The following is a 55,959-nucleotide window of genomic DNA, read 5'->3' as shown; positions in this document are numbered from 1 at the left end:
TTGAACAGTTGCTCTAGGTGATCCCGCCGTGTGCGCAGTCCGTACAGCTCTGCGCTTGCCTCCTCTACGCTTTGCCCGTCTTGTGCCTTATGGATTTGCGCAGGCGTGACGCCCAGCTCAAGCGCCCAGCGCAATGCATTAAGCGCTTCCGTGTCTACCGGTTCGATTCGTCTAGAACAGTGCCGCTCTACCTTGCCCTTATTGGCTGTAGCGGAGGCACCTGCCGTCTCGATACAGACATAACTCCATGTGTGCCCAGTGGCCTTGCCCCTGCGCTTGGCGCGCATGACTGATCCGCAATGACAGAGCATGATGCCTGAGAGCAAGTGCTGTACGGCGTTGTCTCGTGACGTACGCCGCTCGGGACGTGTGAGCGTAGCTACCACGGATCGCCACACGTCCTCACTCACAATGGCTGGCATCTCTGAGTCGGCAAGCTTTTCGCCTGTCTCGGGATTAACAGTGATCCCGGCGTTGTGCGAGCGCAGGAACAGTTGCCGTGCGGTGTGGTGCCCCCACTGCTTCCCGTTGCGCGAGACGTGCCCAGCCGTGTTGAGCGCTTGGGCCACGGATGAGACAGACGTGCCGTTGAGAACGTCGTAGTGCGCTTGCCGGAGCATGTCTGCCACCGGCTCATTCAGCACCGGCTTACCGTCTTGCAGCGTCCAGCCGAAAGGCACCTTGGCTCCAAACACGTAGCGCCCTGAGCGCCTGTCCTGCTCAGCCTTGTGCTTGGCGCGGCTAGCTTTCAGCTCAGACTCACGACTGGCCATAGCGCCCAGCACGCGCGCCGTCATGCGCCCATCAGGGGTGGACAGGTCCAACTCTCCGCCTTGCACGGTGTAGGTCGGCACAGCCGGTCTCAGAGCTTCGCATGCCCTGATGTAGTCCTCTAGCTCTGATGGTTGCCGGTGCAGTCGGTCAGTGTGGAACACGACTACTGCGCTCACTTCCCCAGTACGGATGCCCTCTAGCATCCGCTCATACTGAGGCCGTCTCTTGGCGTAGGCGGACACGTCGTTATCGATGTAAGACTCCGCGCGGCCTAGGGCCTTGCGCTCTGCCAACTCTTGGCATGCTTGCTCTTGGCGAGCAACGCCCAGCCCTAGGCGTTCAGTGTCCTGACTGATCCGGCAGTAGATCGCAACATGTCCCATGCCCCGGATTCTATGCCGTGCCCGACTCATAGTTGGGCACCGCAACGTGCAGGGCCTCGCGGTGCAGCCGGGCACGGGCGACATGTGGTCCGCGGAGCACGGCCCCGGCCGCGACGACGAGATCAACGAACTGCGCCCCGGCGGCAACTACGGGTGGGACCCGGTGCCCGGCTACGACGAGTCCACCCCGATGACCGACCTCGAGAAGTTCCCGGACGCGGTCGAGGCCGCATGGTCCTCCGGCCGCCCGACCGTGGCCGTCAGCGGCGCCGCGTTCCTGGAGGGCCCGCAGTGGGGGGCGTGGGACGGGGCCCTCGCCGTGGCGGAGCTGAAGAACACCGGCGTGGGGGTCTACCGGGTGGAGGGCGCCGGGATCACGGGCACCACGCGGATGGAGGAGCTGGAGAACGACTACGGCCGCCTGCGCTCGCTGACCCTCGACGAGGAGGGCGCGCTGTGGGTGACCACCTCCAACGGCGGCGACGACGCCGTGCTGCGCGTCACCGCCCGCCCCGCGTCCTGAGCGGCCCCTGCCGGACGCCGCCGCGCGCTGCGACCCGTCCCTTCCTCCGGTGCCGCCCGGCGGCGTGGCGCCCCGCCCTGCCGCGCGACGGCTGCGACGGCGCGCCGGGGCGAGCCCGGGCCCCGGCCCGGCGCCGAACGGTGATAAGCAGGTCCTGACGGTGTCCCCCCGACCGCCCCACCCCTCGCGCGGCGGGCCCGCCGTTCCGACCGACAGGGCGCCCTCGTGCGGCCCTGGCCCGTTCCGTCGTGCCGTGATCGGAGCCCCCCATGCACCGCCGTACCCTGCTCGCGACGGGCGCCGCCCTGGCGGTCGGCCCCGCCGTCGCGGCCCCCATCCCCGCCCTGGGAGCCACCACCGTGCTGAGACCGACGACCTCCCAGCGCCGGACGGACGCCTCCGTCCGGGCCCTGTGGCACAGCTGGACCGCGCTGCTGCGCCACGACGCGGCCCGCGGCTGGTGGGCCGTGCGCGCCGACGCCCAGGGCGGGGCGAACGCCTACGTCGCCGAGGGGCAGGGCTACGGCCTGATGCTCTGCGCCCAGCTCGCCCCCGCCGACCCCCGGGCGCGCACCTACGCCGAAGGGATCACCCGGTACGTCCTGGACCACCCCTCCCGCATCGACCCCGGACTGCACGCCGCCGAGCAGGATCACCGGATGGTCACCCAGCACGGCGGGGACAGCGCCACCGACGGGGACCTGGACATCGCCATGGGCTGGCTGATGGCCCACCGGCGGTGGGGGTCCGCCGGCACCTACGACTACCTCCGGCTGGCCCGGGACCGGATCGCCGCCGTGAAGCGCTCCCTGGTCTCGCCCACCACCGGGCTGCTCGAGCTCGGCGACTGGTCCCACGGGGCCTGGCAGAACGTCTCCCGCCCCAGCGACTGGATGATCGGGCACTTCGGGGCGTTCCACCGCGCCACCGGCGACGCGAGCTGGGGCACCGTCTGGGCCCGGCACCTGGCGGCGATCCGACGGCTGCAGTCGGTGCACGCGCCCCGGACCGGCCTGCTGCCCGACTTCACGGTCGGCCCGCCGGCGAGCATCGCCCCGGCACCGGCCCACACCCTGGAGTCCGCCCACGACGGGCACTGCTACTACAACTCCTGCCGCGTCCCGCTGCGGCTCGGCTCGTCCCGGCATCCCGAGGCGCGCGCCGCCGCGGCCCGCATCTCCCGCTGGGCCAGGACGAAGTGCGGAGGCGACCCCGCCCGCCTGCCCACCGGCTACACCCTGGGCGGGGCCACCCTGCCCGGCGGGGCCTACCAGGACCTGGCCTTCATCGCGCCCCTGGCGGTCGGCGCCCGCTGGGGCGGGGACCAGGCGTGGCTCGACGCCCTGTGGCGTCACCTGGCCGCCCGCACCCAGCTCAACGGCTACTACGCGAGCTCCCTGCAGCTGCTGTCCATGGTGCAGGTCTCCGGCACCTACGCCCTGAGCCCCTGACCGGGCGGGCGGACCCGGACGCCGGGCTCAGGACTCCGCCTGCCCCTGCCGCCAGTAGCCCATGAAGGAGACGTTGTCCTTGGGGATGCCCGCGGCGTCCACGCACAGCCGGCGCAGCGCCTTGACCGTGCCGGACTCCCCGGCGAGGAAGACGTAGGGGACGTCGGGGTGCCCGGGAGCCGCCACCGACCACGCCCGGGGCTCCTCGGGCCGCTCGCCGACCCGCAGCGGCACCGGCGCGTGCTCCCCGCGCTGCGGGCGCCGGCCCGCCAGGACGTCGTCCACGGCCCCGCCGGGCAGCCCCAGCAGGCGCGCGAGCCGCGTGGCGGCCCGGTGCCCGTGCCCCGCGGGGGCCCCGCGGCCGGCGCGGGGCAGGACGTGCAGGCGCACGTCGGGCAGCTCGGCGGCCAGCCGGTGGGCCGCCACGTCGTCGTGGTGCGGCACCTCCAGCACCACGTCGAGACGGGGGCGGGAGCCGTCGGCGGCGGCCGCGCCCGGGAACTCCTCGGCGCACTTCTCGGCGAACTCCTCGGCCACGGACATCAGGGCCGGCGCCGCGGTCTCGTCCCCCACGGCCAGCACGCGCCGCGCGACGCCGTGGTCCCAGGCCGCCCACGGCCGCTCCTGGGGGCCGGGGCCCAGCAGGTAGACGCGCTCGCCGGGGGCCGCGGCCGCCGCCCACCGGCTGCCGGGCCCGTCCTGGCCGTGCCCGTCGTGCACCACGACGTCGATCACCAGCTCCGGCACCACGATCCCGCAGAAGGTGGTGCGCCGGACGCCGCGCACGGTGTAGGTGCGCATCCAGCCGCGCTCCTCGGCGGGGCGGGCGAACCAGCCCTCGCGCAGGCCCAGGGAGAGGTCCGCCCGCTCGGGTGCCCGGCCGGGCGGCGGGACGAGCAGCTTGATGTACGCGTCCCGGCACCGGGTCAGGTCCCCGGCCCCGAGCAGGGCGGGGGAGAGGCCGGCGAGCTCCGGGCCCGCCAGGGTGATGCGGCGGAAGGACGGGCACAGCTGCGTCACGGACGTCACGGCGGCCTCGACGCAGAGCACAGGGGCGGCGGGGGCGGTCCCCGGGATGCTGGTGACGGTCACGACAGGTTCCTCACGGTCTCGGCGGCGGGACGGGCGCCCGCTGCGGGGGTCGGGTCCAGGGCCACGGCGGGCGGAGCGGGGTGGGCGCCCTCCCGGGCCCGCCCGCGGGGCAGGACGACGGGGCGCCCGCCCACGGGGTCGGGCACCACGTCGGCGCGCAGCCCGAAGACCTCGGCCAGCAGCTCCGGGGTGAGCACCTCGGCCGGCGGCCCCACGGCCACGATCCGGCCCGCGGCCATCGCCACGAGCCGGTCGGCCACGCGGGCGGCCAGGTTGAGCTCGTGCAGGACGGCCACCACGGTGGCCCGGCCCCGGCGCGGCCCCTCCGGGTGCTCGAGCCCGCGCAGCATGTCCAGCAGGTCCACCTGGTGGGCCAGGTCGAGGTAGGAGGTGGGCTCGTCGAGCAGCATGGTGCGGGCCCGCTGGGCCAGGGTGAGGGCGATCCAGACCCGCTGGCGCTGCCCGCCGGAGAGCTCCTCCACGGGGCGCCCGGCGAGCTCGGTGAGCTCCGTGAGCTCCATGGCCCGCGCCACGGCCGCGTCGTCGTCGGGGGAGGGGGCGCCCCACCAGCGGCGGTGCGGGTGCCGCCCGCGCTCCACGAGCTCGGCGACGGTCAGCCCCTCCGGCACCACCGGGGACTGCGGCAGGAGGCTGACGGAGCGGGCGTACTGGCGGGAGTGCCACTCGCGCACCCCGCGGCCGTCGGCCTCGAGGGTCCCGGCCAGCGGTCTGAGCTGCCGGGACAGGCCCTTGAGCAGCGTCGTCTTGCCGCACCCGTTGGCGCCGATGAGCACGGTGGTGCCGCCGTGCGGGATGTCCAGGTCGACCTCCCGCACCACGGTGCGGTCGTCGTAGCCCAGGGACAGCCCGCGCATCCGGAACGCCGGGACCTCGCCCTCCGGGTCCGCCACGGCGTGCAGATCGGGTGTCATGCGGTACCTCCTCTCCGCTGCCGTACGAGCAGCCACAGCATCACGGGGGCGCCCACGGCCCCGGTGACCACACCGGCCGGCAGCTGCGTGCCCGCCAGCAGGTCGGAGCCGAGCGAGTCGGCGACCACCACGACCACCGCGCCCACCAGGGCGCAGGCCAGGATCGAGGTCCGGCCGCGGGTCAGGGCGGTGGCCACCGGGGTGGACATCAGGGCCACGAAGGCCAGCGGGCCGGTGGCGGCCGTCGCGGCGGCGGCCAGCAGCACGCCCAGGCCCAGGGCGAGGGCCCGGCTGCGGCCCGGGTGCGCGCCCAGTCCTGCGGCGAGCTCGGGGCCGAGCTCGGCGGGCTCGAGGGCCCGGTGCACGGCCACGGCCGCGGGCACCGCCAGCAGCAGGCAGGCGCCGAGCACGGTGATCCGCTCCCACGTGGCGGCGCTCAGGGACCCCGCGGTCCACACCGCGGCGTCCTGGGCGGAGTTCAGGGCCAGCCGCGTCAGCATGGCGGCGGTGACCGCCTGGGCCAGGGCGGCCACGCCGATCCCGGCGAGCAGGAACCGTTCGCCCACGATCCCGCCGCCGCGCAGGCGCACCGAGGCGGTGGCGATCAGGGCGGCGGCGAGCAGCGCCCCGGCCAGCGCCGTCCAGGACACGGCGGTGCCGCGCAGGCCCCACAGCGCCGTGCCCGCCACGGCGCCCGCGGCCGCCCCGTAGGTGATGCCCAGGATGTCGGGGCTGGCCAGCGGATTGCGCAGCACCCGGCGGAACAGCGCCCCGGAGCAGCCGAGGGCGGTCCCCGCCAGGGCGCCCAGCACCGCGCGCGGCAGCTTCTCCTGCAGGACGATGAAGCTCGCCCCGGGGATCTGCTCGCCTGCGAGGATCGCGAAGAAGTCGGGGATCGTCACCGTGTAGCGCCCCAGCAGCACCCGCACGGCCAGGGCCGCCAGCAGGGCGAGGGCGAGCAGGGCCACGGCGCGGCGGCTCCGCCGGGCGCGGGTGCGGCGGACCGCCCGCAGCGCCTCGGCGGCCCCGGTCCCCTCCGGGGCGGCGGGGGCCAGCACGGTGCCGGTCACAGGGTCACGCTCCGTCCCCGGCGCAGCAGCGCCAGCAGCACGGGCACGCCGAGCACCACCGTGGTGATGCCCACGTGGATCTCCTGCGGCGGGGTGAGCACGCGCCCCAGGACGTCGGCCAGCAGCAGCAGCGCCGGCCCGAGCACCGCGCTGAGCAGCACGATCCAGCGGTAGTCGCCGCCCAGGAGGCGGCGCACGGCGTGCGGGACGAGCAGGCCCACGAAGGCGATGGGCCCGGCCAGGGCGGTCGCGGAGCCCGAGAGCAGGACCACGCCCACGAAGACCAGCACGCGCTGCACGCCCAGGTCCACACCGAGGCCGCGCGCGAGCTCGTCGCCCAGGGCCATGGCGTTGAGCCCGGAGGAGCCGCCCAGCACGAGCAGCACGCCGAGGAGCACGAGGGGGGCCACGGCGGTGAGGTCGGTGCTCTCGGCGCGGGCGACCGAGCCGATGCTCCAGAACCGGAAGCGGTCCAGCACCGCCGGCTGGCTCAGCACCACGGAGGTGGTCAGCGCGGTGAAGCCGGCGCTGACCGCGGCGCCGGAGAGGACCAGACCCGCCGGGGTGGGGGCGCCGCCGCCCAGCCGGGAGGAGCCGAAGACGAGCACGGCGGCCACGGCGGAGCCCGTGAGGGCGAGCGCGGTCAGCTGCCACGTGGCCGCCACGCCGAGCCAGCCGAGGCCGAGCACCACGGCGCAGGAGGCGCCGGCGGTCAGGCCCAGCAGCCCCGGGTCGCCCAGGGGGTTGCGGCTGACTCCCTGCATCCCGGCGCCGGCCACGGCGAGCGCCGCCCCGACGAGCACGGCGGTGAGGGTCCGCGGGATCCGGCTCTGCACCACGGCGGCGTCGATGCCCAGCCCGGCGGTGAGCTGGGACCCGCCGTCCAGCAGGGCGGCGGGCAGCCCGGCGAGCACCTGGACCACCGTTGCGGGATCCACCGAGCGGGCGCCCCAGAACAGGGACGCCGCCGCGGAGACCGCCAGGAGCAGGAGGGCGGCGAGCAGGGCGAGGCCCCGGCGCCGCTGGGCGGCGCCGGGGATCCGGGGGGCGGCGGGGGAGGCCGTGCTGGTGCTGCTCACCGGGACCGGGGACTCACTGCCCGTCGGCGGAGGCCGCGGCCTCGGCGATGTCCGGCAGCACGTTCTCGAGCGCCCACGGGATGCTCAGCGGGGACGCCGCCGAGACCGAGAGCACCTCCTGCTGGTCGCTCTGGAGCACCAGGGCGCCGTCGGCCACCGCGGGGACGCGGCTGAGCAGGGGGTCGTTCTCGATGGCCTCGCGCACGCCCTCGTCCTCGGCCCAGCTCACGAAGACGTCCGAGGTCAGCTGGTCGGCCCGCTCCGGGGACCAGGTGATGTAGAACTCGTCCTCCTTGCCCGCGGCGGCCTCCTCGACCGCCTCGGACTGGACCATGCCGAGGGACTGGAGGAACTTGGGGCGGTTGTCCACCGCGGTGTAGGCGAAGATCTGGTCGGCCGCGGACGGGTCCAGCGTGCCGTACACGAAGGAGGTGCCCTCCAGCTCCGGGTACTCGGCGGCCGCGTCCGCGATCTGCTGCTCGACGTCCGCCACGACCTCGGCGGCCTGCTCCTCCCGGCCCAGGGCCTGGCCGATGAGCTCCGTGGAGTCCTGCCAGGACGTCCCGTAGGCCACGGCGTCCTCGGGGTAGGCCACGACGGGGGCGATCTCCGAGAGCTTGTCGTAGTCCTCCTGCGTCAGCCCGGAGTAGGCGCCCAGGATGACGTCCGGCTCCAGGGCGGCGATCGCCTCGAAGTTGATGCCGTCCGTCTCGGAGTAGGTCTCCGGGGCCTCGGCGCCGGACTCCTCGAGCGCGGCGTCGAACCAGTCCGTGGACCCGTTCTCGTTGGCGCCGAAGTCCAGGGCGGGCACCCCGACCGGGACCACGCCGAGAGCGGTCGCCACGTCGTGGTTGACCCAGGAGACCGTGGCCACGCGCTCGGGGGCCTCCTCGATCGTGGTCTCGCCGAACTCGTGCTGCACGGTGCGGGGGAACTCGCCGGTGGCGCCGGCCGCGGCGGTCGACCCGCTCCCGGACTCCCCGCCCGCCGTCCCGGTCGAGCACCCGGTGAGCAGCAGGGCCCCGGTGGTCAGCAGGGCGACCGGCGCGAGGGCGCGGCGGGCGGAGGACAGCGGGCGCGGAGCGCGGGGGAGGAGAGGGGCCACGGCCACCCTTTCGACGGACGACGGCGGGGCCGCCGGTGCGAATGCGGTTAGGGAAGGTTTGCCTAACCACCGGACACGGATCACCCTAGGTTGGAGAACTGCGAATACGCAACACGGGCATGATGTAATCGCTGCGCCGATGTGGTTAGGTAAGGCTTGCCTCACTCCGAGGCGAGCCCCCGGCCCCATCGATCCCCCTTGCGAGGAGCCCATGAACGACTTCCTGTTCACCCGTCGCACCCCGGCCCAGTACGCCGGTGCCCTGCACGGCGCCGTCGACGCGGTGGCCGTCCACCTGGCCGGCACGGAGCGCCCCCGCTCCGCCGCCACGCCCGCCGAGCTCGAGGACCTCGTCGCGCGCGTCGACCTCGACCGCCCCCTCGGGGACGTCGCCGCCGCGCTGGAGGAGACGCGCCGGCTCTACCTCGACCACGCGGTGCACTTCCACGACCCCGGCTACATGGCCCACCTCAACTGCCCGGTGGCCATCCCCGCCGTGGCCGCCGAGGCCCTCACCGCGGCCGTGAACACCGCGGTCGAGACGTGGGACCAGTCCACCACCGCGACGCTGGTGGAGCAGCGGCTCGTGGACTGGACCACCGCCCGGATCGGCTTCCCCGCGGCGGGGGAGCCGGACGGGGTGTTCACCACCGGGGGCACCCAGTCCAACCTCCAGGCCCTCTTCACCGCCCGCGAGCAGCGGCTGTCCCGCCCGCACCCGGCCCCGCGGCAGGAGCGCCTCGGGCGGTTGCGGATCGTGGCGGGCGAGCACGCGCACTTCAGCGTGGACCGGGCCGCCCACCTGCTCGGGCTGCCCGCGGACGCGGTCGTCCCCGTGCCCGCCGGCCGGGACGGGGCGCTGGACCCGGTCGCCCTCGAACGGGCCCTGCACGAGGTCGCCGCGTCCGGCGACGAGGTCGCCGCCGTGGTGGCCACCGCCGGGAGCACGGACCTCGGCGTGATCGACCCGCTGCCGGCGGTCGCGGACCTGTGCCGGGCGCACGAGGTGTGGCTGCACGTGGACGCCGCCTACGGCGGGGGCCTGCTCGTCTCGCCCACCCGGCGGCACCTGCTGGAGGGGGTCGAGCGGGCCGACTCCGTGACCGTGGACTTCCACAAGTCCTGGTTCCAGCCGGTGGCCGCCTCCGCGCTGCTGCTGGCCCGGGGACGGGACCTGCGCTTCTCGACCTGGAGCGCCGAGTACCTCAACCCCCGCCACGCGGTGCGGCCCAACCTGGTGGACAAGTCCCTGCAGACCACCCGGCGCTTCGACGCGCTCAAGCTGTGGATGACCCTGCGCACCGTCGGGGCCCCGGAGCTCGGCCGGGCCCTGGACCGGGTCCTGGACCTCGCGCAGGAGGCCGGCCGGATCGTGGCGGACGCCCCCGACATGGAGCTCGTGGCGCGGCCGGTGCTCTCCACCGTCCTGTTCCGGCACCGGCCCCCGGGCACCGACGACGACGACGCGGAGCGTCTCGTCGAGCCGGTCCGGGCCGCGCTGTTCGACTCGGGGCGCGCGGTCGTGGCCTCGACCGTCGTCGGCGGCCGCCGCTGCCTGAAGTTCACCTTCCTCAACCCGGTGACCACCGCCGCGGACGTCGAGCGGGTGCTGGACCTGGTCCGCGCCGCCGCGCGGGACGCCGCGCCGCTGCCCGCCGCGGCGGGGGCGCGCTGATGGCCGCCGCGACCGGGCGCGTGCACGACCTGCTCGGCATCGGGATCGGCCCCTTCAACCTGGGCCTGGCCTGCCTCGCCGCGCCCCTGGAGGACCTCGACGCGGTGTTCCTCGACGCCCGCGAGGGCTTCGACTGGCACCCCGGGCTGATGCTCGAGGACGCCACCATCCAGGTCCCGTTCCTCGCCGACCTGGTCACGCTGGCCGACCCGACCTCCCCCTGGTCGTTCCTCAACTACCTCAAGCGGACCGGGCGGCTCTACCCCTTCTACATCCGCGAGGACTTCAACCCGCTGCGCGCCGAGTACAGCGCCTACTGCCGGTGGGCGAGCGAGCGGCTGGAGAGCCTGCACTGGGGCCGCGAGGTCGTCGCCGTCGAGCGCGACGCCGCCGCGGACGCCTACACGGTCACCGCCCGCACCCGGACCGGGACGGAGCAGTGGCGGACCCGGCGCCTGGTCCTCGGCGTGGGCACCGTGCCGTGGGTGCCCGCCGGTGTCGAGCCCGGGGCCGGACCCGTCCTGCACACCAGCGACTACCTGCCCCGGCGCGAGGAGCTGCTGGGGCGGGAGAGCGTGACCGTGCTCGGCAGCGGCCAGTCCGCCGCGGAGGTCTACCGGGACCTGCTCGAGCGCGCCGGGGCGGACGGTCCCCGGGTCGACTGGATCACCCGCTCCCCACGGTTCTTCCCCATGGAGTACACCAAGCTCACCCTCGAGATGACCTCCCCCGAGTACGTCGACCACTTCCACGGCCTCGACCGGCACCGGCGGGACCGGCTCAACCGCGAGCACACGACGCTCTACAAGGGCATCAGCGCGGACCTCGTCAACGGAATCAACGAGCTGCTCTACCGCCGCTCGGTGCACGGGCACCCGGCGGGGCTGCTCACCACGAACACCTCCCTGACGGGCGCCCGGTGGGACGCCGCGGCCGGGACGGTGGAGCTGGCGCTGCGCGACGACGAGCTCGAGCGCTGCTGGCGGCACACCACCGGCGCCCTGGTGCTCGCCACCGGCTACCGCCCCGAGGTCCCGGCCTTCCTGGACCCGGTGCGCGAGGAGATCGCCTGGGACGCCGCCGGGCGCTACGACGTCTCCCGCGACTACGCGATCGACCGGGAGCGGAGCCGGATCTGGGTGCAGAACGCCGAGGTGCACACCCACGGCCTGACCGCCCCCGACCTCGGCATGGGCGCCTACCGCAACAGCGTGATCCTCCGGGCCGTGACGGGCCGGGAGGTCTATCCGGTCGAGCCCGCCATCGCCTTCCAGACCTTCGGCATTCCCCAGGAGACCGCATGAGCACCCCGCACCCCGCCCCCGTCGAGCGCTTCGCCACCCCCGGCGGCGTCCTCACCCTCGAGCCGCTGGTGCTGGACGGACCCACCGTGGAGCTCCTCCACGCGTGGCTGACCCACCCCCGGTCCCGCTTCTGGGGCCTGCTCGACGCCGACCCCGCCACCGTCCGGGGCGCCTTCGAGGCCGTCGCGGCCCACCCCCGCTGCGAGGCCCGGCTGGCCCGCCTCGACGGGGTCCCGCTGGGCGTCGTGGAGACCTACGACCCCGCCGAGGTGCTCCTCGCCGGCCGCTACGCCCACCGCGCCGGCGACGTGGGGATGCACCTGCTCCTCGCCCCGGCCCGGACCCCGGTGCCCGGCACGAGCGCCGCCCTGATGGCCGCCACGCTGCGCGGGCTGTTCGAGCGGCCCGGGACCCGGCGCGTCGTCGTCGAGCCCGACGTCCGCAACGAGGCCGTGCACCGGCTCAACGCCCGGGCGGGCTTCGAGGTCCACGGGCCCCTGCCGCTGCCGGAGAAGACGGCGCTGCTCAGCACCTGCACCCGGGAGCAGTTCGAGGCCTCGGAGCTGGCGGGGTCCGCCCGCCCGGTCCCGGCCGCCGCCGGCCCCGCCGGCCCCGCCGAGGCCGGCCACCTGGGCCTGCACCCGATGCGCGTCGCCCACCGCCACCTGTGCTGCAAGGCCCTGGCCGAGTTCGCCCACGAGCGGCTGGTGCACCCCGAGCCGGTCGGCGAGGACGCCTTCGAGGTCCGGGCCGGGGCCGCCCGCTACCGGTTCCGGGCGCGGCGCACCCCGCTGGAGCACTGGGTGCTCGACGAGGGCTCGCTGCGCCGCACGGTGGCCGGCGTCGCCGCCGAGCCCGACGCCCAGGCCCTGGTCACCGAGCTCGCCCCGCAGCTGGGCATCCCCGCGCACCTGCTGGCCACCTACCTCGAGGAGATCGCGAGCACCCTCGCCTCCGCGGCCTACAAGCTGGTGCACCGCACCCGCCCGGCATCGGCGCTGGCGGACGCCGGCTTCCAGGAGGTCGAGGCCGCCATGACCGAGGGGCACCCCGGCTTCGTGGCCAACAACGGGCGGATCGGCCTGGGCGTCACCGAGCACGACCGGTACGCCCCCGAGGCGGCCCGGCCCGTGCACCTCGTGTGGGTGGCCGCGCGCCGCCCGCTCAGCCGCCTCGACACCGGGCGCGGCCTCGACGAGGACGCCCTGTACGCCGCGGAGCTGGACCCCGGGACCCGCGCACGCTTCCAGGCCCGGCTGAACGGGCTGGGCCTGGACCCACGGGACTACCGCTTCCTGCCGGTGCACCCCCACCAGTGGGAGCACCGCGTCACCGTGACCTTCGCCCCCGACCTCGCCCGCCGGGACCTCGTGCTGCTGGGGGAGGGCGGGGACGCGCACCGCGCCCAGCAGTCCGTGCGCACCTTCTTCAACTCGACCCGCCCCGAGCGGCACTACGTGAAGACGGCCCTGGCCGTGCAGAACATGGGCTTCCTGCGCGGGCTCTCCCCCCGGTACATGCGCGACACCCCCGCGATCAACGACTGGGTGGCCGACCTCGTGGCCGCCGACCCGGTGCTGGCCCGCACCGGGTTCTCGGTCCTGCGCGAGGTCGCGGCGATCGGCTACACCGGGGACGCCTACCACCGCGCGGCCGCCTCGGGCCACGGGGAGGAGGGCCCGCACACCAAGATGCTCGCGGCGCTGTGGCGGGAGAGCCCCGTGGCGCGCACCGGACCGGGGGAGCGGCTGGCGACCCTCGCCTCCCTTCTGCACGTGGACGCCCTGGGCACCCCGCTCGTCTCCGTGCACGTGCGGGCCTCCGGGCTGAGCGCCGAGGAGTGGGTCCGGCGGCTGCTGGACGCCTACCTCGCCCCGGTCGCCCGGTGCCTGCTCGCCCACGACCTCGTGTTCATGCCCCACGGCGAGAACGTGGTCCTCGTGCTGCACGAGCACGTCCCGCGGCGGGCGATCATGAAGGACATCGGCGAGGAGGTCGCCGTCGTCACCGACCGTCCCCTGCCGGAGGGCCTCGACCGGATCCGGCACGTCGTGGACCCCGCGACCGCGTCCCTGTCCGTGCACACCGACGTGTTCGACGGCGTGCTGCGCCACCTGGCGGGCCTGCTCGAGGCCGACGGGCTGCTGGCGGCCGGCGCGTTCTGGGACCTGGCGGCGCGGTGCCTGCACGAGGTGGCCGAGGCCGATCCGGCCGGTGCGGCGCGGGTGCCGCTCTTCGCGCCCCGCTTCGAGCACTCCTGCCTCAACCGGCTGCAGCTGCTCAACACCCTGCAGATGGTCGACCTCACGGACCAGGCCGCGTCCCTGCAGTACGCCGGGACGCTGGAGAACCCGGTGGCGGCCCGGGTGCCCGTCCGCTGACCCGGCCGTTCCGTCCGCCCCGTCCCTGCGGGGCGGACGGAACGAGGGGCTCAGGCCGCGTCGCGGGCGTCGAGCTCGTGCACGACCTCCTGGAGCCGGTCGGTGGTGCAGGGGTGGGGGCCCTCCGGTCCGGTCAGGTACTCCCGGTCGAGCTGGCGGCAGATCCTGGAGTGCAGCACCTGCAGCTCGCCCATGCTCAGGGCGGCCAGGGCGGCCGGGAAGGTCTCGTCCGGCCCCAGGCAGGAGCAGGGCCGGCCCTGCGGGGACGGGGTGGGGCTGTGCTGGGTCACGGTGGGTGCGCTCATGGTGATGTCCTTCGCGGGAAGTGCGGTGCAGATGTGTGGAGCAGGGGCCGCACCCGAGGGGACGCGGTAATGGTCACGGTGGTGGTCACGGTGCGGGTCGCAGTGCGGGGAAAGCGGCGGTGCCCGGTCCGGCGGCCCGTTCATCGGGGAAGGACGGGCCGTGCGGAGGGGCACCGGGCGGGGCGCGCGGGACGAGGGCGCAGGGACGGCGGTCCGGGATCTCCTGGTGTGCAGCCGTCACGGGGAAAGGCCGTGTGCTCGACCTGCTCCCACCGTAGGCGAGACCTCCGGTATTGACCATCCCGGCGCCGGCCGCCCGTGGGTGCCCGACGGCGATTCGGGGCGGGTGCGGTCCGCGGGTCCCCATGCCCCGGCCGCAGGCGCCGCCGGTCCGTGCGCGTCCCGGCCGGAGCGTGTATGCTTCATCGGTTGTCGCATTTCGCGTTCTCGCCGGTCCGGCTGTCCGCCCCTCCGGGCGCAGCAGGTCTTCCGGACGACGTCCACGGCGCGCAGCGCAGCGCCCGAGTGCCCCGGACACGGGGGACGCGCCGTGGTCCCGGACGACGGGCCGCACCCGACGAGCGGCAGGGCGCAGCGGTCCGGCGCCGCCGAGGGCGTCGGCCGCAGCACCCCGTGGACCGCTCGACGGGCGGGGTCGGGCCCGTCCCGGCGACCGGCTCCCACGGTGCCGCTCACTCGAGCGGCACCGGCCCACGGAGCTCGACCCCCAGCACGGCACCCAGGCCGCGGACGTCGCCGTCCTCACCCGGGGCCGCACTGATCTCCTGAGCTCTCCGGCGCCCGGGCACGGCGCGGGGCCGGACCCGTCATCCGGCACACCGTGCGCTTCCGGGGCGCGGTCCCGCGTCCGGGACGCCCGCCCGTGGCACCGCCCCCGGTGGTGCGGTGCCCGCGCTCCAGCACTGCCACGGCACCCCCGGAGGTGCCCTGCCCCCGGCAACGCCCTGTGCTCCGCAGCGTCCGGCAACCCGCTGCGTCCTGCACCCGGCCGGCCGCACGGCCCGCCCGGTCGGCTCCTCGGACCGACCGGCGGCGCCGGCCCGTCCGTTCCTCACCGGCGACCAGCACGGTCGCCGCCCCCGATTCCCGAAAGTTCTCATCATGAAACACACCATGTCCGTCCTGGTCCAGGTGGACCTCGACGCCACCCACGTCCGCGTCCTCGTCACGGGATGCCTCACGGAGGCCAACCAGCACGTGCTCCACCCCGTGATCGGCCGCGCCCGCACGCTCGGCGCCGCCGTGCACGTCGACCTGGACTCCGTCCGGCACCTGCAGCCCGCCGCGGCGACGCAGCTGCGCGCGGCCGTCGACCACGAGGGGGCCTCGCCCGGCCTCGGGGCCGTGCGCATCAGCGTCCCCACCGGGCCCCGCACCCATCCGCTGGGGGAGCTGCCGGTCCGACCGCTCCCGGACTCCGCGCCCCTCCCCGCCCTGGCCGCCTGAACCGCACCCCGGTGCCGGAGCCGGCGGCGCCCTCGGTCGAAGGGGCACCGTCCTGCGCCGGGTGGGCCCGGGCACCGCGGGGCGTCGGCGAGTGGCAATTCCGCGGGTCCTGGCCCAGGATTGAGCGGTGCCCGACGACCGTTCCGCCACCGCCGCCGACCCCGCTGCCGCCCACGAACCCGTGCCGGAGCTGCTGGTCGGCCTCGTCCTCTCGCCCCAGATCGCCGGCGTCCTGCCCCGGGACCTCGCCGGCTCCCTGCTCACCCCGCTGCACGAGCGCTACCCCGGGGTGCGCTGGCGCCTGACCGCGGCCGAGGACCGGCTGGTGGTCCCACCGGCCGACGGGCTCGACCTGCTGGAGGCCGCCCGCGACCGGATGCTCGACGAGGACTGGGACCTCGTCGTCGTCCTCACGGACGTCCCGCTCAAGGACGGCCGCAGCCCGGTGCTCACGCAGCTGAGCCCCGTGCACGGCGTGGGCCTCGTCGCCGTCCCGGCCCTCGGACCGGTGCACGTGGGGCAGAAGGTCCGGCAGACCGTGGTCCGGGTGGTCGGCCACCTGCTGGGCCACGACGCCGAGGACGCGGACGACGCCGAGGCGCAGGAGGAGCTCGTCCGGCGCGCCCGGCAGCGCGCGGAGGACCTCGAGGACCGGCCGGAGGACAACGCCGTGCAGTTCACCGCCCGGGTGCTGGGCGGCAACGTGCGCCTGCTGCTGGGGATGATCCGGGCCAACCGGCCCTGGACCCTGGTGGTGCGGCTGTCCCGGCTGCTCGCCCTGGCCGCGGCCACCGGGGTGCTGACCCTGGTGGCCTCGGACCTGTGGCTGCTCGCCGCCGCCTACGGGCCGTGGCGCCTGGGGCTGCTGGGCCTGCTCTCGGTGGGTGCGGTGACCGGTGCGCTGATCGTGGGCGCCCGGCTCTGGGAGCGTCCGCGACGGCGCGCCGAGCGCGAGCAGGTGGCGCTGTTCAACCTGGCCACGGCCGCGACCGTGGCCATCGGCGTGGTCGTGTTCTACGCCGCGGTCTTCGCCCTGTCCTGGCTCGGCGCCCTGCTGCTCGTGGACGGCGACGTCTTCGCGGCGGTGATCGGTGCCCCGGCCGGGGCGGACGAGTACGGCAAGCTGGCGTGGCTGACGGCCACGCTCGCCACCGTGGGCGGGGCCCTCGGCGCCGGGCTCGAGGACGACGACGCCGTGCGCGCCGCCGCGTACACCCGCTCGGAGCCCTGAGCGCCGCGGCGCTCAGCCGCCGGACCGGCCGGCCGGCTCCTCGCGGTGGCGCCGTGCCGGGTGGGGCAGGCGGCGAGCACGCGCACGGCGGGTCCTTCCGCTCGGCGGGCGTGCTTCGGGGCTCCGTCGCGCCGCGGTCGTGCTCCAGGAGACGGCCCAGGGGGACGCAGTGCGCCGCAGCCGCGGTGATCAGTAGACTTGGTGTCCCCGGCGTGGTCCGGGAACTCTTCCCGAGAGGACACGATGACCGCCACGCAGCAGACCCCTCCCGCGCCCCGCACCCCGCGCCGGCCGCGGCTCCGGCGCAGCAACTGCCACCGCCCCGGCATCACGCGCCGCGGCCACGGCAGGGGCTACGTGTACCGGCACGCCGACGGGACCAAGGTCGAGGCGCCCGAGGAGCTCGACCGGATCCGGGGCCTGGCGATCCCCCCGGCCTGGAAGAACGTCTGGATCAGCCCGCAGCCCAACGGCCACATCCAGGCCACCGGGACGGACGACGCCGGGCGGCGCCAGTACATCTACCACCCCCGGTGGCGGGAGCTGAAGGACCGGGAGAAGTTCGACCGGGTCCTGGACTTCGGCGACACCCTGCCCCGGGCCCGGCCGGCGGTGACGCGGCTGCTGCGCGCGGAGGGACTCACGGAGGAGAAGGCGTGCGCCGCGGCCTTCCGGCTGATGGACGACGCGGCCCTGCGGATCGGCAACGAGGAGTACGCCCAGTCCAACGGCTCCTACGGAGTGACCACCCTGCTGGTGCGGCACGTGCGGGTGGACGGGGACGACGTGCACCTGGACTTCCCCGGCAAGAGCGGGCACCAGTGGTCGCTGACCCTCCGGGACGCGGACCTCGCCGCCGCGCTGGCCCCCATGCTCGAGCGGGATCCGGACGAGCCCGCCCTGGCCTACCGGGACGAGGACGGGCAGTGGGCCACCACCACCAGCGCCCGGCTCAACGACTTCGTCCGGGACCGGTGCGGACAGGACTTCACCGCCAAGGACTTCCGCACGTGGCAGGGCACGGTGAGCGCCGCCCTCGCGCTGGCCGCCCGCGCGGACACGCGCCCCAGCCAGAGCGCCCGCAAGAAAGCCGTCTCCGCGGCCATGCGGGAGGTCGCCGAGCACCTGGGGAACACCCCCACCGTGGCCCGCAGCTCCTACGTGGACCCGCGGGTGGTCGACCGCTTCCACCACGGGGAGACCATCGACGCCGACACCTACCGGGCGGCCGAGCGGAACCTGCGGTCCTTCCTGACCTGAGGCGGTTCCGCCCGCGCGTCAGCGCCGGATGCCGTACCGGAAGTACAGGACGGGCCCGACGAAGTTGATCGCGATGATCGCCGCCCACTTGCCCTTGCCGCCGTCGACCTCCTCAGCGGGGCGCAGGGCCAGGTCCGCCCAGGCGGTGGCGGCCAGCGAGACCTGCACGGAGGCCAGCGCCAGCAGCGCCGTCTGCTGCCCGGCCGTGAGGTCCTGCCACCTGGTCCTCCACCCACGGGCGCTCCTGCGGGTGGTGCTCCTGCTCGTCCCGGTGCGGGTCATGGTCGTCCTCCCGTTGGTCGGGGACGCGGTGTCCCCCTCGGCCGGCCGCTCCTGTCACGTCGGCGCCGCGGCCAGGCGCTCGACGAGCAGTGGGTGCCGACGGATCCCGTCCCCGTGGACAGCCTCTGACGCGGGGGCGGGGCGTGGCCGGCCATGCGTGCGGCCGCCGGCGCGTTGCGCGCTGCGCTGCGTCCCACGTCCACGACGACCTCCTCCGGCCGCTCGCGGCGCGGCCCCGGTCCTCATGGTGGAGCGGGAGCCGCCGGCAGTCAACGCCGCCGTCCCGGCACGGCCCGCGTGGCTTCACACACTGGTGCCGTGCCACAGGGAGCGCAGGCCACCGCGAGGCCCAGCGCACCGGCCGGGGCGGTGACGGCAGCGCCGCCCCGGTCGCGGCGACCACCCCGCTGCGGCTCCGTGTCCCAGTGTGACCGAGGAGCACGGGCGTCCGCCGCGACCGCGGCCGGGTGGCCGGTCTAGCGTGGGGGAATGACCCGGTGCCCCACCCCGTCGCAGGCCCCGCCCGGCCTCGTCACCTGGCCGCCCGCGGCAGTGCGCGCCCAACTGCTCGCCGGCCTCACCCCCGTCCCGGACACGGGGCCGCGGTCCCCGTTCCGGGAGCCGACCGGTGCCCCGCGGCCGGTGCCCCTGCTGCACTTCCCGGCGGCCGACGTCCCGGTGCCCCGGAGCCGGCCGTGACCCGGCCGCTGCCGCGCGCCGCCCGGAGGCACTGGGCTGCGCTGGAGCGCACGGGCTCCCCGGCGCCGCCCGCCGCGGCTCCCGCGGCGCTCGCCGGCCTGCCCGAGCCCGCGTGCCGCTGGCTGGCCCGCGCCGTGCCGCCCGGCACTCCGGCGTGGTCGATGGCGGAGCTGCGGATGCGCGGTGAGATCCGGCTGGGCGGCAGGTGGCGCGCCTTCTCCGCGCGCCAGCTCCTGGCACCGGGGGTCGGCTTCGTGTGGGCCGCCCGCACCCGGGTCCTCGGCCTGCCGGTGACCGGCTTCGACCGCTACGGCGCCGACGGGGGCGAGCTGCGGTGGCGGCTGCTGGGGGTCGTGCCCGTGCTGTCCGCGGCGGGCCCGGACATCACTCGCAGCGCCGCCGGGAGGCTCGCCGGCGAGGGCGTCATCGTTCCGCCGGCCTGCGTGCGCGCCGCCTGGTCCGCGGGGACGGTCCCGGGCACCGCCGTCATGTCCTGGGTCCTGGACGGAACGCCCGAGGAGTGCCTGGTCCGGGTCGACCCGGAGGGCCGGCTCGTGGAGCTGCGCATGCAGCGGTGGGGTGATCCGGACGGCACCGGATCCGGCCGTCACCCGTTCGGGGTCGCGCTGTCCGCGGAGAAGTCCTTCGACGGCGTGCGGGTGCCCACCGCGCTGCGCGCCGGATGGGGGTGGGGGACCGACCGGCAGGCCGAGGGGGAGTTCTTCCGGGCCCGGATCGAGGACGTCCGCTTCCGCTGAGCCCCTCGAACGGCGCCCCGGAGGGACCGGCCCGGAAGAGCCCGATCAGCGCGCCGGGTCCTGGTCGCCCAGGGAGTCGCCCGGCCGGTCGCCCCGGCGGTCCGGGGCCGGAGGATCCGCGGGCGCCGGGGGCATCGCCGCTTCCCGGGGCGGAGGCTCCGCAGGACCCTGGTCGAGCCGGAAGGGCGGGTACTCGTCCCGCATCAGCAGGACGTAGGCCAGCACCCGGTTGACCCAGCGGTTGATGCCCACCACGAGGGCGAACAGCTCGGGGCGGTACCGGCCCGTGAAGAGCAGGATCACAGCGGCGACGAGCACGAGCAGACCGAGCAGGGACGGCCCCCAGCTGGTCGTGGTCGTGCTGCCGTCCGTCTCCGAGACGCTGGTCCACCTGCTCCCGCCCGTGAGCACGCCCAGGACCAGCAGGTGCGGGATCGCCAGCAGCCACCACTTCACGAGCACCAGGCCGCGGGACAGCCGCTCCGGATAGGCGACCTCCAGCTCCGCGGGGTAGTCCGCGCGGGCCGGCGTGAACGGCGGGTGCCGGTCGGTGCCCAGCGCCGCGTACGAGTAGAACCCCACGCGCCAGCTCCACCGCAGCACCCCGGCGCAGAAGGAGAACCACGAGGGCGGGTACCGACCCGTGAACAGGACGACGATCCCCGCCGCCACCGTGGTGACCACGAGGGCGAACCACAGCACGGCCAGCACGATCAGGTGCGGGATCACCAGCAGCCACTTCACCAGCCACAGCCACCGGGACAGCCCCGTGTCGAGGAGGCCGGTCAGGCGCACCGGATACGGCGGTGCCGGTGCCCCGTCCCGGGACGGGACCCCGGCGAGGGCCGCACCCGGGCCCGTGCCGCGCGGCGGGGTGACCGGGCCGATGTCCCGGCCGAGTCCGGCGGCGCCGAGCAGCAGCAGCGGGACGCCCGCGGCCAGGCCCACCAGACCGCCGATGAGCTGGCCGCCGGCCAGCGGGCCGAGCAGGTCCGAGCGCGCCCCGACCTGCACGTCGGCCCACACGGGGCGGGCGGCGTCGGCGTTCATGACCACCAGCGTCCAGCTGCCCGAGCGCAGGTCCAGGGTGAGCTCCCGGGTGCCGGGGCCCTGGTCCGAGTCGGCCCAGAAGGTCCGGTTCCCGGGCCGGCCGGGCGCCCGCTCGCCGGGGACCCGGTCCGGGGCGTCGTCCCCGGCCTCCGTGCCGGCGCCCATCCGGGCATGGGCCACGCCGTCCAGGTACCGGTCGACGTCCTCCGAGGCGGCGACGCCCACGAAGAGCTCCTGCCCCGGGTCCACGGCCGTGACCCGGACCTGCACGCTGCCCAGCTCGTTCAGGAAGGGCACGGGGGACACCTCGGCCTCCCCGAGGTCGAGCACGGCCGGCGGTCCGACCAGGGCGTAGGTGATGGTCTGGTGCCGGTCCGGGGGCGAGCTGAGGTAGCGGCCTCCCTGCTGGGCCGAGGCGGCGGCGGCGAGGACCAGCCCGCTGACCAGCGCCGCCAGGCCCAGGGCCGTGAGAAGGGTGCCCACCACCAGCAGCACCCACTGCCCGGGCCGGGTGGGGCGCGGGCCGGGGTGCCGGCCGGCGGGAGCGGGCGGATCGGAGACGGGCTGCGCGGTCACGGGAACCCCCTGGTCGGGCGGTGGCCGGGCCGGGGACTCCCGGTCCGGTGGGCTCGGGGCGCGGCGGGACCCGCCGCGAGCGCCGCGCCGGCCCGGCGGATGCTGCCGTGCGCCGGCTCGTGGACGACCGGGGCGGTCATGGCGGGGCTCCTCTCAGTGGTCCTCCCGGCCGGGCGGCACGGGAAGGGCGCTCAGACGTGCAGGACGGCGGCTCCTGTGACCCGGTCCGCGGCCAGGTCCGCCAGGGCCCGGTCCGCGCCGCTCAACGGGTAGGGCACGGTGGTGGGACGCAGCCCCGTCCGGGCGGCCAGCCGCAGGAACTCCTCGCCGTCCTGCCGGGTGCTGGCGGTGACGCTGCGCAGCTGCCGCTCCTGGAACAGCTCGGCGGCGTAGTCGAGGGCCGGGACGTCGCTGAGGTGGATCCCGGCGACGGCGAGGGTGCCGCCGCGGTCCAGGGCACGCAGGGCCGGGGGCACGAGGGTGCCCACGGGGGCGAAGAGGATCGCCGCGTCCAGGGGCGCCGGGGGAGGCTCGTCGGCCGCTCCGACGAAGTGGGCGCCCAGCTCGCGGGCCAGCCCGCGGGCCTGCTCCGAGCGGGTCATCACGTGCACCTCTGCGCCCTGGTGCAGGGCCACCTGGGCGGCCAGGTGCGCGGACGCCCCGAACCCGTAGATGCCCAGGCGGCCTCCCGGCGGCAGCTGCGCCCGGCGCAGGGCCCGGTAGCCGATGATCCCCGCGCACAGCAGCGGGGCCGCGTGCTCGTCGTCGAACTGCTCGGGCAGCCGGTAGGCGAAGGCCTCGGGGACGAGTGTCAGCTCCGCGTAGCCGCCGTCGTGGTCCCACCCGGTGAAGCGCGGGTCCGTGCAGAGGTTCTCCTGGCCGCGGCGGCAGAACTGGCACCGCCCGCAGGTGCTGCGCAGCCACGCGACGCCCACGCGCTCGCCGGTCCGGAACCGGGAGCACCCGGGGCCCCGGCCCACGACCTCGCCGACGACCTCGTGGCCCGGGATCGTCCCGGCCCGGTGCAGGGGCAGGTCGCCCTCGGCCAGGTGCAGGTCGGTGCGGCACACGCCGCAGGTCCGGACCCGTACGAGCAGCTCCCCGGGCCCGGGCGCGGGGTCGGGGCACCGCCCGAACCGCATCGGTCCACCGGCCACGGGGCCGGGCTCCTCGATCCACCAAGCGCGCATGGTTGCCCGTCCGTCCCCCGGCAGCCGGCCCGGCCGCAGGCCGGTTTCCTGTTCTGCTCCGAGTGTAGGAACGGATCCGCGGCCCCGGCGGGAAAGGAGGAATGTTAATGCCCGGGGCGGCGCGCGGATCCGGCGACCGGGGGTGTTCCCTTCCGGGCCGCGGGGGACGACCATGGGGGCGGAGGACCCCGGGCGCCGTCCGCGTCACGCCCGCCCGGTGGGCCCTGTCCCGGCGCGGTAGGAGAGGACGCAGACATGGCCGAGCGCATCGACCGGTGGCCCACGGGGACGCCGTGCTGGGCGGACATCATGGTCTCCGACCTGGACCGCTCCATGGACTTCTACGCGTCCGTGCTCGGCTGGAGGTTCACGCCCTCGGACCCCGCGTACGGGGGCTACTGCAACGCCCTGGTGGACGGCGAGCCCGTGGCGGGCCTGTCCCCGGCGCTGCCGGAGACGGAGGACGACCCCCACGCCTGGGCGGTCTACCTCGCCTCCGACGACATCGTGGCGACCGGCCGGGCCGCCGTGGCCGCCGGGGCGCGCCAGCTCTTCGAGCCGATGGAGGTGGGCCGCTTCGGCACCATGGGCGTGTGGATCGATCCCACGGGGGCCGCCTTCGGGGTGTGGCAGCCGCGGGACCACACGGGCTTCAGCATCATCGGCAAGCACGGCGCCGTGGCGTGGTGCGACCTCCTGACCTCGGACCAGCAGGCCGCCGAACGGTTCTACGCGGAGGTCTTCGGCTACGACTACCAGGACATCGGGACCCGGCACGAGGCCTACGCGGTGTTCACGGTGCCGGGGATGGACCGCAGCGCGGGCGGGATCGGGGTGCCGGCCGAGGACGTCGACCACCTGCAGGAGGCGCCGCCCCTGTGGTGGGTGTGCTTCGAGGTCGACGACGCCGACACCGCCGCCGAGCGGGTGATCGGGGCCGGGGGCAGCCTGCTCGGGGAGCCGGAGGAGTTCGGCTACGGAGAGCTGGTGTTCGCCGCCGGCCCGGACGGCGAGCGCTTCGCCCTCATGGGGCCCTCCTCGGAGGACTGGGCCGAGGCGCACGACGAGGACGACGAGGACGACGAGCGGTGAGCGCGTCCCGGGCCCGCGGCGCGCCGCCGGTCCGGGAGGCGCCTCGGGCGCTGCCGCTCAGGTGCTTCGGCGGCGGGGCCGCGGTCGAGGACCGTCGGCCGGGGCACCGGGTTCCGTCGGCTCAGAACAGGCCCACGACGGCCCCCACGAACCACAGCACGGCGAACAGCAGCACCAGGCCCAGGATGGCGGCGATCGCGATCTTGCCCTTCGCGGAGTCCCCGGGGTGGTCCACGTCCAGGTCGGGATTGTCGGGCCCGACGCCCACGCCGGCGTCGGGAGGGGTGTCGCCGGCGATGCTGCGGCCGGACTCCTCGTTCAAGGCGTCCTGGGCCTTCTCGGGGTCGTTGCGCGCCTGCTCGGGATTGATGTCGGCCACGGGGACCTGCTTTCTCGGGTCGGTCCTGCACGGGATGTGTGTCCCAGCAGACTAGCAAGCCTGCTGGCGGTATGGGTGGGAGGGGAGCGGAGGATCAGAGGTGTGAGGCCCCGGAAACCTGCGCGCCATGTGCGTGTGGAAAGAATTGGCTGCTACTCGTGGTATCACTTGTACCGTGTGGTGCCCGTCACACCTGTCGGCAGCCCGGGGACCACGTCCCTGTTCCGTGACCCGGAGCGGGGTCTGCCGCTCGCCCTTCCGAGGAGTCCGTTCATGTCCATGCCATTCCGCCCGGGGCGCGCCCGCCGCGCCCTCGCCGTCACGTCCCTGGCCGCCGCGGCCTCCCTGGCGCTCACCGGCTGCCTTGCCTCGGACCGGGAGGAGGGCGGGTCGGGGGAGGCCGCCGCCGGCGACGTCGACGGCACGTTCGTCTTCGCGGCGTCGTCCGACCCCAAGTCCCTGGACCCCGCGTTCGCCCAGGACGGCGAGTCCTTCCGCGTCTCGCGCCAGATCTTCGAGGGGCTCGTGGGCGTGCAGGAGGGCTCCGCGGAGCCGGAGCCGCTGCTGGCGGAGTCCTGGGAGCAGTCCGAGGACGGCCGGACCTACACGTTCCAGCTCAAGGACGGCGTCACCTTCCACGACGGCACGACGTTCGACGCGGAGGCGGTCTGCGCGAACTTCGACCGCTGGTACAACTTCGAGGGCCTGCTGCAGTCCGAGAACATGGCCTACTACTACGGCTCGCTGTTCAAGGGCTTCGCGGACTCCCCGGAGCAGGCCATCTACGCCGGCTGCGAGGCCACCGGTGAGCAGGAGGCCGAGGTCACGCTGAACAAGCCGTTCGCCGGCTTCATCGCCGCCCTGTCCCTGCCGGCCTTCGCCATGCAGTCCCCCACGGCGCTCGAGGAGTACGGCGCGGACACCGCCGGCGGCACCGCGGAGTCCCCGGAGCTGTCCGAGTACGCGCAGGGCCACCCCGTGGGCACGGGCCCGTTCCGGTTCGAGTCCTGGGACGTGGGCAACCAGGTGGTCCTGTCCGCCTACGAGGACTACTGGGGCGAGCAGGGCCAGGTCACCGACGTGATCTTCCGGATCATCGACGACCCGCAGGCGCGCCGCCAGGCCCTCGAGTCCGGCAGCGTGGACGGCTACGACCTCGTGGCGCCGGCCGACACCCAGGCGCTGCAGGACGGCGGCTACAACGTGGTCACCCGCGACCCGTTCACCATCCTGTACCTCGGCTTCAACCAGGCCCAGGAGGAGCTGGCGGATCCCCAGGTCCGCCAGGCCATCGACCACGCGATCGACAAGGAGGCCCTGGTCTCCCAGACGCTGCCCGAGGGCACCACCGTGGCCACGCAGTTCATCCCCGAGTCCGTCAACGGCTACAACGAGGACGTCACCCAGTACGAGTACGACCCCGAGAGGGCCCGCCAGCTGCTCGAGGAGGCCGGCTACGCGGACGGCCTCGAGCTGGACTTCAGCTACCCCACGGGCGTCTCGCGGCCCTACATGCCCAACCCGGAGCAGACGTTCACCACGCTCACCGCGCAGCTCGAGGAGGTGGGCATCACCGTCAACCCGCAGCCGGACAAGTGGTCCCCGGACTACCTGGACCGGGTCAACGGCACCTCCGACCACGATCTGCACCTGCTGGGCTGGACCGGTGACTACAACGACACCGACAACTTCGTGGGCGTGTTCTTCGGCCAGGAGAAGCCCGAGTTCGGCTTCGACGACCCCGAGCTGTTCCAGGCGCTGGCCGACGCCCGCGAGCTGACCAGCGTCGAGAAGCAGACCCCGGTCTACGAGGAGATCAACGACCAGATCATGCAGAAGCTGCCGGCCGTGCCCCTGGCCAACCCGGCGCCGTCGCTCGCCTTCGACGCCCGCGTGGAGTCCTACCCGGTGAGCCCGGTCAACGACGAGGTCTTCAACCGGATCCAGCTCAGCGAGTGAGCCCCGGGCCCGGGGGCGGCGCACGCGCCGTCCCCGGGCCGCCCCGTCTCCCGACGGTCTTCCCCCTGCCCCTCTCCGCCCGGAAGGACCGGAATGCTCCGCGTCATCGGCAAGCGGCTCGCCCTGCTGATCCCCACCCTCCTCGGCCTGTCGATCCTGCTCTTCGCCTGGGTCCGGGCCCTCCCCGGAGGGCCCGCCACGGCCCTGCTGGGGGACAAGGCCACCCCCGAGGCCGTGGCCCGCATCAACGAGGTCTACGGCTTCGACCGGCCCCTGGTCGAGCAGTACTTCGTCTACATGGGCCAGCTCCTCCGGGGGGACTTCGGTGCCTCCATCGTGACCGGCCGGCCCGTGGTCGAGGAGTTCCTCACCCGCTTCCCGGCCACCCTGGAGCTCGCCCTCGTGGCGCTGGTCTTCGCGGTGGGCGTGGGAGTCCCGCTGGGCTACGTGGCCGCCCGCCACCGCGGCCGGCCCCTCGACCACTCATCCGTGGTGCTGTCCCTGCTGGGGATCACCGTGCCCGTCTTCTTCCTGGCGTTCATCCTCAAGTGGCTGCTCGCCATCAAGGTGCCGCTCTTCCCCGCGGACGGGCGGCAGGACCCGCGCATCGACGCGACGCACTACACCAACTTCTTCGTCCTCGACGGTCTGCTCACCGGGGAGTGGGACGCCGCGTGGGACGCGTTCCTGCACCTGATCCTGCCCGGGGTGGCCCTGGGCACGATCCCGCTGGCGATCATCGTGCGCATCACCCGCGCCTCGGTGCTGGAGGTGCAGAGCGCCGACTACGTGCGCACCGCCCGCGCCAAGGGGCTGACGCGCAGCCTCATCCGCGGCCGCTACATCCTGCGCAACGCCATGCTGCCCGTGGTCACGACCATCGGCCTGCAGACCGGCCTGCTGATCTCCGGGGCGGTGCTGACCGAGACCGTCTTCGCGTTCAACGGCATCGGCCGGTTCCTGCGGGACGCCATCTTCAACCTGGACTACCCCGTCCTGCAGGGCTTCATCATCTTCATCGCCCTGGCCTACTCCCTGATCAACCTGCTGGTGGACATCTCCTACAGCCTCATCGACCCCCGGGTGCGTGTTCAATGAGTGCCACACTTCCCCCCGCCCCCTCCGGGCCCGCGCACACCGAGGGCCCCGAGTCCGTCGCGGTCGTCCCGGGCACCGCCGAGCAGACCGGCACGAGCCTGTGGAAGGACGCCTTCCGGCGGCTGCGCCGCAACCCCGCGGCCATCGCCGGCGCCGTGATCGTGGGCGTGTTCCTGCTCGTCGCCCTCCTCGCCCCGTGGCTCGCCCCGTTCGGCGGCGAGGAGCTGCCCGGGCGCACCGAGATCACCCCCACCGAGATCCCCGGCCCCGGCGACGTCGAGGGCTACCCGCTGGGCCTGGACCGCTTCGGCGGGGACCTGCTGTCCAAGCTGATCTGGGGCGCCCGTGCCTCCCTGGTCATCGGCGTGGTCTCCACCGCGCTGGGGCTGGCCGGCGGGATGCTGCTCGGTCTGCTGGCGGGCGGCTTCGGCGGCTGGGTGGACAGCGTCATCATGCGCTTCGTCGACATCCTGCTCTCCGTGCCCAACCTGCTCCTCGCGGTGTCCATCGCCGCGATCATGGGCCAGAGCCAGTGGGCCGTGATGATCGCGATCGGCGCCTCGCAGGTGCCCATCTTCGCCCGGCTGCTGCGCTCCTCGATGCTCTCCCAGAAGGGGGCGGACTACGTCCTGGCGGCCCAGACCCTGGGACTGTCCCGGAGCACCATCACCATGAGCCACCTGCTGCCCAACAGCACCGGGCCGGTCATCGTGCAGGGCACCCTGACCCTGGCCACGGCGGTGATCGACGCGGCCGCCCTGTCCTTCCTGGGGCTGGGGGGCGGCGTGCCGCAGACGGCGGAGTGGGGCCGGATGCTCACCTACGCCCAGGCCGAGCTGGCGATCGCCCCGCAGCTGGCGTTCCTGCCCGGGCTGTGCATCGCCGTCACCGCCCTGGGCTTCACCCTGCTGGGAGAGTCCCTGCGGGAGTCCCTCGACCCCAAGTCCCGAACCGCGTGAGGTGCACCCAGCGATGACCGCAGCAGATACCGCCCCCGGGGCGGCCGACGCCCCCCTGCTCGAGGTCGAGGACCTCGCCGTGGCGTTCACGACGATGAACGGGCCGGTCCAGGCCGTCCACGCGGCGTCCCTGACGCTGCGCCAGGGACGCACCCTGGCCATCGTCGGGGAGTCCGGCTCGGGCAAGTCCACCACGGCGATGTCCGTGATCGGCCTGCTGCCCGGCAACGGCCGGGTCACCGGCGGGTCCGTGCGGTTCGCCGGACAGGAGCTCGTGGGCCTCGACGAGTCCCGGATGCGAGCCGTCCGCGGCCGCCAGATCGGCCTGGTGCCGCAGGATCCCATGTCCAACCTCAACCCCGTGACCACGGTGGGGCAGCAGGTCGCCGAGACGCTGCTCGTGCACGGCCTGGCCACCCGCAAGGACGTGCACGAGCACGTCGTCGCGGCCCTGGCGGCCGCCGGCCTGCCCGAGCCCGAGCGCCGCGCCGCCCAGTACCCGCACGAGTTCTCCGGCGGCATGCGCCAGCGCGCCCTCATCGCGATCGGGCTCGCCTGCCGGCCGCGGTTGCTCATCGCCGACGAGCCGACCTCCGCCCTGGACGTCACCGTGCAGCGGACCATCCTGGACCAGATCGAGCGGATGACCGAGGAGATCGGCACGTCCGTGCTGCTCATCACCCACGACCTCGGTCTGGCCGCCGAGCGCGCCCAGGACATCGTGGTGATGCACCGGGGCCGCATCGTGGAGGCCGGTCCGTCCGCGCAGGTGCTGGAGGACCCGCAGCACGAGTACACGCGCCGGCTCGTGCAGGCGGCGCCCTCGGTGGCGGCGGCCCGCGTCGGCGTGCCGCCGGCGGCGGGGACGGCCGCGGGGCCGGCGGCGGAGCCGCAGCGGAGCCCTGCGGCGGTCCCGGGGCAGGGCTCGACGACCGTTCCCGCCGCGGTCTCCGCGGCCCCCGCTCCCGGGCCGGCCCCCGCGTCCGACCCCCGATCCGCGCGCGAGCCGCTCGTGGTGATCGAGGACCTCACGAAGGTGTTCAAGGGGCGGCTGGGACAGCCCGACTTCACGGCGGTCCGCGACGTCTCGCTCACCGTGCCCCGGGGCAGGACCGTGGCGATCGTGGGGGAGTCCGGGTCCGGCAAGACGACGACGGCGCGGATGCTGCTGAAGCTCTACGAGCCCACCTCCGGTTCGATCCGGTTCGACGGCCAGGACGTGACGGGTCTGCGCGGCAAGGAGCTGGCGGGGTTCCGGCAGCGCGTGCAGCCGATCTTCCAGGACCCCTACTCCTCCCTGAACCCCATGTTCACCATCGGGCGGATCATCGAGGAGCCGCTGTCCACCTACGGCCGCGGCGACCGGGGCGAGCGGCGGGACCGGGTGAAGTGGCTGCTCGAGGAGGTGGCCCTGCCGCCCTCCACGGTCAACCGCTACCCCAACGAGCTCTCGGGCGGCCAGCGCCAGCGCGTGGCGATCGCGCGGGCCCTGGCGCTGCAGCCGGAGCTCATCGTGTGCGACGAGCCGGTGTCCGCGCTCGACGTGCTCGTGCAGAAGCAGATCCTGGACCTGCTGGGCCGGCTGCAGGAGGAGTTCGGGCTGTCCTACCTGTTCATCTCCCACGACCTCGCGGTGGTCCGGCTCATCTCCGACGAGGTGTGCGTGATGAAGGACGGCGAGCTCGTGGAGGCGGCCCCGAGCGAGGAGATCTTCACGAACCCGCGCCACCCCTACACCCGGAGGCTGCTGGCCTCGATCCCGGGCAACGAGCTGCGCGTCGAGGCCTGAGCCCGCGCACGGGGCGGCAACGACGGGGCCGCGGACCGGCCCGTGCACCGGTGCCGCGACGCTCGGCGGCACGGACCGCGGCGCCGGCGACGGATGTCCCCGCGCCGGCGGACGACCCGGTGCTCAGAACAGCGGCGCGGCCGCGGCCAGCCCGGCGAGCACGGCGAGCACGGTGAGCGCTGCGGTGCCCACGGCGTTGAGCACCGCGTCCCGCACCTGCCCGTCGCGGGCCAGCCGCACGGTGTCGGCCATCGCGGTGGAGAAGGTGGTGTAGCCGCCGCAGAAGCCGGTGACGGCCGCGGTGACGGCCGGACCGCCCAGCGCCCCGGCCAGTGCGGCGCCGGTGAGCAGCCCGGCGAGGAAGGACCCCGTCACGTTGACGGTCACCGTGCCGACCGGGAAGGACGTCGCCGCGCGCCGGCGCAGCACCCCGTCGACGACGAACCGGGCCGTCGCCCCGACCCCGCCGAGGAGGCAGATCAGCAGGGCGGTCACGCGCGGCGTCCCCGGGCGGCGAGGAGGGCGCCGGCGAGGCACGCGGCGAAGCCGCCGGCCAGGGAGAGCCCCACGTAGGCCAGCGCCTGGCCGGGCGCCCCGGCCGAGAGCATCCGCTGCACCTCGAGGGCGAGGGAGGAGAACGTCGTGAACCCGCCCAGGAAACCGGTCCCGGCGCCCAGTCGCAGCAGCAGCCTGCGGGGGGTCTCCTCGCCGCGCAGCAGGAGGGCCTCCAGGAGCATCCCCAGCAGGAAGGACCCGAGCAGGTTCACCGCCAGGGTGGCCACCGGCCAGCCGGACACCACCGGCAGCGCCACCGAGACCCCGTGGCGGGCACCGGTCCCGAAAGCGCCGCCCAGACCCACGGCGAGGACCAGCAGCAGGCGCCGGTGCGGCGGTCGGCTCAAGAGGGCCCCTTCGTGGTCGATCTCCTCGCGGGCCTCCCGGGGGAATTCGGGAGGGCGGCTCGATCCTACCGGCCGGTCCGTAGGATGTCGGGGTGCACACCATACGCGGCGCCAGGATCCTGCTCGCCCTCAAGACGTCCCTGGCGGTGGCCCTGTCCTGGGTCGTGGCCCAGCGGATGCCGGGGGTGATCGACCAGTACCCGTACTACGCGCCCCTCGGGGCGATCTCCGCGATGTACCCCACCGTGTTCGGCTCGGTGCGCGCGGGCCTGCAGACCGTGGCCGGCATCGCCCTGGGCATCGCCCTCGCCGCCGGGGTGCTGCTGGTCGGCGACCCGAACCTGGTGACGGTCGCCGTGGCGGTGGGCATCGGCGTGCTGCTGGCCGGGATCCGCCGGCTCGGGGCCGGGGCGGAGTACGTGCCCGTGGGGGCGCTGTTCGTGCTGATCGTCGGCGGCCAGGACGCCGAGGGCTTCTCCGCCGGCTTCCTGGTCCAGATGTCCGTGGGGGTCGCGATCGGCCTGCTCGTCAACGCGCTGGTCTTCCCGCCGCTGGACTTCCGCACCGCCCGCCTGCAGCTGGACCGGCTGCAGGGCGTCGTCGTGGACTACCTCGAGGACGCCGCCGGGGAGCTGGCCGAGCCCGGGACCACCGCGGGACGGGACTGGGCGGAGCGCAACCACTCGCTCGTGCGGATCACGGCCGAGGTCCGCGAGGCCGTGGACGAGTCCGCGCAGAGCGCCCGGGGCAACCCCCGCGTGCTCCTCCGGCGCGGGCGGCAGACGGACCCGGGGTACGCCGCGATGCTCCAGCTCGAGAGCGTGGTCTTCCACCTCCGGGGGTTCACGGACGCACTGCGTGAGCTCTACGACCACAAGGGGCACGACTGGGTGATCCCCGCGGCCCTCAGCAGCCGGCTCGCCGAGGCGGCGCAGTCCTCCGCCGACGGCGTGCGGGCGTGGGCCGCGGGGGAGGACCCGGCGGAGGCCGCCGAGCGGGTCCGCTCCCTGGCGGGGCGGCTCAGCTCCGAGATCACGGACCCCTCGGGGCACGAAGGGCGCCTGGTCATCACCGCGGCCCACGACCTCGCCCGGCTCGTGGCCGTGCTGGATCCCCCCACCGCGCCCACCGAGGGCAGCAGCGCCGTGACGCGCGGCTGACGTTCCCGGACCGGCGGACCGGTCCGGCCGTGCCGAGGGCCCGTGCGGACCCTCGGCACGGCCGTACGGTTCAGGCCCGGCCGCGCCGGCGCAGCCGCAGCACGGCCGCTGCCGACAGCGCCGCCCCGGCGGCGAACAGAGCGGCCAGCAGGCCCGTGCCCGGCCCCTCGGCCGGCTCCGCGGCCGCGGTCTGCATGTTGAGCCCCGGGTTGACGGCCACCGGAGCGGTCTCGGCGGGAGCCTCCACCACGGGAGCTCCCACCACGGGAGCGGCCTCCACCGGGGCGGCGGGTGCCGGGGCCACGGGGGCACCGACGGGGAGCTGGCCGAGCCCGCCCTCGCAGGCCACGACGGCCTGCTCCAGCAGCACGAGGAGCTGGTCGACGGTCGCCTCGTCGAGCACCAGCTCCGCCAGGAGCGCGTCGAACGCCGCGCCGGTCTCGACGACCGCCGCCTCGAGGGCGGCGGGGTCCACGGTGCCGAGGGCGGCGGCCAGCGCCGCGTCCAGCTCGGCGATCGTGGCCTCTGCCTGGGCCAGGGCCACCGGGTCACCGGACTCCTGGGCCGCCGCCAGCGCCGTCGCGGCGGCCTGGAGCTCCGCCAGGCTCGGACCGCCCGCGTTCACCACCAGCGCGGTGTACTGCGCCTCGGCGGTGGCCACGGCGTCCGCGGTCCGGTCGAGGGACATGATGGCGTCGGGGGTGATGCCGGCGCCGGCCAGCGCGGCGTCGAGCTGGCTCGTGGCCTGCAGGCAGGCGGCGTCGCCGGGTGCGGCGACGGCGGCCGGGGCGCCCAGGACGAGGCCCCCCACCAGCATCGTGGCCGCGGACCCCGCGGCGGCCCAGGTCTTGGCAGCGGTCATCTCGTGTGTCTCCTGAATCCGGTCGTGGCCCCGGGCCGGTCCCGCGGGCTGCAGCGCGCGGCAGGACCCCTCCGGCGTCACCCGTCCGCGCGCGGTGGCGGAGGCGACAGGAGACGTCGTGCTGCTGGTCGCGCGGCGGCTCGCAGGGGCCCCGCCGAGCGGTAGGGCGCCTGGGCGGCGGCCGAAGGACTGCTGTGCCGTCAAACTACGTGCCGGTAGCACTTGTTGGCAATAGTGAAGGCCCCGGCCGGTGGGGCCCCGGCCGGGGCCGCGCCGGCGCCCCCGGCCGGGCCGTCAGCGCCGCGTCCGGGACCGGGGGCGTGTCCGGGCTCCCCGGGACACGCCCCCGGGGACACCGCGGCCGGGCCGCTCCCGGCGGGTCCGGTGCCGTTCGACCGTCTGGTCGTAGAAGCCCACGAGCGCCTCCGTCGCGGCCCGCCAGCCGTGCCCCTCGGCGTCGGCGCGGCCGGCCGCGCCCATGCGGGCGCGCAGCGCGTCGTCGCCGAGCAGCCGGGTGAGGTGCGCCGTGAGCTCGTCGGCGCTGCCGGGGGCGGCGAGCAGACCCGTCCGCCCGTCGGCGACCGCGAACGGGATGCCGCCGGCCCGGGCGCCGACCACCGGCACCCCGCTGGCCAGGGACTCCAGGGCCACCAGACCGAGGGTCTCGGTGGTGGACGGGAACGCGAACACGTCCGCGGACGCATAGGCGGCGGCGAGCTCCTCCCCGGCCAGCGGCCCGACGAAGGTCGTCGGGGTGCCGGCGAAGCGCCGCTCGAGCTCCGCCCGGTGCGGGCCCGTGCCGACCACGGCGAGCCGGGTGCCCGGCAACCGCCGGATCGGCTCGAGCAGGGCCTCGAGGTTCTTCTCCTTGGACAGCCGCCCCACGGAGAGCACCAGCCGCTCCTCCGGGTGCCCGCCGGTGAGGCGCCGGCGTACGGCGGGGGAGGCCTTCGCGGGCGAGAAGAGCCGGGTGTCCACGCCCTTGGGCCACAGCGCGAGGTCCCGCACGCCCATCCCGGCGGCCCGCTCGAGCATCGGCCCGGACGTGCACAGGTTGACCCGGGCCAGGTTGTGGGTGGCGCGGATCCACCGCTCCACACCCCCGCGCAGGGGTCCGAGGCCGAGGGCGCTCATGTACTGCGGCACGTCGGTGTGGAAGGAGGCCAGCAGCGGCAGGTCCCGGCACCGGGCCGAGAGGGCGCCCCAGGCGCCGAACCACACCGGGTTCACCGCGTGCACCACGTCCGGGCGGAACGCCGTCACGGCGCGCTCGGCCGCCGGGGTGGGCAGCCCGCCCCGGATGTCGGGGTACCAGGGAAAGGTGACGGACCGGGCCCGGACCACCCGGTGCGGCCCGTACGCCTCCGGCGGCCGCCCCGGGGTGAGCACCAGGACCTCGTGGCCGAGGTCGCCGAGCTCGTCGAGGGTGCGCAGCAGCCGGGTCACCACCCCGTCGACGTTGGGCAGGAAGACGTCCGTGAACAGCGCGATCCGCATCCGCCGGCTCAGGCGCCCACCGGCGCCGGGCGGGACGCCGAGGCGGGGACGCCCGGCCGGCGCCGCCCGTTCCACACGGAGGTCGCCGGGATCCGGGAGAGGTCCACGCGGTGCGCCCAGCGCTCGGCCGTCTGCTCGACCTCCAGGAGCAGACCCTCCGAGAGGGTCGTGGGCTGCAGGCCCAGGCTCAGGAAGGCCTCGTTGACCACGTGCAGGTCGTTCTCCGCGGACTCCTGGCGGGGGTTGGGCACCGTCTCGACCTGCGCGCCGGTGAGCTCGGAGACCAGCTGGGCGAGGTCGCGGACCCGGTGGGTCTCGGTCATCTGGTTGAAGATCTTCACCCGGTCCCCGGCCGCCGGGGGGTGCGCCAGGGCCAGCTCGACGCACCGGACCATGTCCTGGATGTGGATGAACGCCCGGGTCTGCCCCCCGGTGCCGTGCACCGTCAGCGGATGGCCGACCGCCGCCTGGACCAGGAACCGGTTGAGCACGGTGCCGTAGTCGCCGTCGTAGTCGAAGCGGTTGACCAGCCGCTCGTCGAGCGCCGTCTCCACGGTGCTGGTGCCCCAGATGATGCCCTGGTGCAGGTCGGTGATCCGCAGCCCGTCGTTCTTGGCGTAGAACGCGAACATGGTCTGGTCCAGCACCTTGGTCATGTGGTAGAGGGAGCCGGGGTTGGAGGGGTAGAGGATCTCCTGGGGGACGTTGCCGTGCGGGCCGGGGACCTCCACGTCCAGGTAGCCCTCGGGGATCTGCATCCCGGCGGTGCCGTACCCGTAGACGCCCATGGTGCCCAGGTGCACCAGGTGGACGTCCAGACCGGACTCCACGATCGCGCACAGCACGTTGTGCGTGGCGTTGACGTTGTTGTCCACCGTGTAGCGCTTCGTCCGGGGGGTCTTCATGGAGAAGGGCGCGGCCCGCTGCTCCGCGAAGTGCACCACGGCGTCCGGGCGCTCGCTGCGCAGCAGCCCGAGGAACTCCTCGTAGTCCTGGGCCAGGTCGAGCTCCGCGGCGTCGATCCTGCGGCCGGTGACCTCCGCCCACGCCGCGCGGCGCTCGTCCAGGTCGCGGATGGGGGTCAGCGACTCGGTGCCGAGGTCGGCGTCGATGGCGCGCCGGGAGAAGTTGTCGACGACGAGCACGTCGTGGCCCCGGGCCGACAGGTGCAGTGCGGCGGGCCAGCCGCAGAAGCCGTCGCCTCCGAGGATCGCGATCTTCACGTGGTCTCCGTTCCCGGGCCGGTCCGGCCCGCTCGTGTGGTCGTCGCTGTCAGGGTGCGCCACTCGGCTGAACCGGAAGTGAACGCGCGCGCACCAGCTGCTGGTAGGCGAACGTGCCCGGGCGGACCTCCCAGCCCGGCCCGGCCAGCGCGCGCAGCTCGTCGGGGACGTAGGCCCGGCGCAGGGAGCGCAGCCCGTCGGTGCGCAGGAAGGAGCCCGGGGCCAGGGGCAGGACGCCCACCGAGTACAGCCGGTAGGCCGCGGGGCTGCGCACCAGGTCGTTGTGCACCACGAGGCGGCGGGCCAGCCGCTCCGAGTCCGCCACGAGGCCCCGCACCTGCTCCGGGGCCAGGTGGTGGAGCAGGTGGTTGGAGACCACCACGTCGAAGGTCTCGCCCGCCGCGACGAGCTCGCGGCTGGTGGTGCGCCGGAAGGCCGGTGGCGTCAGGTGCGTCCGCCGGGCCGACCAGCGGGCGGTGCGCGCCACCGCCCACTCGTGGGCGCGGGCGTCCGGGTCCACGCCCGTGACCCGCAGGTCGACGCCGTCCCGGTGCGCCCAGCGGGCCAGGGCCCGGGCGACGTCCCCGCCGCCGGAGCCCACGTCGAGGACGGTCAGGGGCCGGCCGGGGACGGCCAGCGGGCGGATCCGCCGCCGGTAGGCGGCCGACCACCCGGCGAGCAGGAAGTTGATCGCCTCGAAGCGCGCGTAGGTGCGCCGCAGGGCGCCGAGGTCGCAGTCGGGGTCGTCCATGAGCTCCTGCAGCCCGGAGTCCCGCCGGGAGAGGTCGGGGCGCGGGTGTGGGGCGAAGCGGAGCATCTGCCCATTCTCGTGCGACCCGGCACGTTTCGCCAAGGAGCGGCGCCGCGGAGCCCTCGCGCCCGGGCGTCACTAGACTGGGCCTCCCGTCCGGTGCCGGAGGGGAGACCGGAAGGGGAGTCCCGTGGGAGACACCGTGCGGGCCTCGGGCCCGCCGCCCGGGCCGTGGATCGGCCTGGCGAGCGCGTGCTGGGCGGCCAACGCCGCGCTGGGGGCCTCCGTGGGGGCCGGGCTCGTGCACACGGGCCGGTTCCGCTGGATCCACCACGCCCTCTACATCGCCACGACGACGACGACGGCCCTGGCCACGCTGCTCGGCGCCGGCTCGTCCTCCGCCGCGCGGCGGGCGGCCGCCCGTGCGCTGGCGCCGGCGCTGCTGCCGCTGGCCGCCCTGCCGCACGTGGGCACGCCCGCCCAGGGCCACCCGCGCCGGCACGCCGTGGCGGCACTGTCCGCGGCGCCGTTCTACGCCACCGCCCTGATCCGAGCCCGCGCCGACCGCGCGCGCTGACCGCACCGACCGAACCGGAGAGCACATGGAGTTCCTCGACGTCGTCTTCAACCGCCGCACCACCAACGGGCCGTTCCTGCCGGACCCGGTGTCCCCGGAGCACCAGCGGCTGCTGCTGCGCACCGCCGCGGCGGCGCCCTCCCAGTTCAACAGCCAGCCGTGGCGCTTCGTGCTGATCGAGGACCGGGGGACCATCGACCGGATCGCCCGGATCAGTGCCGAGTCCATGACCCAGGTGATGGCGGAGGGGACGTTCTTCGACCGGTACAAGCGCTACTTCCGCTTCAGCAAGCAGGAGATGGAGGAGCAGCGCTTCGGGATGCTCTTCGACAAGCTCCCCGCCGTGCTGCGCCCGTTCACCAAGAAGGCGTTCACCCCGGGCGGGCAGGCCATGATGAACCGGCTGCGGGTGCCGCAGACGCTGGGCTCGGAGAACCACAAGCTCGTCGCCGGGGCGCCGCTGCTGCTGGGCGTGATGCTCGACCGCCGCGAGTACCGGCCCGGGGAGCTCTCCGGGTTCTACTCGCTGTTCTCGATGGGCGCGGCGATGGAGAACCTCTGGCTCACCACGGTGGAGCTGGGCATGGGCATCCAGTTCGTCTCTTTCCCCATGGAGGCCCCGGCCCGGTGGGCCGAGATCGTGGAGCTGCTGGAGGTGCCCGAGGAGCTCGAGCTCATGGCCGTCTACCGCCTCGGCTACGTGCCGGAGGCGCACCGCCGGCCCGCGATCGACTGGTCCTCCCGCGAGCGGCGGCGGATCTCCCAGTACGTCTTCCGGGAGTCCTGCGCCACCCCGCAGGAGGGCTGGGACGACTGAGCCCCGCAGCGGCGCGGCCCGGTCCTGCCGCACCCGCCGGATGCGCCCGGAAGGGCCGCGGATCGGCTAGCGTCCGTGCTGTGACCCGCGACACGGACCCGACCTTCCGCCCGCTGACCCTCCAGGACACGCCCGCGTGGTCCGCGCTGATCCGCGCGCTGGCCGCGGCGGACGGCACCGGGGAGACCTATGAGCCCGACGACCTGGCCGAGGAGCTCGTCCAGGCCGGCGTGGACGCCGCCGCGGACACCTGGGGCGTCTGGGCCGGCCGCACCCTGGTGGCCTACGGGCAGGTGCACGTGAGCACGGCCCTGACCGCCGAGGGCCTGGCCCGCGCGCACCTCGGCGGCGGGGTGCACCCGCGGTGGCGCGGCCGGGGCATCGCCACCGCGCTGTTCGAGCGCATGGAGCCGCGCGCCCTGGGGATCGCCGGCCGGCGCCACCCGGGCGCCGCCGTGCAGCTCTCCGCCTCGGGCGGGATCGACGGCGCGGAGGCCCGGACCTTCCTCGCCGGACGCGGCTACGCCCCGGCGCGGTGGTTCACCGACATGGAACGGCCGCTGCCCGGTCCGCCCCCAGGCCCGCTCGACGCCCGCGCCGAGCCGTACGAGGACGCCCTGGCCGAGGAGCTGCGGCTCGCGCACAACGACGCCTTCTCGACCCACTGGGGCTCCACGGCGCGGTCGCCGGAGGCCTGGGCGGACCTGGTGGGCGCCCGCAGCGCCCGCAAGGACCTGTGGCGGGTGGTCCGGGAGCCCGGCGGCCGGATCCTGGCCTACTGCGTCGTGAGCCAGTGGCGCGAGGGCGTCCTCTACGTGGACCTCGTGGGCACGCGGCAGGAGGCCCGCGGCCGGGGGCTGGCGCGGGCGGTGCTGCTGGGCGCCGTGGCCGCCGCCGCGGCGGACGGGGCGTGGGCCACGATGGAGCTGACCGTGGACACCGCGAACCCCACGCGCGCCGACGCGCTCTACCGCTCCGTGGGCTTCGTCCCCGTCCGGACCCAGGCCGCGTTCGCGCGCACCGTGCCGCCCGGGGCCTGAGCGCGGCCGGACGGGCGACGGGTTCGCGCGCACCGTGCCGCCCGGGGCCTGAGCGCGGCCGGACGGACGGCGGGTTCGCGCGGATCGGCGTCGCCGCCGTCGTGCTCAGCACCGTCCGGGTCCTGGTGGCGCCCTAACCCGCCTGCCGACGGTCGGTGGCCGGGCGCCGCTGAGCGGACCCGGGAGGTGCTCGGCCCGCGGGAGCTCCGGGGAGCTCCCGCGGGCCGGGAGGACCTGCCGCTGCGGGGTGGTGAGCGGTTCGGGCGCGGGACGCCTCGTGGGCGGCCTGCGCCGGTCGGGTGCGCCGTCGCCGATCAGCTGGTGCACCGTGTGATCATCAGTTCACAACCTCCACGACACCCTGCGCAAACGTCTAGTCTCAAGTTGATCAGAACGACCAAGAACGGGCTGCGTGGAGGAGTGACGGTGGTCAGCATGACGAACTCCGGGGCCGGGGGCGCCGGACTGGACGCGACGGACCGGAGGATCCTGGCGGCCCTGGACGAGGACCCGCGCATGACCGTGCTCGCCCTGGCCCAGCGCACCGGGCTGGCGCGCGGCACCATCCACGCCCGGCTCGAGCGGTACCGGACCGGGGGTGCGCTGCGCCCGCACAGCACCCGGGTGACGCCCGCCGCACTGGGCTACGGCCTGGCCGCCAGCGTGGCGGTGGAGCTGGACCAGCACCAGCTGGACCAGGCGATCGCCGGGCTGCAGGCCATCGCGCAGGTCATCGAGGTGTTCGCCCCGGCCGGGCAGACGGACCTGCTGTGCCGGGTGGTGGCGAAGGACCCCGAGGACCTCTACCGGGTCTCCGAGGAGATCCGGCTGTGCCCCGGGATCCTGCGGACCTCCACGAGCATGTTCCTGCGCACCGTCATCCCGTACCGGGTGGCGCCGCTGCTGGCGGAGGGCGCCTGAGTGCTGGCCATCTGCCGGACCGGAGGGGTACCGTAAGCACACTGGCGAATTCGCAGTCGTTCGCCATCCCGGACCGACGAGACAGATCGAAGGAGATGCCATGAGCACCAAGGTCGAGAAAACCGTTGTGGTCGACGTGCCCCTGAGCACGGTGTACAACCAGTGGACGCAGTTCGAGGACTTCCCCCAGTTCATGAACGGCGTCAAGAGCGTCCGCCAGCTGAGCGACTCCCGGCTCGAGTGGGTCGCCGAGATCGGCGGCGTCCGCCGCCAGTGGGAGGCGCGGATCGTCGACCAGGTCCCGGACAGCCGGGTCTCCTGGGCCGCCACCGAGGGAGCCACCAACGCCGGCACCGTGATGTTCCACGACGCCGGCAACGGCCGGACCGAGGTGCACCTCGTCCTGGAGTACGAGCCCGAGGGTCTCGTGGAGAAGGCCGGGGACAAGCTCAACGTGGTGGAGAACCAGGCCGAGGGCGACCTCGAGCGGTTCAAGAAGTTCATCGAGGACGAGGGGTACGCCACCGGGGCGTGGCGCGGCTCGGTCGACGAGGGCGCCCCCGTCGGCACCCCCGGCGTCGAGGCCGCCGCCGCCTCCCGCGGTGACGACGGCAAGGCCGGGATCTCCGGCAAGGTGGTCGCCGCGGGCGTCGCCGCCGCCGGCGTGGCCGCCGCCGGTGCCGCCGCGGCCGCCAAGAAGAAGGACTCCGACGAGGACACGGAGCCGGTCACCTTCGAGGCGGATGCGCCTCCGGCCCCCACGACCCCCACGGTCACGCCGGTGGCCCCCGAGACGGCCGTGCCCGGCGAGGTCCCCCCGGTCGCGCCCACCGGTCCCGCGCTGACCGATCCCGCCGTGGACGCGGACGTGGACGTCGACCCGACCTCCGGACGCACCGACGGCCGTCCCGCCGGCGGCGCGGTCTAGGACCCGCGGGCACGCGCAGGGCCCCCCGACCGGCACTGCGGTCGGGGGGCCCTGCACGTGCCGGCAACCGGAGCGCCCGGCGTGCTCAGCCGGTGACCGCCCCGACCGAGGCCGAGCGCACCAGCTTGGCGTACTTGCCCAGCACCCCGCCCTCGTACTGCGGGGGCAGCGGGGCCCATCCGCCGCGGCGCCGGGCCAGCTCCTCCTCGTCCACCTGCAGGTCGAGGCGGCGGGTGGTGAGGTCCACCCGGATCCGGTCGCCGTCGCGCACGAGGGCGACCGGTCCGCCGTCGACCGCCTCCGGCGCGATGTGGCCGATGCACAGGCCGGTGGTCCCGCCGGAGAAGCGGCCGTCCGTGAGCAGCAGGACGTCCTTGCCCAGGCCCGCGCCCTTGATCGCGCCGGTGATGGCCAGCATCTCCCGCATCCCGGGCCCGCCCTTGGGCCCCTCGTAGCGGATGACCAGCACGTCCCCGGCCGTGATCCGCCCCGCCTCCAGGGCGTCCATCGCCGCCTGCTCGCGCTCGAACACGCGGGCGGGACCCTCGAAGGCCTCGGCGTCGAACCCGGCCGACTTCACCACGGCCCCCTCCGGGGCCAGGGACCCGTGCAGGATCGTGATGCCGCCGGTGCGGTGGATCGGGTTGTCGAGGGTGCGGATGACCTCCCCGTCCACCGGGTCGGGGTCGATCACCGCGAGGTTCTCGGCGAGCGTCCGCCCGGTGACGGTGAGGACACCGCCGTGCAGCAGCCCGGCGTCGAGCAGGGCCTTCATGACCACCGGGATGCCGCCGTGGCGGTCGACGTCGTTCATCACGTAGCGGCCGAACGGCTTGACGTCGGCCAGGTGCGGGACGCGGTCGCCGATCCGGTCGAAGTCCTCCAGGGAGAGCTCGACCCCCGCCTCGTGCGCGATGGCGAGCAGGTGCAGGACGGCGTTGGTGGACCCGCCGAGGGCCATGAGCACCGTGATCGCGTTCTCGAAGGCCTCCCGGGTGAGGATGTCCCGGGCCGTGATGCCCTGGCGGAGCATCTCGACGACGGCCTCCCCGGAGCGGTGGGCGAACTGGTCGCGCCGCCGGTCCGCCGAGGGCGGGGCGGCGGAGCCGGGCAGGCTCATCCCGAGGGCCTCGGCCACGGACGCCATCGTGTTGGCCGTGTACATCCCGCCGCAGGCGCCCTCACCGGGGCAGATGGCCCGCTCGATCCGGTCCAGGTCCTGCCGGCCCATGAGCCCGGCCTTGCACGCGCCCACGGCCTCGAAGGCATCGATCAGGGTGACGTCCTTCTCGGTCCCGTCCGTCAGCTTCACCCACCCCGGGGCGATGGTCCCGGCGTAGAGGAACACGGAGGCCAGGTCCAGGCGGGCGGCGGCCATGAGCATCCCGGGTAGGGACTTGTCGCAGCCGGCCAGCAGCACGGAGCCGTCGAGGCGCTCAGCCTGCATCACGGTCTCCACCGAGTCGGCGATGACCTCGCGGGAGACCAGCGAGAAGTGCATCCCCTGGTGGCCCATGGAGATCCCGTCCGAGACGGAGATCGTGCCGAACTGCAGCGGGTACCCGCCGCCGGCGTGGACGCCCTCCTTGGCGCCCTGGGCGAGCCGGTCCAGGGACAGGTTGCAGGGGGTGATCTCGTTCCAGGAGCTGGCGATGCCCACCTGGGGCTTCTCCCAGTCGGCGTCTCCCATGCCCACGGCGCGGAGCATGCCGCGGCTGGCGGTGGCGTCGAGGCCGTCGGTCACCTGACGGCTGCGGGGCTTGATGTCGGGGCTCATGCGGTCTCTCCCGGGTCGGCGGCGCACCGGGCGGTGCGCGGGGCAGGGCGTGCCGCGAACCTATCAACGGAACTCGCGGAGCGTCGAGGGACGTCCATCCGCGGAGCGCAACTTTGTGGGCCCCGGGGGCAGACAACACCGGCCGCGACTCCTAGGGTGGGAGCAGAAGAACCGTAAGCAACCTGATCGAAGGAGCCCGTCATGCCCGAAGGACCCGTCTCGCAGCACGCCCGGTCGATGGCCGACGACGAGGGCGGGATGCCCGAGCAGCAGCAGACCCCGCCGGGTCTGACCGCGGCCATGGACCCCGTGCCCGACCACGGGGAGTCCTCCTGGCAGGGCCGCGGCCGGCTCGAGGGGCTCAAGGCGCTGATCACCGGCGGGGACTCCGGGATCGGCCGGGCCGTGGCCATCGCCTTCGCCCGGGAGGGCGCCGACGTCGCGATCAACTACCTGCCCGAGGAGCAGGAGGACGCCCAGGACGTCGTCGGGTGGATCGAGAAGGCCGGCCGCACCGCCGTCCTGGTGCCGGGGGATCTGCGCGAGGAGCAGAGCTGCCAGGAGATCGTGGACCGCGCGGTCGAGGGCCTCGGCGGGCTCAACGTCGTGGTGAACAACGCCGGCTACCACTGGGCCCGCGGCGAGTCCGGGCTGCAGGGGCTGCGCACGGAGGACCTGGAGCGTGCCGTGCGCACCAACCTCTACGGCACCCTGTGGATCAGCCGGGCGGCGCTGCCGCACCTGGGGCGCGGCGACAGCATCATCAACACCACCTCCGTGCAGGCCTACGACCCGTCGGCGACCATGATCGACTACGCCGCCACGAAGGCTGCCCTCAACAACGTCACCGCCAACCTCGCCGCCGACCTCGGCCCGGCGGGCGTCCGGGTCAACGCCGTGGCCCCCGGGCCCGTCTGGACCCCGCTGCAGCCGGCCACCAAGGAGCCCGCCGCGGTGGCGCACATGGGCGAGGACACGCCCCTGGGGCGCATCGCCCAGCCGGCCGAGCTGGCCGGCGCCTACGTCTTCCTGGCCTGCCCGGCCGAGGCGAGCTACGTCAGCGGCACCGTCCTCGGCGTCACCGGGGGCCTGCCCGTCTTCTGAGCCGCGTCCCGACAACCCTCGACGGAAGGAGCATCCCGTGCCGAAGACCGGCAAGGACGACCACGCCAAGAAGTCCGAGCTGCCCTCCACCCTGCAGCGCTCGGGGCGGAAGGCCCAGGACACCTTCGCCAAGACCTACGACTCGGCGATGGAGGAGTACGGCGACGAGGAGCGCGCGGCCCGCACCGCCTACAGCGCGCTCAAGCACACCCACGAGAAGGTGGGCGACCACTGGGAGGCCAAGGAGGAGTACGGTCCCTCCGACGAGCACGCCGCGGGCGGGCGGGACTCCGGGGCGCGGACCGCCGGGGGCGTGGACGCCAACGCCTCGAAGCAGCACCTCTACGAGGTGGCGAAGCGGCTCGGCGTGGAGGGCCGCTCCTACATGACCAAGAAGGAGCTGGTCGAGGCCATCCAGAAGGCCAACGACGCCGCGACGCGCCGGGCCCGCGGGGACTGAGCCGCCCGGCCCGGCGCTCACAGGACGCCGAGCAGCCCGCGCACCAGGGTCACCCCGCCGCCGAGGCCGGCGAGCACGAGGGCGGTGGTGCGTGCCGCGCTCAGCGGCACGCGGCGGGCGACGACCGCGCCGATCCGCACGCCCAGCAGCACGGTGAGCACCACTCCCGGCGCCACCCACCACGGGGGCAGCCCGCCCGTCCCGGCGGCCCCGAGCAGCGTCTTGGTGAGCACGGACAGGGCGCCCATCGTCATGAACACCGGCTGCAGGGTCGCGGCGAAGGACCGCTGCTCCCAGCGGGCCAGCCGGGAGTGGATGACCATGACCGGCCCGGCCACCCCGGCGGTGGTGTTGAAGAACCCGCCGATGGTCCCCGCGAGCACCGTCGGCAGCCGTCCCGGCCAGTCGGGCAGGCGGGGCAGGCCGAACATGGTGGTGAGGGCCAGCAGCACCACGCCGCCCACCACGACCTGCAGCCAGGCCGCCGGCAGCTCGCGGACCACGAGGGCGGCCGGCACGGCGCCCACGGCCGCGGCCGGGGCGATCAGTGCGAAGCGCCGCCAGTCGACGTGCTGCCACACCGAGAGCATGATGAGGAACCCGGAGACCGTCGTGGTCGCGTTGGTGACGAGCACCCCGGTGGCGGGCCCCAGCAGCAGCGCGAGGGTGGGCGCGACGACGAGCCCGACCCCGGTGCCCGAGACGCGCTGGAGCACCGAGCCCACGAGGATGGCGAGGGCGGCGACGACGACGAGTTCCACAGGCCCCATTCTGCGCCCCGGCCGGGCCCGCCCCGTCCACCCGGCCGGTGCCGTTGGCGATCCCCCGGGTGATAAGTAAGCTTGCGGTCATGCGAGGTCCCTCTCCGGGGACGACGTCCAGCGAAAGGTGCGCCATGAGCATCACCCGAGACCTGATCATCGACGGCGAGCACGTGCCCGCCCTCAGCGGCCGGACCGCCGAGGACATCAATCCCTACACGGGCGAGGTCTTCGCCACCGTCGCCGCCGGCGGTCCCGAGGACGTGACCCGCGCCGTCGACGCCGCGGCGTCGGCCGCGGAGGAGTGGGCCGGCACCACCCCCAGCGCCCGGCGCCGGATCTTCCTGCGCGCGGCCGACCTGCTGGAGGAGCGCATCGAGCAGGGCGCCGAGATCATGGCCAAGGAGGTCGGCGGCGTCCGCGGCTGGGCCGAGTTCAACACCCATCTGGCCGCCAACATCCTGCGCGAGGCCGCCGGCGCCACCACCCTGCCCCAGGGGGAGGTGCTCGCCACCGACATGCCGGGCGTGCGCTCGATGTCCGTGCGCCGGCCCTACGGGGTGGTCGCGGCGATCTCGCCCTGGAACGCCCCGTTCATCCTCGGCATGCGCTCCATCGCCGTGCCCCTGGCCGTGGGCAACACCGTGGTGCTGAAGCCCAGCGAGGACGCCCCCCTGGCGTGCGGGCTGTTCCTGGCCGACGCCCTGGTCGACGCCGGACTGCCCGCCGGCGTGCTCAACGTGGTCACCAACGACCGCGCGGACGCCGCGGAGGTGGTCTCCGCGCTGATCTCCGACCAGCGGGTGCGGATCGTGAACTTCACCGGCTCCACCGCCGTGGGCCGCACCATCGGCACCCTCGCCGCGCAGCACCTGAAGCCGGCGGTGCTCGAGCTCGGCGGGAAGAACAGCCTGGTGGTGCTCCGGGACGCGGACCTCGACTACGCCGTGGACGCCGCGGCCTTCGGCGCCTACATGAACGCCGGGCAGATCTGCATGTCGGTGGACCGGGTGCTCGTGGACCGCAGCATCGCCGAGGAGTTCACCGAGCGCTTCGCGCGCAAGGTGCAGGACCTGCCCACCGGCGACCCGACCGACCCGGGCACGGTGATCGGCCCGGCCGTCAACGCCCGGTCGGCCGAACGGCAGTACGCGCTCGTCGACGACGCCGTGGCCAAGGGCGCCGTGCTCCGGGCCGGCGGGCACCGGCTGGAGAACTCCCTGGTCCCCGCCACCGTCCTCACGGACGTGACCCCCGAGATGGACATCTTCCACGACGAGATCTTCGGCGCCGTCACCACCGTCTTCGAGGTGGACGGCCCGGACGAGGCCGTGGAGTTCGCCAACAACACCAACTACGGTCTCACGGCCGGTGTCATCACCGAGAACCTGGGCGAGGGCATCGCGGTGGCACAGCGGCTGAAGACCGGCATCGTGCACGTCAACGACCAGTCCGTGGCCGACGAGCCGCAGGCGCCCTTCGGCGGGATCCAGGAGTCCGGGTACGGGAAGTTCGGCGGCCAGGCCGGCGTGGAGTCGTTCAGCGAGCGGCGGTGGATCACCGTCCAGGAGGAGGGCCACGCCCGGTTCCCGTTCTAGGCCCCGGCGCGCCGGCGGAGCACCCGTGACACACCAGGAGGACACCATGGACCGGACGGACAGGCTGCTGCGAGAGGTCGCCGCGTCCCGCTTCGGCATCGAGGAGCTCCGTGAGGGGCAGCCCGAGGCCATGCAGGCGGCGGCCGGGGGCCGGGACGTGCTGGCCGTGATGCCCACCGGCCACGGGAAGTCCGCGATCTACCAGGTGGTGGGCGCCGCCCTGCCCGGCACCGCCGTGGTGGTCTCCCCGCTGATCGCCCTGCAGCACGACCAGGTGGAGGCGATCAACGAGGACCTCGGCGCGGAGGCCGCCTTCGCGGTGAACTCCCGGGTCGGCGCCCGCCGCGAGCGCGCGGCGTGGGCGGCGGTGGAGGACGGGCAGGCGAAGTTCCTGTTCCTCGCCCCCGAGCAGCTGGTCCGCGAGGAGACGGTGGAGCGCCTCGCCGCGCACCGGCCGTCCCTGTTCGTGGTGGACGAGGCGCACTGCATCTCCTCGTGGGGCCACGACTTCCGCCCCGACTACCTCGTGCTCAGCGAGACCGTCGAGAGCCTGGGGCACCCGCCCGTGGTCGCGCTGACCGCCACCGCCTCCCCGCACACCCGCGCGGAGATCGTGGACCGGCTGGGCATGCGCGACCCGCTGGTGATCGTGCAGAGCTTCGACCGGCCCAACATCGAGCTGCGGGTGGTGCGCCACCACGGGTCCGGGGACAAGCGGAGGGCCCTGCTCCGGCAGGTCGAGGGCCTGGCCGGGCCCGGCCTGGTCTACGTGGCCACCCGCCGGGAGACGGAGCAGTACGCCGCCGAGCTGCGCGAGCGCGGGGTGCGCGCCGAGGCGTACCACGCCGGGCGCCGGCAGCCGGAGCGGGAGGACGTGCACGCCCGCTTCCTGGACAACGCGCTCGACGTGGTGGTGGCCACCACCGCGTTCGGGATGGGCATCGACAAGCCCGACGTGCGCTTCGTGGTGCACGCGGACATTCCCGACTCCCTGGACAGCTACTACCAGCAGATCGGGCGGGCCGGCCGGGACGGCGCGCCCGCCCTGGCCGAGCTGCACTACCGCTCCGAGGACCTGGGGCTGCAGCAGTACTTCGCCGGTGCCGCCCCCGATCCGGAGGACCTGGAGAAGGTCTTCCGGGCCGTCCGGCGGGAAGGCCCGGTCCGCGCGTCCGAGCTGCGCGAGCACACCGGCCTGGGTCCGCGCGCCCAGGCCCGGGCCCTGCACCTGCTCGAGCACAGCGGCGGCGTCCGGGCCCGGCGCCGGGGCTACCGGGCCGCCCCCGGCGCCGAGGTCGGCCCCGCCGTGGCCGCCGCGCTCGAGGAGGCCGAGTCCCAGCACCGGATCGACCGGTCCCGGATCGAGATGATGCGCGGCTACGCCGAGACCGACGGGTGCCGGCGGGACTGGCTGCTGAACTACTTCGGCGAGGAGACCGACGGGTGGTGCGGCAACTGCGACCAGTGCGAGGAGGAGGGCTCCGCGGCCGAGGCCGAGGAGCGGGCCGCCGCCACGCCGCACGGCTGGGAGATCCAGACCCCGGTCGCCCACCGCGAGTGGGGGCACGGGATCGTGATGGGGGCGGAGCCCGACCGGATCACGGTCCTGTTCGACTCGGTGGGCTACAAGGAGCTGTCCCTGCGGCTGATCGAGGAGCAGGACGGGCTGCTGGTGCACGAGCGGGCCAAGAGCGCGTAGCGTTTCCTGCATGGACGACGCCGTTCCCGAGATCGTCACCACCACCTGCTGCGTGGTGGGCGGCGGCCCGGCCGGGCTGATGGCCGGGGTGCTGCTCGCGCGCCAGGGCGTGGACGTGGTCGTGCTCGAGAAGCACGCCGACTTCCTGCGCGACTTCCGCGGGGACACGATCCACCCCTCCACCACGGAGCTGATGGCCGAGCTCGGCTGGCTGGACGGCTTCCTGCGTCTGCCGCACACGCGGGTGGACCGGGCGACCATCGGGCTCGGCGGGGAGAGCGTGGTCGTCGGCCGCTTCGACCGCCTGCCCGTCCGGTGCCCCTTCATCGCGTTCATGCCGCAGTGGGACTTCCTCGACTTCCTCGCCGACCGGGGCGCGGAGCTGCCCGGCTTCCGGCTCCTGCGCTCCACGCCCGCCGACGGCCTGCTCGTCGAGGACGGGCACTGCGTCGGCGTCACCGCCCGCAACCGCGCCGGGGCGCCCGTGCACGTGCGCGCCGAGCTGGTCCTGGCCACGGACGGGCGGGACTCCGTGCTGCGCGAGGCCGCCGGGCTGCGGCCGGTCGCCTCGCCCTCGCGGATGGACGTCCTGTGGTTCCGGGTGCCCCGGGTCCCGGGCCGGGAGGCGCCGCTGTTCAACGCCGGGGACGGCGCCGTGGTCGCCCTGAACCGGGGGGAGTACTGGCAGGCGGCCCTGATCATCCCGGCCGGCCAGCACGACGCGCTGCGGCAGCAGGGCATCGAGGCCCTGCGCGAGCGCGTGCGCGGGATCGCCCCGGCGCTGGCGGAGGGCCTCGCCTTGCTCGAGAGCTGGGACCAGGTGCGGCTGCTGCGGGTCCGGGTGGACCGGCTGCGCCGCTGGTGGCGCCCCGGGATCCTGTTCCTCGGCGACGCCGCCCATGCGATGTCCCCCGCCGGCGGGGTCGGCGTGAACCTGGCGATCCAGGACGCGGTCGCCGCGGCCAACCTCCTCGGACCGCGGCTGCGGGACGGGGGAGTGCGGACCCGGGACCTGGCGCGCGTGCAGCGACGGCGCGCGTGGCCGGCCCGGGTGACCCAGCTGTTCCAGCTCGTGCTGGCCCGCCGGCTCGTGCCCCGGCCCGGGGGAGGCCCCCCGAAGCCGCCGCTGCCGGTGGGCCTGGTGCGGGCGCTGCCCGTCCTGCCGCACCTGGCCGGGCGGTTCATCGGCCTGGGCCTGCGCCCGGAGCACGTCCGCCCCCACCCCCGCCTCCGGGCGAGGGCACGGGGCGGGGCCCAGAACGGTTGAGCGCGGGGGAGGACCGGCGTGCCCGCGTGGACGAGCCCCACGTGGCCCCGCTCAACACGCTGGTCCGGAGCTGGCGGGCGGGCGGCCGGTTCGTGCCGTGGGTCGACCCCGACGGCGGCGGCACCGGCACCCGCGTGCTCGCGCTCATGGAGGCACCCGGCCCGGCCACCGTGGCGGCCGGGGACCTGGGCTTCAGCTCGGAGGACAACCCCGGCCCCACCGCCCGGCTGTTCAAGACCCTGCGCGAGGAGTCCGGGCTGGTGCGCGGTGACTACCTCCGCTGGAACGTGGTGCCCTGGGCGCTGCACGACGAGGCGGGCCGGCACCGGCCGCCGCGCACCGACGACCTCGCGGAGGCGGAGCCCGCCCTCCGGGAGCTGCTCGCGGCCCTGCCCGAGCTGCGCGTCGTCGTGACCTTCGGCGCCCCGGCGCTGACCGGGATGATGCGGCTGCTCACCGTGGCGGAACCGCAGCGGCTGTTGCCGGTGCTCGGCGTCCCGCACCCGTCGCCGCGCAACGGGCACCGCCGGGCCGAGACGCACCGGCGGATCCTGGTGGCCCTGCGCACGGCCGCCGGTGCCGCCCGCGCCGCGGGCCTCAGGAACGCGGACTGAGCCGGTCCACCACGGCCAGGAGGTTCTCCAGTATCGTGTGCCGCTGCGCGCTGCCGTCCGGGAGGAGCCCGATCGAGGCGTTGTGGTAGAGCCCGTCGCCCATCTGCTGCACGGCGGTGGCGACCACGGGGTCACCCACGTCGGCGAGGACCAGCGCGTACCACGCCTCCCCGAGCCGCTGCAGGCTCGCCCGGGCGTTCTCGTCCCCCGACTGGGCCAGCCGGGAGGCCACGACGAGGGCCCGGTCGAGCTGGCTGTCCTCGAACAGCGACGTGACGAGGAAGTACCGCGCGGCGCCCTCCGGGGCCGCGGCCATCGCCTCGAGGTCCAGCTGAAGCAGCTCCTCCAGCCGCTGCAGCGTCGCGTCCACGAGGGCCCGGCGGTGCGGGAAGTGGTACAGCAGCCCGCCCTTGGACACCCCCGCGGCGCCGGCGACGGCGTCGAGGGTCGCGGCGCGCTCGCCCTCGGCGAGGACGAGCTGCTCGAAGGCGGCCAGGAGCTTGTCCCGGGCCGCAGGTGGGCGCGGCATGTGAGGAAGACCTCCCTGGATCGGATGTGCCGCCCATTGTGCCAGCCCCTCAATAACTGTACCGTCTAGACGGTACAGTTACGGAGCTGTACGACCCGATCCGACCCCCGGAGGTGAACCATGACCACTCTGCTGACGCCCCGCCCCACGGCCGGCCCGCGCGAATGGGCCGCGCTCGCGGTCCTGATGATGCCTGTCCTGCTCGTGTCGGTGGACAACACCGCGCTGAGCTTCGCCCTGCCCACCATCTCCCAGGCCCTGCGTCCCACCGGCGAGCAGCTGCTGTGGATCGTGGACGTCTATCCCCTCGTCCTCGCGGGCCTGCTCGTGCCCATGGGCACGCTGGGGGACCGGATCGGCCGGCGCCGGCTGCTGCTGATCGGCGGCACCGGGTTCGCCGCCGTCTCCGCGGCCTCGGCCTTCGCCCCCACCGCCGAGGCGCTCGTCGCGGGGCGGGCCGCCATGGGCCTCTTCGGCGCCATGCTCATGCCCGCCACCCTGTCGCTGCTGCGCAACATCTTCCTGGACCCCGCCCAGCGGCGGATCGCCATCGCGGTGTGGGCCGGCGGGTTCAGCGGGGGCGCGGCGCTGGGCCCGGTCGTCGGCGGCTTCCTGCTCAACCACTTCTGGTGGGGCTCGGTGTTCCTGATGTCCGTGCCGGTGCTGGTCCCGCTGCTGGTGCTGGGGCCGCTGCTGGTCCCGGAGTCCCGTGACCCGCGCCCGGGGCCGGTGGACGTGCCCTCCGTGCTCCTCGCCATGCTGGCGCTGACCCCGGTGGTCTACGGCATCAAGGCGGCCACCGCCTCCGGCGAGCTCTTCCACGGTCTGCTCAGCGCGGCCTTCGGCGTGCTCGCGGGCCTGCTCTTCGTCCGCCGCCAGGCGACCCTGGAGCACCCGGTGCTGGACCTGGGACTGTTCCGGTCCCCGGAGTTCACGGGCGGGGTGACCGTCAACGTGCTGGGCAACGTGGGCCTCTACGGGTTCCTGTTCATGCTCACCCAGTACCTGCAGCTCGTGGTCGGCCTCGACCCGATGGCCGCGGGTCTGACCATGGTGCCCGGCCTGGCCCTGACCGTCCTCGCCGGCTTCCTGGCCGTGCGGGCGGTGCGCCGCTTCTCGGCGCGCACCGTGATCACCACGGGCATGCTGGTGTCCGCGGCCGGCTTCCTCGTGGTCGCCCTGGCGGACCTGTCCGCCCCGGCCGGGCCCCTGGTGGCCCTGGCCGCCTTCTGCCTGGTCGGCACCGGGATCGGCTTCGCCGAGACGCTGTCCAACGACCTCGTGCTCACGGCCGCTCCGCCGCACAAGGCCGGCGCGGCCTCGGCGATCTCCGAGACCGGCTACGAGGTCGGCGCGGTGCTGGGCACGGCGGTGCTCGGCGGCCTGCTGACCGCCTTCTACCAGAGCCACCTCGACCTGCCGGCCGCCCTGGCCACCGGCCCGTCCGCCGCCGCGCACGAGACCCTCGGCGGTGCCGTCGAGATCGCCGAAGGCGCCGGGGCGCTGGGCCCGGCCGTGCGGGACGCCGCCTTCGGTGCGTTCACCGCGGGCATGCACTGGACGGCCGTCGTCATGACCGTGCTGGTCGCCCTGGCCGGGCTCACGGTCGCCCGCGTGCTGCGGCCAGCCACGCGCTGAGCAGCTCGGCGTCGACCCGACCGGCCCGCAGCCCCACGTGACCGTCGGGGCGCACCACCGTGCCGCCCTCGCCCGGGCGGTCCTCGAGCCGGTGGACGTGCACCCGCGGCCCCGGCGTGCCGGGCCCCGCGCCGAGGGCCGCGGCGTCCAGCCCCGGGGCCGAGCGCTCCAGCAGGACGTGGAAGCCCGGTGCCGCCGTGAGCCCGTGCAGCCGCACGGCCCGGCCGCCGCAGCGCACCAGCGCGTCCGGGAGGCGGTCCCCGGGCCGCGGCGTGCCGTGCACCCGCCCCGACGTCACGGAGAGCGGACTGCCCCGGTACCGGACGTGGAACTGGGCGAGCACGCCCATCCCCGCCGCCGTCAGCCGGTGCCGCCCCAGCAGCGCCGGCGCGGCCGGAGCGGCCAGCGGGGCGACACGGCCGCGCAGGGCGCGGGGAAGGGGACCGGTGCCCGCCTCACCCCAGAACAGGACGTGCGTCAGGGCCAGCACCAGCCGGCCCGCGGGGCGGCGCTCCTGCTCGTAGGTGTCCAGCAGAACCTCCTGCGCCGGGCCCCCGGGAACCGGGGGCACGGCACAGGCCAGCTTCCAGCCGAGGTTGAGCGCGTCGAGGATGCCGGTGTTCATGCCCTGCCCGCCGGCGGGGGAGTGGGCGTGCGCGGCGTCCCCCACCAGGAACACGTCGCCCTCCCGGAAGCGCCCGGCGAGGCGGTGCTGGAGCCGGACGCGGGAGGACCAGGCCGCCCGGAGCATGCGGACGGGCAGCCCCGAGGCGTCGAGCACGGCCTGCAGCTCCTCCTCGGGAACGGGCGGGCCCGGCTGGCCGAACGGCGCCCCGGAGGGCGAGGAGCGGGTGGTCGCCAGCAGCCGCCACGGCGCCCGCTCGCCGATCGCGAAGAGGAACACCAGTCCTCCCGCCGCGGCCGCCACGTGGGCCCGCCCCGGGAGCAGGCCCTCCAGCTCGAGGTCGGCCAGCAGGATCTCCTGCCGGTACGGCCGGCCGCGCCAGGTCACCCCGGCGGCGGCGCGCACGGTGCTGCCCGGCCCGTCGCACCCGGCCAGCCAGCGGAAGGACGCCTCCTCGAGCGCTCCGTCGCGGTGCAGCACGGCCCGCTCCCCGCTGCGGCCCACGAACTCGGTGCCCCGCTCCACGGTCACGCCCCGCCGGGCCAGGGCCGCCCGCAGCACGGCCTCCACCTCGGCCTGGCGGGCCAGCACGGGGTGCGGGAACGCGGTGCCCGGCAGCGTGACGTCGTCGAGCCGGGCCGTGACCACCCGTGGACCCAGGTGCAGGTCCACCACCGGGGCGGTGTCGGCGCGGCTGAGCAGCTCGTCGGCGACCCCGAGCGGGCGCAGCCCCTCGAGGGTCCGCGGGTGCAGGATCAGGGCCCGGGACGGGCGGAACTCCTCGGTCCGGCGCTCGACCACCCGCACCCGTGCCCCGCAGTCGTGGGCCTGCAGGGCCAGGGCCAGGCCGCTCGTGCCCGCCCCGACCACGAGCACGTCGGTGGGGGCCTCCGCCCCGGCCCCCGGGGTCATGGCCCCGGGGGCGGGTCCACCGCGGTGAGCACGCTCCACGCGGGGGCGCCGTGGCCCGCCACCAGCTCCGGCTCCTGGAGCACCTCGTCGCGGTGCAGCCCGGGGAAGACCACCGCCTGCACCGACGCCGGCTCGCCGACCAGGGAGAGCACCCACCCGAGGGCCTGCACGTAGGCGCGGGCGCGCTCCGGGCCGTCCCACTCGTAGACGCCGCGGTAGCGGCCCCGGTCGTCGTGGGCCAGCCAGAGCTTGGAGACGAACCCCGGGAAGCCCGCGAACAGCGGGGTGTTGAGCTCGCTCTCCCACCGGAACAGGGTGTGCCCCCGGCCCCGCACCGCGCGCAGCCGGAAGACGACGACGAGCACGGCGGGCTCACGCGGGTCCTCGCCGTCCACCGTGGTCTCGCGGTAGACCCGGGAGCCCGTCCCGTCGGCGAAGTCCAGGCGCGCTCCCCGGTGGCCGGCCGGCTGGTGCAGGCGCCGCTCCGCGAGCAGGGCGGCCGTGGAGGACACGGACCCCGCCACGGCCCGGACCGCCGGTCCGGTCCCCAGGAACGGGCGGGTGATCGTCTGCGCTGTGCGTGGTGCTGTCATCGGATGATCCGCCTCCGGCTCGGGGACGTCCGGCCTCCAGGGTAGGACCGTGGACTCCGGCCCGTGCCCCGACCTGGGAAGTCACCGCTTTGTTGCGGCGGCCGCCGTGACCCCCGGGCGTGCCGCGGCCGCCGCGGACGTAGGCTCGGCACACAGGGCCCGTCCCGGCCCGGGCCGGAAGGAGCGATCGCGATGACGCCGCAGCAGCTGTTCGAGGACGCCGCCCGCCGCCCGTCCCAGGTGGCGCGGCAGGTGCTCGAGGGCATCCCCCTCGGCGTGCTGCACACCATGCCCGGCGGGACCTCCAACTCCGTGGCGTGGCTGGTCTGGCACGCGGCCCGGCAGCAGGACGCGCAGGTGGCCCGTCTGGCCGGCACCGAGGAGGTGTGGACGGATCAGGGCTGGAACGAACGGTTCGGCCTCCGTCTGCCCGACTCCTCGATGGGCTTCGGGCACCGGCCGGAGGACGTGGCGCGGGTCCGGGTGCCGTCCGCGGAGCTGCTCCAGGGCTATCTCGACGCGGTCGTCGAGCGCACCGTGGACTACGTGCGCGGCCTCACGGACGCGCAGCTCGACGAGGTCGTGGACCGGTCCTGGGACCCGCCCGTCACCCGGGGCGTGCGCCTGGTCAGCACGGTCGACGACGCCGCCCAGCACCTCGGCCAGGCCGCCTACGTCCGGGGCCTGGTCGACGGCGGGTGGTCGGGGCCGTACTGACGGCTGCCAGGAGCCCGTGCGGCCCGGCGCCGCCGGTCCAAGCGGTTGTCTTTGCATCGAGACGTTGTGTGACAAGGCGCCGATGTGGGGACGGCCCTTTCCTCGGTGGTCACCGTCCGTTCGCTTAAGCTGAGCACGCTGGGTCCCAGCACCTCGTTCCGCCGCTCCGTTCCTGCCGTCGCCGTCGGCGACTCCCTGGGGGAAACACCGTCATGCCCCGCAACTCCTCTCACCGTCCGTCCACCGCCGGCCTGCGCCGGCGCGCCGCCTCGCCGGTCACCGCCCTGACCGCGTTCTCGGCGCTGGTCGCCGTCAGTGTGGCGGTCAGCTCCGGCATCGCCCCGGACGCCGGCCCGGCGCGCGGCTCGGCCTTCGGCACGCCCTCGGAGGCCGCGGAACAGGTGGAGCGGACCGAGAGCCGGTGGAGCCTGATGGCCGCCGCGCCCGGCCGGCCGCAGCCGGCCGGGCCGCTGCGGGAGGTCCGTTCGGTCTCCCCGGTCCGGGACGGCGGCGCCGGCGAGGGATCGTGGCGGGAGGGGGCGGGCCGCGGCGAGGGCGGCCGCGACGGGGTCTCCACCGTGCGTCCGGGACGGCAGCCGCCGCGGCTCTACCAGGGGGAGCTGCCCGTCAACACGCTCATCGCCCCCACGTCCCCGGGGGCCGTGCTGCCCGGTGGGCAGTTCGGCTGGCGGATCGCCCCCGACCGCGGCGGGCGGGAGTTCCACAACGGCACCGACGTCTCCGCCCCGGCGGGTCTGCCGGTCGTGGCGGCCCTGGACGGGGAGGTGACGGCAGTGTTCTGGGACGTGTGGGGCGGCAACCGCGTGGAGGTCACCCACGCGGACGGGCTGAAGACCACCTACAACCACCTCGAGGACGTCCGGGTGCGGGTCGGGGACCGGCTGGCCGCCTCCGAGCAGCTGGGCGCGGTCGGGGCCACGGGCATCCGCGTCACCGGCCCGCACCTGCACTTCGAGACCTGGGTGGACGGACAGGCCGTGGACCCGCAGTCCTTCGACTGGGTCGACGGCATGCGCGTGATCCCCGCGTCCCGCAGCAAGTACTCCCTGGAGGTCCCCGTCCCGCAGACCGACGAGGAGCGGGCCGCCGCGGACCGGAAGGCG

General features: G+C 75.0%; 52 protein-coding genes (2 of these 52 cut by a window edge). 30 read left to right on the top strand and 22 right to left on the bottom strand.

Annotated elements, in window-relative coordinates:
• Positions 1–1,157, bottom strand: the 5' portion of a protein-coding gene (locus PU704_RS13800; RefSeq protein WP_277551736.1) for a recombinase family protein. 439 nt of this gene lie to the left of the window's left edge; 1,157 of the gene's 1,596 nt are visible here — the first part of the coding sequence; its start codon is at positions 1,155–1,157; the stop codon falls past the left edge of the window.
• Here PU704_RS13800 and PU704_RS13795 point away from each other — a divergent pair.
• Positions 1,156–1,680, top strand: a complete 525-nt coding sequence (locus PU704_RS13795) for a PQQ-dependent sugar dehydrogenase (protein WP_277551735.1) — start codon at positions 1,156–1,158, stop codon at positions 1,678–1,680. The two genes, PU704_RS13800 and PU704_RS13795, sit on opposite strands and share 2 nt — an antisense overlap.
• 269 nt (positions 1,681–1,949) lie before the next feature.
• Entirely contained in the window at positions 1,950–3,131 is a 1,182-nt protein-coding gene (locus PU704_RS13790; RefSeq protein WP_277551734.1) for a glycosyl hydrolase family 8, read from the top strand.
• A 27-nt stretch (positions 3,132–3,158) separates the two neighbouring features.
• On the opposite strand, the gene PU704_RS13785 is transcribed toward PU704_RS13790, so the two are convergent.
• The 5 genes from PU704_RS13785 to PU704_RS13765 are packed head-to-tail and all read right to left on the bottom strand — an operon-like array spanning position 3,159 to position 8,415.
• Positions 3,159–4,223: a siderophore-interacting protein gene (locus PU704_RS13785; RefSeq protein ID WP_277551733.1), complete on the bottom strand. Its 1,065-nt coding sequence runs from the start codon at positions 4,221–4,223 to the stop codon at positions 3,159–3,161.
• Positions 4,220–5,155, bottom strand: coding sequence for an ABC transporter ATP-binding protein (locus tag PU704_RS13780; protein ID WP_277551732.1), 936 nt, complete (start codon positions 5,153–5,155; stop codon positions 4,220–4,222). Before PU704_RS13780 ends, PU704_RS13785 begins: the two co-directional genes overlap by 4 nt.
• Entirely contained in the window at positions 5,152–6,225 is a 1,074-nt protein-coding gene (locus tag PU704_RS13775) for a FecCD family ABC transporter permease (protein WP_277551731.1), read from the bottom strand. Before PU704_RS13775 ends, PU704_RS13780 begins: the two co-directional genes overlap by 4 nt.
• Positions 6,222–7,304 carry a FecCD family ABC transporter permease gene (locus tag PU704_RS13770; protein ID WP_277551730.1) on the bottom strand — a complete coding sequence of 361 codons (1,083 nt, stop codon included), beginning with the start codon at positions 7,302–7,304 and terminating at the stop codon, positions 6,222–6,224. Before PU704_RS13770 ends, PU704_RS13775 begins: the two co-directional genes overlap by 4 nt.
• A 13-nt stretch (positions 7,305–7,317) precedes the next feature.
• Entirely contained in the window at positions 7,318–8,415 is a 1,098-nt protein-coding gene (locus PU704_RS13765; protein WP_075872171.1) for an iron-siderophore ABC transporter substrate-binding protein, read from the bottom strand.
• 205 nt (positions 8,416–8,620) lie between these two features.
• On the opposite strand from PU704_RS13765, the gene PU704_RS13760 reads away from it, so the two are divergent.
• The 3 genes from PU704_RS13760 to PU704_RS13750 are packed head-to-tail and all read left to right on the top strand — an operon-like array spanning position 8,621 to position 13,769.
• Positions 8,621–10,084, top strand: coding sequence for a pyridoxal phosphate-dependent decarboxylase family protein (locus PU704_RS13760; protein WP_277551729.1), 1,464 nt, complete (start codon positions 8,621–8,623; stop codon positions 10,082–10,084).
• The gene (locus PU704_RS13755) at positions 10,084–11,388 is read left to right on the top strand and encodes a lysine N(6)-hydroxylase/L-ornithine N(5)-oxygenase family protein (RefSeq protein WP_277551728.1); all 1,305 of its coding nucleotides are present in this window, start codon (positions 10,084–10,086) and stop codon (positions 11,386–11,388) included. Before PU704_RS13760 ends, PU704_RS13755 begins: the two co-directional genes overlap by 1 nt.
• The gene (locus tag PU704_RS13750) at positions 11,385–13,769 is read left to right on the top strand and encodes a GNAT family N-acetyltransferase (RefSeq protein ID WP_277551727.1); all 2,385 of its coding nucleotides are present in this window, start codon (positions 11,385–11,387) and stop codon (positions 13,767–13,769) included. Before PU704_RS13755 ends, PU704_RS13750 begins: the two co-directional genes overlap by 4 nt.
• 50 nt (positions 13,770–13,819) lie before the next feature.
• On the opposite strand, the gene PU704_RS13745 is transcribed toward PU704_RS13750, so the two are convergent.
• Positions 13,820–14,074, bottom strand: coding sequence for a hypothetical protein (locus PU704_RS13745; protein WP_277551726.1), 255 nt, complete (start codon positions 14,072–14,074; stop codon positions 13,820–13,822).
• 1,122 nt (positions 14,075–15,196) lie between these two features.
• On the opposite strand from PU704_RS13745, the gene PU704_RS13740 reads away from it, so the two are divergent.
• The 3 genes from PU704_RS13740 (at position 15,197) to PU704_RS13730 (ending at position 18,032) form a co-directional block, all read left to right on the top strand.
• Entirely contained in the window at positions 15,197–15,541 is a 345-nt protein-coding gene (locus tag PU704_RS13740; protein ID WP_152683235.1) for a hypothetical protein, read from the top strand.
• 127 nt (positions 15,542–15,668) lie between these two features.
• A complete protein-coding gene (locus PU704_RS13735; protein ID WP_277551725.1) occupies positions 15,669–16,772 on the top strand; it encodes a hypothetical protein in 1,104 nt (367 codons plus the stop codon).
• Positions 16,773–17,015: 243 nt separating this feature from the next.
• Positions 17,016–18,032: a DNA topoisomerase IB gene (locus tag PU704_RS13730; RefSeq protein ID WP_047801572.1), complete on the top strand. Its 1,017-nt coding sequence runs from the start codon at positions 17,016–17,018 to the stop codon at positions 18,030–18,032.
• 18 nt (positions 18,033–18,050) lie between these two features.
• Here PU704_RS13730 and PU704_RS13725 read toward each other — a convergent pair whose 3' ends face one another.
• Positions 18,051–18,314: a hypothetical protein gene (locus PU704_RS13725; protein ID WP_277551724.1), complete on the bottom strand. Its 264-nt coding sequence runs from the start codon at positions 18,312–18,314 to the stop codon at positions 18,051–18,053.
• Between the two features lie 489 nt (positions 18,315–18,803).
• Here PU704_RS13725 and PU704_RS13720 point away from each other — a divergent pair, with 489 nt between their 5' ends.
• Positions 18,804–19,013: a hypothetical protein gene (locus PU704_RS13720; protein ID WP_277551722.1), complete on the top strand. Its 210-nt coding sequence runs from the start codon at positions 18,804–18,806 to the stop codon at positions 19,011–19,013.
• Positions 19,010–19,771, top strand: coding sequence for a DUF6544 family protein (locus tag PU704_RS13715; protein ID WP_083665105.1), 762 nt, complete (start codon positions 19,010–19,012; stop codon positions 19,769–19,771). Before PU704_RS13720 ends, PU704_RS13715 begins: the two co-directional genes overlap by 4 nt.
• A 45-nt stretch (positions 19,772–19,816) precedes the next feature.
• On the opposite strand, the gene PU704_RS13710 is transcribed toward PU704_RS13715, so the two are convergent.
• Both PU704_RS13710 and PU704_RS13705 read right to left on the bottom strand, forming a co-directional pair.
• Positions 19,817–21,397, bottom strand: coding sequence for a DUF4389 domain-containing protein (locus tag PU704_RS13710; RefSeq protein ID WP_277551721.1), 1,581 nt, complete (start codon positions 21,395–21,397; stop codon positions 19,817–19,819).
• A gap of 191 nt (positions 21,398–21,588) precedes the next feature.
• Entirely contained in the window at positions 21,589–22,587 is a 999-nt protein-coding gene (locus PU704_RS13705; RefSeq protein ID WP_277551720.1) for a zinc-dependent alcohol dehydrogenase family protein, read from the bottom strand.
• Between the two features lie 255 nt (positions 22,588–22,842).
• Here PU704_RS13705 and PU704_RS13700 point away from each other — a divergent pair, with 255 nt between their 5' ends.
• On the top strand, positions 22,843–23,679 hold the full coding sequence (locus PU704_RS13700; RefSeq protein ID WP_277551719.1) for a VOC family protein: 837 nt from the start codon (positions 22,843–22,845) through the stop codon (positions 23,677–23,679).
• 121 nt (positions 23,680–23,800) lie between these two features.
• Here PU704_RS13700 and PU704_RS13695 read toward each other — a convergent pair whose 3' ends face one another.
• Positions 23,801–24,058 (bottom strand): hypothetical protein, encoded by a 258-nt coding sequence (locus PU704_RS13695; protein WP_047801577.1) that lies wholly within the window; start codon positions 24,056–24,058, stop codon positions 23,801–23,803.
• A 273-nt stretch (positions 24,059–24,331) separates the two neighbouring features.
• Between PU704_RS13695 and PU704_RS13690 the strand changes: the two genes are divergently transcribed.
• From PU704_RS13690 to PU704_RS13675, 4 genes are all read left to right on the top strand, one after another.
• The gene (locus PU704_RS13690) at positions 24,332–26,017 is read left to right on the top strand and encodes an ABC transporter substrate-binding protein (RefSeq protein ID WP_277551718.1); all 1,686 of its coding nucleotides are present in this window, start codon (positions 24,332–24,334) and stop codon (positions 26,015–26,017) included.
• 93 nt (positions 26,018–26,110) lie between these two features.
• Positions 26,111–27,115 (top strand): ABC transporter permease, encoded by a 1,005-nt coding sequence (locus tag PU704_RS13685; RefSeq protein ID WP_075872180.1) that lies wholly within the window; start codon positions 26,111–26,113, stop codon positions 27,113–27,115.
• A complete protein-coding gene (locus PU704_RS13680; protein WP_047801579.1) occupies positions 27,112–28,074 on the top strand; it encodes an ABC transporter permease in 963 nt (320 codons plus the stop codon). Before PU704_RS13685 ends, PU704_RS13680 begins: the two co-directional genes overlap by 4 nt.
• Before the next feature lie 13 nt (positions 28,075–28,087).
• Complete coding sequence (locus tag PU704_RS13675) at positions 28,088–29,863, top strand: dipeptide ABC transporter ATP-binding protein (protein ID WP_277551716.1); 1,776 nt, start codon at positions 28,088–28,090, stop codon at positions 29,861–29,863.
• 123 nt (positions 29,864–29,986) lie between these two features.
• On the opposite strand, the gene PU704_RS13670 is transcribed toward PU704_RS13675, so the two are convergent.
• Positions 29,987–30,358: a fluoride efflux transporter FluC gene (locus tag PU704_RS13670; protein WP_047801581.1), complete on the bottom strand. Its 372-nt coding sequence runs from the start codon at positions 30,356–30,358 to the stop codon at positions 29,987–29,989.
• Positions 30,355–30,765, bottom strand: a complete 411-nt coding sequence (locus tag PU704_RS13665; RefSeq protein ID WP_075872181.1) for a fluoride efflux transporter FluC — start codon at positions 30,763–30,765, stop codon at positions 30,355–30,357. Before PU704_RS13665 ends, PU704_RS13670 begins: the two co-directional genes overlap by 4 nt.
• Before the next feature lie 92 nt (positions 30,766–30,857).
• Here PU704_RS13665 and PU704_RS13660 point away from each other — a divergent pair, with 92 nt between their 5' ends.
• On the top strand, positions 30,858–31,925 hold the full coding sequence (locus PU704_RS13660) for an FUSC family protein (protein WP_075872182.1): 1,068 nt from the start codon (positions 30,858–30,860) through the stop codon (positions 31,923–31,925).
• Positions 31,926–31,995: 70 nt separating this feature from the next.
• On the opposite strand, the gene PU704_RS13655 is transcribed toward PU704_RS13660, so the two are convergent.
• From PU704_RS13655 to PU704_RS13640, 4 genes are all read right to left on the bottom strand, one after another.
• The gene (locus tag PU704_RS13655) at positions 31,996–32,787 is read right to left on the bottom strand and encodes a hypothetical protein (RefSeq protein ID WP_075872183.1); all 792 of its coding nucleotides are present in this window, start codon (positions 32,785–32,787) and stop codon (positions 31,996–31,998) included.
• Positions 32,788–33,081: 294 nt separating this feature from the next.
• A complete protein-coding gene (locus PU704_RS13650) occupies positions 33,082–34,284 on the bottom strand; it encodes a glycosyltransferase family 4 protein (RefSeq protein WP_075872240.1) in 1,203 nt (400 codons plus the stop codon).
• Between the two features lie 8 nt (positions 34,285–34,292).
• Positions 34,293–35,507 carry an NAD-dependent epimerase/dehydratase family protein gene (locus PU704_RS13645; protein WP_047801583.1) on the bottom strand — a complete coding sequence of 405 codons (1,215 nt, stop codon included), beginning with the start codon at positions 35,505–35,507 and terminating at the stop codon, positions 34,293–34,295.
• Positions 35,508–35,556: 49 nt separating this feature from the next.
• A complete protein-coding gene (locus PU704_RS13640; RefSeq protein WP_047801584.1) occupies positions 35,557–36,324 on the bottom strand; it encodes a methyltransferase domain-containing protein in 768 nt (255 codons plus the stop codon).
• A gap of 124 nt (positions 36,325–36,448) precedes the next feature.
• On the opposite strand from PU704_RS13640, the gene PU704_RS13635 reads away from it, so the two are divergent.
• The 5 genes from PU704_RS13635 (at position 36,449) to PU704_RS13615 (ending at position 40,541) form a co-directional block, all read left to right on the top strand.
• Positions 36,449–36,835 carry a hypothetical protein gene (locus PU704_RS13635; protein WP_255396226.1) on the top strand — a complete coding sequence of 129 codons (387 nt, stop codon included), beginning with the start codon at positions 36,449–36,451 and terminating at the stop codon, positions 36,833–36,835.
• A gap of 25 nt (positions 36,836–36,860) precedes the next feature.
• Complete coding sequence (locus PU704_RS13630; RefSeq protein WP_047801585.1) at positions 36,861–37,652, top strand: nitroreductase family protein; 792 nt, start codon at positions 36,861–36,863, stop codon at positions 37,650–37,652.
• 80 nt (positions 37,653–37,732) lie between these two features.
• Positions 37,733–38,692, top strand: a complete 960-nt coding sequence (locus PU704_RS13625; RefSeq protein WP_075872185.1) for a GNAT family N-acetyltransferase — start codon at positions 37,733–37,735, stop codon at positions 38,690–38,692.
• A gap of 435 nt (positions 38,693–39,127) precedes the next feature.
• Positions 39,128–39,613 carry an Lrp/AsnC family transcriptional regulator gene (locus tag PU704_RS13620; RefSeq protein WP_047801664.1) on the top strand — a complete coding sequence of 162 codons (486 nt, stop codon included), beginning with the start codon at positions 39,128–39,130 and terminating at the stop codon, positions 39,611–39,613.
• 100 nt (positions 39,614–39,713) lie between these two features.
• The gene (locus PU704_RS13615) at positions 39,714–40,541 is read left to right on the top strand and encodes an SRPBCC family protein (RefSeq protein ID WP_075872186.1); all 828 of its coding nucleotides are present in this window, start codon (positions 39,714–39,716) and stop codon (positions 40,539–40,541) included.
• An 85-nt stretch (positions 40,542–40,626) separates the two neighbouring features.
• Here PU704_RS13615 and ilvD read toward each other — a convergent pair whose 3' ends face one another.
• Positions 40,627–42,318: a dihydroxy-acid dehydratase gene (gene ilvD, locus PU704_RS13610; protein ID WP_277551714.1), complete on the bottom strand. Its 1,692-nt coding sequence runs from the start codon at positions 42,316–42,318 to the stop codon at positions 40,627–40,629.
• 201 nt (positions 42,319–42,519) lie between these two features.
• Here ilvD and PU704_RS13605 point away from each other — a divergent pair, with 201 nt between their 5' ends.
• Both PU704_RS13605 and PU704_RS13600 read left to right on the top strand, forming a co-directional pair.
• The gene (locus tag PU704_RS13605; protein WP_047801588.1) at positions 42,520–43,422 is read left to right on the top strand and encodes an SDR family oxidoreductase; all 903 of its coding nucleotides are present in this window, start codon (positions 42,520–42,522) and stop codon (positions 43,420–43,422) included.
• A gap of 37 nt (positions 43,423–43,459) precedes the next feature.
• A complete protein-coding gene (locus tag PU704_RS13600; RefSeq protein ID WP_047801589.1) occupies positions 43,460–43,882 on the top strand; it encodes a ChaB family protein in 423 nt (140 codons plus the stop codon).
• A gap of 17 nt (positions 43,883–43,899) precedes the next feature.
• On the opposite strand, the gene PU704_RS13595 is transcribed toward PU704_RS13600, so the two are convergent.
• Positions 43,900–44,652, bottom strand: coding sequence for a TSUP family transporter (locus tag PU704_RS13595; RefSeq protein WP_047801590.1), 753 nt, complete (start codon positions 44,650–44,652; stop codon positions 43,900–43,902).
• 125 nt (positions 44,653–44,777) lie between these two features.
• Here PU704_RS13595 and PU704_RS13590 point away from each other — a divergent pair, with 125 nt between their 5' ends.
• From PU704_RS13590 to PU704_RS13575, 4 genes are read left to right on the top strand one after another with little or no spacing between them, the layout of a single operon-like run.
• Entirely contained in the window at positions 44,778–46,241 is a 1,464-nt protein-coding gene (locus tag PU704_RS13590) for an aldehyde dehydrogenase family protein (protein ID WP_075872188.1), read from the top strand.
• 46 nt (positions 46,242–46,287) lie between these two features.
• A complete protein-coding gene (locus PU704_RS13585) occupies positions 46,288–47,940 on the top strand; it encodes a RecQ family ATP-dependent DNA helicase (RefSeq protein ID WP_277551712.1) in 1,653 nt (550 codons plus the stop codon).
• Between the two features lie 10 nt (positions 47,941–47,950).
• Positions 47,951–49,207 carry an FAD-dependent oxidoreductase gene (locus PU704_RS13580; RefSeq protein WP_277551711.1) on the top strand — a complete coding sequence of 419 codons (1,257 nt, stop codon included), beginning with the start codon at positions 47,951–47,953 and terminating at the stop codon, positions 49,205–49,207.
• Between the two features lie 26 nt (positions 49,208–49,233).
• A complete protein-coding gene (locus PU704_RS13575; RefSeq protein WP_277551710.1) occupies positions 49,234–49,821 on the top strand; it encodes a uracil-DNA glycosylase in 588 nt (195 codons plus the stop codon).
• Here PU704_RS13575 and PU704_RS13570 read toward each other — a convergent pair.
• Positions 49,805–50,350, bottom strand: a complete 546-nt coding sequence (locus tag PU704_RS13570; RefSeq protein ID WP_047801595.1) for a TetR/AcrR family transcriptional regulator — start codon at positions 50,348–50,350, stop codon at positions 49,805–49,807. The two genes, PU704_RS13575 and PU704_RS13570, sit on opposite strands and share 17 nt — an antisense overlap.
• 120 nt (positions 50,351–50,470) lie before the next feature.
• Between PU704_RS13570 and PU704_RS13565 the strand changes: the two genes are divergently transcribed.
• A complete protein-coding gene (locus PU704_RS13565) occupies positions 50,471–51,988 on the top strand; it encodes an MFS transporter (RefSeq protein WP_277551709.1) in 1,518 nt (505 codons plus the stop codon).
• Here the strand turns inward: PU704_RS13565 and PU704_RS13560 are convergent.
• Positions 51,951–53,525: an FAD-dependent monooxygenase gene (locus PU704_RS13560; RefSeq protein WP_277551708.1), complete on the bottom strand. Its 1,575-nt coding sequence runs from the start codon at positions 53,523–53,525 to the stop codon at positions 51,951–51,953. The two genes, PU704_RS13565 and PU704_RS13560, sit on opposite strands and share 38 nt — an antisense overlap.
• A complete protein-coding gene (locus PU704_RS13555; RefSeq protein ID WP_277551707.1) occupies positions 53,522–54,118 on the bottom strand; it encodes a hypothetical protein in 597 nt (198 codons plus the stop codon). The genes PU704_RS13560 and PU704_RS13555 overlap by 4 nt, the downstream gene beginning before the upstream one ends.
• Before the next feature lie 192 nt (positions 54,119–54,310).
• On the opposite strand from PU704_RS13555, the gene PU704_RS13550 reads away from it, so the two are divergent.
• Both PU704_RS13550 and PU704_RS13545 read left to right on the top strand, forming a co-directional pair.
• Positions 54,311–54,835 carry a mycothiol transferase gene (locus tag PU704_RS13550; RefSeq protein ID WP_047801599.1) on the top strand — a complete coding sequence of 175 codons (525 nt, stop codon included), beginning with the start codon at positions 54,311–54,313 and terminating at the stop codon, positions 54,833–54,835.
• Between the two features lie 212 nt (positions 54,836–55,047).
• On the top strand, positions 55,048–55,959 hold the 5' portion of the coding sequence (locus PU704_RS13545) for a M23 family metallopeptidase (protein WP_277551706.1). The gene runs 882 nt beyond the window's last position; the window shows 912 of its 1,794 coding nt (coding positions 1–912); it begins with the start codon at positions 55,048–55,050; the stop codon falls past the right edge of the window.

The sequence above is a fragment of the Kocuria oceani genome, assembly GCF_029524215.1.
GTDB lineage: Bacteria > Actinomycetota > Actinomycetes > Actinomycetales > Micrococcaceae > Kocuria > Kocuria oceani.
Note: the sequence above shows the minus strand (reverse complement) of the source record. Positions and strands in the feature narration are given on the sequence as shown.

What these genes read in the sequence shown, in the direction of transcription:
- PU704_RS13685 (WP_075872180.1), top strand. Translation starts at nt 26,111, where the DNA reads ATGCTCCGCGTCATCGGCAAGCGGCTCGCCCTGCTGATCCCCACCCTC.
- PU704_RS13585 (WP_277551712.1), top strand. Translation starts at nt 46,288, where the DNA reads ATGGACCGGACGGACAGGCTGCTGCGAGAGGTCGCCGCGTCCCGCTTC.
- PU704_RS13630 (WP_047801585.1), top strand. Translation starts at nt 36,861, where the DNA reads ATGGAGTTCCTCGACGTCGTCTTCAACCGCCGCACCACCAACGGGCCG.
- PU704_RS13740 (WP_152683235.1), top strand. Translation starts at nt 15,197, where the DNA reads ATGAAACACACCATGTCCGTCCTGGTCCAGGTGGACCTCGACGCCACC.
- PU704_RS13550 (WP_047801599.1), top strand. Translation starts at nt 54,311, where the DNA reads ATGACGCCGCAGCAGCTGTTCGAGGACGCCGCCCGCCGCCCGTCCCAG.
- ilvD (WP_277551714.1), bottom strand. Translation starts at nt 42,318, where the DNA reads ATGAGCCCCGACATCAAGCCCCGCAGCCGTCAGGTGACCGACGGCCTC.
- PU704_RS13700 (WP_277551719.1), top strand. Translation starts at nt 22,843, where the DNA reads ATGGCCGAGCGCATCGACCGGTGGCCCACGGGGACGCCGTGCTGGGCG.
- PU704_RS13795 (WP_277551735.1), top strand. Translation starts at nt 1,156, where the DNA reads ATGCCCCGGATTCTATGCCGTGCCCGACTCATAGTTGGGCACCGCAAC.
- PU704_RS13745 (WP_277551726.1), bottom strand. Translation starts at nt 14,074, where the DNA reads ATGAGCGCACCCACCGTGACCCAGCACAGCCCCACCCCGTCCCCGCAG.
- PU704_RS13725 (WP_277551724.1), bottom strand. Translation starts at nt 18,314, where the DNA reads ATGACCCGCACCGGGACGAGCAGGAGCACCACCCGCAGGAGCGCCCGT.
- PU704_RS13690 (WP_277551718.1), top strand. Translation starts at nt 24,332, where the DNA reads ATGTCCATGCCATTCCGCCCGGGGCGCGCCCGCCGCGCCCTCGCCGTC.
- PU704_RS13760 (WP_277551729.1), top strand. Translation starts at nt 8,621, where the DNA reads ATGAACGACTTCCTGTTCACCCGTCGCACCCCGGCCCAGTACGCCGGT.
- PU704_RS13720 (WP_277551722.1), top strand. Translation starts at nt 18,804, where the DNA reads ATGACCCGGTGCCCCACCCCGTCGCAGGCCCCGCCCGGCCTCGTCACC.
- PU704_RS13655 (WP_075872183.1), bottom strand. Translation starts at nt 32,787, where the DNA reads ATGACCGCTGCCAAGACCTGGGCCGCCGCGGGGTCCGCGGCCACGATG.
- PU704_RS13560 (WP_277551708.1), bottom strand. Translation starts at nt 53,525, where the DNA reads ATGACCCCGGGGGCCGGGGCGGAGGCCCCCACCGACGTGCTCGTGGTC.
- PU704_RS13780 (WP_277551732.1), bottom strand. Translation starts at nt 5,155, where the DNA reads ATGACACCCGATCTGCACGCCGTGGCGGACCCGGAGGGCGAGGTCCCG.
- PU704_RS13750 (WP_277551727.1), top strand. Translation starts at nt 11,385, where the DNA reads ATGAGCACCCCGCACCCCGCCCCCGTCGAGCGCTTCGCCACCCCCGGC.
- PU704_RS13620 (WP_047801664.1), top strand. Translation starts at nt 39,128, where the DNA reads ATGACGAACTCCGGGGCCGGGGGCGCCGGACTGGACGCGACGGACCGG.
- PU704_RS13555 (WP_277551707.1), bottom strand. Translation starts at nt 54,118, where the DNA reads ATGACAGCACCACGCACAGCGCAGACGATCACCCGCCCGTTCCTGGGG.
- PU704_RS13790 (WP_277551734.1), top strand. Translation starts at nt 1,950, where the DNA reads ATGCACCGCCGTACCCTGCTCGCGACGGGCGCCGCCCTGGCGGTCGGC.
- PU704_RS13580 (WP_277551711.1), top strand. Translation starts at nt 47,951, where the DNA reads ATGGACGACGCCGTTCCCGAGATCGTCACCACCACCTGCTGCGTGGTG.
- PU704_RS13640 (WP_047801584.1), bottom strand. Translation starts at nt 36,324, where the DNA reads ATGCTCCGCTTCGCCCCACACCCGCGCCCCGACCTCTCCCGGCGGGAC.
- PU704_RS13590 (WP_075872188.1), top strand. Translation starts at nt 44,778, where the DNA reads ATGAGCATCACCCGAGACCTGATCATCGACGGCGAGCACGTGCCCGCC.
- PU704_RS13650 (WP_075872240.1), bottom strand. Translation starts at nt 34,284, where the DNA reads ATGCGGATCGCGCTGTTCACGGACGTCTTCCTGCCCAACGTCGACGGG.
- PU704_RS13705 (WP_277551720.1), bottom strand. Translation starts at nt 22,587, where the DNA reads ATGCGCGCTTGGTGGATCGAGGAGCCCGGCCCCGTGGCCGGTGGACCG.
- PU704_RS13565 (WP_277551709.1), top strand. Translation starts at nt 50,471, where the DNA reads ATGACCACTCTGCTGACGCCCCGCCCCACGGCCGGCCCGCGCGAATGG.
- PU704_RS13605 (WP_047801588.1), top strand. Translation starts at nt 42,520, where the DNA reads ATGCCCGAAGGACCCGTCTCGCAGCACGCCCGGTCGATGGCCGACGAC.
- PU704_RS13675 (WP_277551716.1), top strand. Translation starts at nt 28,088, where the DNA reads ATGACCGCAGCAGATACCGCCCCCGGGGCGGCCGACGCCCCCCTGCTC.
- PU704_RS13680 (WP_047801579.1), top strand. Translation starts at nt 27,112, where the DNA reads ATGAGTGCCACACTTCCCCCCGCCCCCTCCGGGCCCGCGCACACCGAG.
- PU704_RS13730 (WP_047801572.1), top strand. Translation starts at nt 17,016, where the DNA reads ATGACCGCCACGCAGCAGACCCCTCCCGCGCCCCGCACCCCGCGCCGG.
- PU704_RS13615 (WP_075872186.1), top strand. Translation starts at nt 39,714, where the DNA reads ATGAGCACCAAGGTCGAGAAAACCGTTGTGGTCGACGTGCCCCTGAGC.
- PU704_RS13595 (WP_047801590.1), bottom strand. Translation starts at nt 44,652, where the DNA reads ATGGGGCCTGTGGAACTCGTCGTCGTCGCCGCCCTCGCCATCCTCGTG.
- PU704_RS13755 (WP_277551728.1), top strand. Translation starts at nt 10,084, where the DNA reads ATGGCCGCCGCGACCGGGCGCGTGCACGACCTGCTCGGCATCGGGATC.
- PU704_RS13570 (WP_047801595.1), bottom strand. Translation starts at nt 50,350, where the DNA reads ATGCCGCGCCCACCTGCGGCCCGGGACAAGCTCCTGGCCGCCTTCGAG.